The sequence below is a fragment of the Pseudoalteromonas sp. S408 genome (assembly GCF_005886645.1).
In the GTDB taxonomy this organism is placed as follows: Bacteria; Pseudomonadota; Gammaproteobacteria; order Enterobacterales; family Alteromonadaceae; genus Pseudoalteromonas.
The window spans coordinates 1-57,671 of record NZ_PNDY01000021.1 but is presented as its reverse complement, the minus strand read 5'-3'; the positions used below and the strand labels follow the sequence as shown (position 1 = coordinate 57,671).

The following is a 57,671-nucleotide window of genomic DNA, read 5'->3' as shown; positions in this document are numbered from 1 at the left end:
ACTTAATTTAGTCAGTTCTTTATCTGCTTGATTGAATAAGTCCTCATCACTTACCCCCCAAGAGGAGATAAACTGGGGATTTTCAATATGGTTGATGTCAACAATATCGTTAAACCCGTTTCCTAGAAAAAAGCTTTTCATATTGTCAAAATGGCTTTCACCGCCGTAGATAAACTGTGTTTTGTAACCTTCTTGACTCAATACATCCGCTAGTGAAAAAAAGTTATGCTGCGATTTAGATAGTTTAACTACCGAGCGAGATGGTGATGGTGTAAAACCTGTGGTAATTGCTTCAATACCTCTTACGGATCGCGTGCCCGTAGCATAAAGGTTGTCAAATCCCCACCCTTGTTGATAAAGCTCATCAAGTTCAGGCGTAATATCTAACCCACCAAGTTCCCCAACAAATCGGGCACCTAAACTTTCCTCAAGTATTATAACTAAGTTTTTTTTAACACCAGACACAAAAGGCTTGTTGTGCGCCAAGGTTGGAATATTTCCGGTGACAAACTGTTTTCGATAAGAAGCCTTTTTGACCGTATCTATAATTTGTTGACGAGGCATTGTGCCATACAAATTACTGGCACTTTTTTCGTTACCCATGTTTTTCAGCGCAAACGCAACACTGTAAGTGGAGTTAAGAACAAGTGAGTTTACTAGTGAATCTTGAGAAAAATAGACTAATGCAGGATTAAGCGGCCGGTGGCTCAATGTACCTCTAGCAGCAAATAAGCAGATTATTAAAGCAGCCATTAGAATGGGTAAATTGGATGCTTTTTTCAGTGACTGTGGTTGTGTGAATGCCCTGCATAAAAGGCGATAGCTATAAACGCTTGTTAACGAGGCCAAAAGCAATGTACTTAGCATTGCAAAAAGATGGCCATGCACTAACATTGAGAAGACTTCTTGTGGGTAATCAAGGTATTCAATATATAATCGGTTAGGCCTTACATCATATTGATTGATGAATGCAGGTGTTGATGCTTCAACAATAACAACTACAGTTACAACGCTGCTACCGTAAAGTGTAAAAATACGCTGGAAAAGCTCTGTTTTATGGCGTGCAACTACATTCAGTATCAGTATAAAAACCCCAATAGTTGCTAAGTATCCAATGCTACTTAAGTCTATTCTGATTGCTCCTGATATGATCGGCCAAATATCACCATCATTTAATCTTGAATGTTGCCAAAACAATAAAGCAATGCGGGAAGTTATAAAGATTGATATCAATATAATAGTAAAACGCAACAAGGGTTTTAAAACGGAAGTATTTGCTGTCATAGTTGTGCTCGATCTTAATAATTGCAGCAATACTAAAAACCGAAACTTAAGAAATCCTGAGTCTAAACTTAATATTGGCTAAACTATGGAAACTTAAGCAAGTCTTAAGTAAAACTTAAGCTATATGGCGTAACCTAATGATGAAGTTGCATTTCAGGTGAATGAGTAACACATGAAGTTATTAATAATTGAAGATTCAGCGTCACTAAGGCGTAGTTTACGAATTGGCTTAGCAAATCTAGGCTTTGCGGTTGATGACACCGGTGATGGTGCACAAGGGCTGAGTATGGCGATGACAGGTGGGTATGAGCTTATAATACTTGATATTATGTTACCGAGTATCGATGGTATTACTTTATTGCAAACCATAAGAACCAAACAGCTTGATTCTAAAGTCTTAATTTTGTCAGCTAAGCAAGAACCTGAAGACCGTGTTTTAGGGCTTTTAACAGGAGCGGATGATTATCTGACTAAACCCTTTTCATTTGATGAGCTCCACGCTCGACTGCTAAATTTAATGCGCCGTGGAGGATTGAAGATGATGAGTGATATCATAACCATTGATAATTTAGCACTGAATTTACAGTTAAAACTGCTAAAAGTTGCTGACAATGTTATTGACTTAACACCCAATGAGTACAAAATCGTCGAATGTTTATTTAGCAATCAAAATAAAGTGTTTAGTGCAGAAAAGCTAAGTACCTACCTTGCAGGGCAATATGATTTGATATCAAAGAACTCGATTGAAGCCCATTTATCATCTGCTCGCAAAAAAGTAAGAGTTGCAGGAGGGGAGCTGCCAATTCAAACCAAACGTGGTTTTGGTTATATTGTACAAGGACAATAATGAAATCTATTCGCAGTAAATTAGTTGTTACACTCTCGGTAACTATAACTAGCTTTGTTTTATGCATTTTGTTGGCAACCGACATTGCTGTTGATAGTTGGATAGATAATGAGTTTGATCGCAGCCTGCAATCAAAAGCAGGTATGTTAATGACCTTAGTACATAAAACTAATGAAGGTTTTTCGTTTAACTTTTCTAGTGAGTTTATGCCTGAGTTTGCAGGGGAAATAGAGCCTGAGTACTTTCAAATATGGAGCAAAGAAGGCACTTTCACTCGCTCCAAAAGTTTAGATTTATTTGAGGTTAAAAACTTACCATTTGAAGGCTTGGAGATTGGCGAATCAAAAATACGCCTTTTACAATTACCTGATGGCCGAGATGGTCGAGTGTTTTATAGTCGTTTTATACCAAAAGGAAAAGACAATACATCAGAAGATACACATAAAAAAACAAATGATGAGCCACTGACTTTAGCTTATGCAGCGTCTTCTGAGGAAGTTGATTTTGTACTTTGGTTGATTGACGTTATTTTTATAGTGACCACAATTGCAGTTATTGTATTTATTCGATTATTTGTCAGGAAGGCGATAGATACATCACTTGCGCCATTAATTAAACTCAACCAAGATATTAGTCAGTTAAGTATTACCAGTGAAGGTTCACAGATATTTATACAAGAGCCAGTTCAAGAACTCTTGCCTATTGTTGAAAGTTTAAACGCCTTTATTAAAGAGAATAGACAACTTTACCTAAGGGAAAAGCGACTTACATCCGATATTGCCCATGAAATAAAAACGCCCATTGCCGAATTGATTAATATGGCTGAAGTTGCTATCAGGTTTCCAAATGAGATAGAACTCAATGAGGATTTTAAGCCAGAAGCGTTGAAAATAAGTTTACGGCTTAAAAATATCGTTTCGAACTTATTGCTATTACATAAATACAGTGATGGTAAGCTAATAAAACAAGATGCTTGTGATTTAAATCAAGTTATTACCAGAGTCTTAGAAAACACTGATTTATCGCGTGTAAATTTGGAGTTAAATGAGAGTGCACCAGCAATTATAAGCAACTTGTTTGCCCTCGAATCAATTATTAGCAATTTAGTTAACAACGCTAAACAATACAGCCCACTAAATTCAAAAATTTTAGTTTCGACAATGATTTCAAAAGAAAAACTTTTACTTTTGTCAGTTACTAACTCCCTTATTGAACCTTTGAGTGATAATGATATAGACCAATTATTTGACCCTTTATGGCAAAAAGACACTTCAAGAACATCGAATGATAACTTTGGATTGGGGTTATCAATCGCTAAAACGCTTAGTAAAGCAATTGATGCGCAATTAAGTGCAGAAGTTAGTGACAGAAAAATCACATTCTCTTTAGCCTTAAACACTGATTAGTTTATTTAGCCCTACATAGAAATAAAGGCTGGGGAATGCAATTATGTGATGAGGCTCCTAAATACTTAATTGTACTGGCAGCTATCAAACAATCAACTACGTTTCTGCGGCTTAGCAGGGTGTTGTTATCACTATACATTTTACAGAGCCGTCCTTCGGCTCTAACTCGTTTTTGTCCACAAACGAGTTTGCTGACCGTTTGCTCATCACTCTTACCTGCCAAGCCTGGCTTTCTGAAATGTAAGCTAAGCATTTGTTTTTAATGTAAAAATTAAGATTTATTTTGATTTTTCTCACTGTGTTTATGGCTTTAAATACACTTGTAGGATGGATCTATTCGTGCATAAAACCATGGAGATTCGCCCATAAAAAAGCCTAAAAGTGATTGCTCACCTTTAGGCTTAATAATATTTTTAAAATACGTATTAATACTTTTTTAATACGTGTATTTCACGTGTGTAGCTAAATTAGCTATTAACCATAATACATTTAATATTCACAAATTCGCGCATCCCAAAGCCACCATGCTCTCGGCCGTAGCCGCTTTCTTTAACACCGCCAAACGGTAGGTTTGGCTGCGCTAAACCATAGCCGTTAATGTTGATCATACCGGTATCAAAGTGCTTTTTAGCCATTTCGATAGCTTTTTTCTCATCTTTAGAAAAAATACCACCGCCTAAACCATAGCGAGAGTCGTTGGCGATACGCATGGCATCGTCGTTGTCTTTTGCTTTAATAAGTGAAGCGACAGGGCCAAATAATTCGTCGTCGTATGCAGGCATACCCGGCGATAAGTTATCAACAATTGTGGGCGGGTAGTAGTAACCCGTTTGCGATGGAATTTCACCACCCGTTACAATATTTGCACCTGCTTTAACCGATTGCATGACTTGGTCATGAATACCGTCGCGTAAGTCTTCACGTGCCATTGGGCCAAGGTCTGTATCATCGGCCATTGGGTCGCCCATTTTTAACGCTTCAAACTGTTCTTTAATTTGTGCTTTAAAGTCATGATAAAGTGATTCAACCACTACAAAGCGTTTTGCAGAAACACAGGTTTCGCCGTTGTTAATAATTCGGCCCATTACGCAGGTTTTAACGGCTAGTTCTAAATCAGCATCGTCTAACACTAAGTAAGCGTCGTTACTGCCAAGTTCTAGTACTATTTTTTTGACATGTTTACCGGCTTCTTCAGCTACTTTTTTACCCGTTGCATCACTACCAGTGAAGGTCACGCCACTAATTGCTTTGTGTGCAATTAGGCTGCTTGCCGTTTTGCCATCAATTAATAAATTACTAAAACAGTATTCAGGAAAACCAGCTTGTTTAAATAAGGCTTCAATTTTTTCAGCCATGCCAAATACGTTACCCGCATGTTTTAAAACGGTGGTATTACCGGCCATAATGTTAGCCGCGCTGTAACGTATAACTTGATAAAGCGGAAAGTTCCAAGGTTGAATACCTAACAATACGCCTGTTGGTTGGTAACTAATAATTGCGCGGCCTCCGTCCATGTCGCGCTCTTCATCTGCAAGCACCTGTGGGCCGTTTTCAGCGGTATAACGGCAAATGCCCGCGCACAACTCAACTTCTTGAAAACCTTGCTCGTACACTTTACCCATTTCTTCGGTCATTAATTTAGCAATGGCTTCTTTTTGTTCTTCAAAAAGTGTTGCTAGGGCATTTAAATGTTTTGCACGTTCTTCAAACGACGTCAAATGCCATTTTAAATATGTTTCGTGAGATTTTTCGATTACTTGCTCAGCCTCATGTTGAGAAAGTAGCGTGTAGGTATCGATGGTTTGCTCAGTTGCCGGATTAATCGTTTTAACTGTATTGCTCATTCCTATCTCCTTACAATTTATGTAAGCAAGTAGGTGCAAAACAAAGGCCAATATAATCTAATAAATAATCTAAGGTTAACCTTTTGATTAATAATGGCTATTTTGTTTTTAAATTGTTGTTTTATTTTTTTTATAGCTTTTTTAAATTAGGGAAGGTAAAAAATACTGGTCAGTGCAAAATTTACAAACTTATAAAGGAGTTAAATAGCGTTAGAAAAGTGTTTGTGCAATTTGTTTGAGCAGGTACGTTTCTCGTAAAATAGATAGGCCTTGTTTTTCACTATTTGCTAATGTGCGCTCGTTGTGTGCAATTGCATCGTTTATATCTACCCACTTGGCAGTCATGCCATTTTGCTGTTCGTAGTGTTCTAATTTTGCTTTTCCAAACTCATCTGCAATGTTACACACATAGCAATACGATTTTATATGAATAATATCAAAGTCGTCTTTATACCAAGGGCGGTATTCTTCGTAGAGCCCGAAGTCTTTAATTACCGTGATATTTTGCGCACCGGTTTCTTCATTTAGCTCGCGAATTAAGCCTTTTTCAATACTTTCACCTTCATCTACACCTCCGCCCGGTAGGCTGTAATCGTCATAACGATTGGTGTACATAAGTAGTATTTTATTATCTTTTATTACAATGGCACGCGCTGTGATGCGTGTGAAATGAGTGCCTTGGTTTATATTAATACCTGAGTGGATTAGGGTTTTTAATTGCTGCATTTCATCTCCTTCTATTAAAAAGTGAGTATATCAGTGGTATAAGTATTAGTTGCCAATAAAAATTATTTTTATTGTGATCGTTTTTTTTCAGCTTACGTAAATAGAAGGCTGATATTATGGAACAACAAATCATTTAAGTTTTAAAAGATTAGATCAATACACACCTTTAAATTAGTTCTTAGGGTGCGTAGAATAAAAAAAAAGAACAGGGATTTATCATGTTAAACATACTTTTAGTAGATGATGACGTTGAATTTAGTGACGTTGTTTGCCACATAGTCGAATTCCTCGGCCATAATATAAGCACCGCAACCAGTTTAAAAGAAGCACACCAGTGGTTTGAAAATAATACCTTTGATCACGTGCTACTTGATTTTATGTTACCTGATGGAAGCGGACTTCATTTGCTTGACCATTTAAAAATAATTGGCCAGTCTCCAAAAATTACACTCATATCGGGCCACCCTTCAGTGAAGGGAATATTGGCTGATATGTGTGAGCCTAATATTGGGCACCTTCTAAAACCCCTCCAACGCGAAGATTTAGAGCTTGTTTTAAACGGCCCTAAAAAAGTAGCCGTTAAAAAGGCAAAAACCAGTGGTATTACGCGTCATTTTGGCAGCTTAATTGGCGAGTCAGAGCCAATGCACAAACTGTACAATATGATTGAGCGAGTAGCTAAAACAAACGCTAATGTCATGTTAATGGGCGAAAGTGGCGCAGGTAAAGAGGTAGTGGCTCAAGCAATACATAATGCGAGTCAATGCGAAGGCCCGTTAGTGGCTAGTAACTGTGGTGCACTTTCAAAAGAGCTGATTGGCAGTGAGTTGTTTGGCCATGAAAAAGGCGCATTTACAGGTGCAATTGCGCGTAAAGAAGGGGTGTTTGAGCAATCAAACGACGGTACTTTGTTTTTAGATGAAGTAACCGAAATGCCAATTGATATGCAGCCTAATTTATTGCGCGTTCTCGAAACCAAAAAAGTAACTCGTGTTGGTGGCAATAAAGAAATTCCAACTAATTGCCGAGTCATTTCTGCAACCAACCGATCGTTAGAAGATTTAGCACAAAATAACGTTATTCGTGAAGATATTTACTTTAGGTTAGCAGTGTTTCCTATTGATATACCGCCACTTAGAGACCGAAAAGACGATATTCCACTGTTGGCCAAAGCATTTTTAGATCAGTTAAACGATGAAAATGGCACCGCATTTAGTTGGACTGCTGCACAGCTTAAAGAGCTACAAAGTTATGAGTGGCCTGGCAATGTGCGTGAAATCCGCCATGCAATACACCGTGCTTTTATCATGAGTGACCCTAAATCAGGCGAAGTGACATTACCAGATAATCTTGAGTCGCCATTCTCTCGCGTGAACAATCAAGCCACTGACAACGCGGTATCGGCTGGGCAAACCATAGAAGAAGTTGAAAAAGAGCTTATTCATGCAACACTCGATAAGGTACAAGGAAATAAAACACTTGCTGCACAAATGCTGGGCATTAGTACTAAAACACTTTACAACCGTCTGAATGCCTATGGTGGTATTGGCGAGTATAAATAAGTTGAGAGATAACATGACACAGAGCAATCAACCGGAGCCGCTTAATAAATTAGTTCATGACGCAAGAGCCCCTTTAAATCGCATTTCGATGAATGCAGAGTTAATTAAGTTGGTACTTGAAAACGATATGCCAAAAGAAAAAGCACTTGAGGCACTTAATAAAATTATTGTTAATTGCCAGCAATGCAGTGAAAGCTTACAGCAAATTGTTGATTCTCAATAATTAATGCGTGTTTTATACGCAAACAGGAAAGTAAAATAAGCATGCAAAAACAACAAGGTAAAGCAAACGTTACGTGGGCGGCTTTTATAGTTGTGGTGTTATCTATTATTGTGGGTAATGCATTTTTAGCATTAAATACCATTCAAGGGTTAACTCAAACACAAAAAAGCTTAGATAACACCAACATGCTAAGTTCGGCAATAGAGCAATTGCACTTATCTATTGTACAGGCAGAGTCTGGGCAGCGTGGTTACTTGCTGACAGAGGAAGATGATTACCTCACACCTTACTACGATGCAGTTGGGCAGCTTGAAGCGCAAACCGATCATGTTAAGTCTCTGCACTCAGAAATTGATGGCCAATCAGAGCGGATAGCTCAGCTGCTTGTATTGACAGAAAGTAAAATTGAAGAGCTAAAAAACACCGTTAATTTAGCGCTTGATGATAAAGAGCGCCGTGCACTCGCTATTTTAAACACCCACAAAGGCCGAGAGCTTTATAAGCAAATTCGTGAACGTGTTAATGATATTCAAGACCGTGAATTACTGTTTAAGGTAAGCCATTTCTCTAAACTCGCTCAAATTAAAAACGAAGCTAAAATTACGTTTGCAATTACCGCGATTACTAGCGCAATACTGATTATTGGTATGTTTGTAATGACGCGTATGAACCTGAGAAATGCGGCTCAATATCGGTTTGATCTTGAAAAGCAAAACGAAACATTGGCTAGTAAGGTATCTGAGCGCACACAAGAGCTCACTTTGTATTCAGACGAGTTAAGCCGAAGTAACCGAGAGCTGGAGGAATTTGCCTTTGTGGCAAGCCATGATTTGCAAGAGCCACTTCGTAAAATTCAGGCATTTAGTGACCGATTAGAAACCATGTTTAAAGATGATTTAGGTGAAAAAGGCTTAGATTATATTGGACGTATGAAAAATGCCGCACAGCGAATGTCGAACTTAATTAACGACTTGTTAGAGTTTTCGCGTGTTACTACACGAGGTAAGGACTTTGATGATACCAACTTAAATGAAGTAGTAGACGACATTCTTAGCGATTTGGAAATTGCAATAAAAGAGTCAGATGCGCAAATTGAAGTGGCCGAACTACCGGTTATTCAGGCAGATAAAAGCCAAATGCAGCAGCTTTTTTTAAATTTACTGTCCAATGCGGTTAAATTTAGACGCCCAGATGCGAGCCCGCATATAAAAATTAGCTACGAACACGAAGCTATTTTTAATGAAGATCACAATGCAGAATTAAGCTTTCAAGTTATTACTATAAAAGATAATGGTATAGGGTTTTCTCAAGACTATGCCGACAAAATATTTGTACCATTTCAGCGCTTACATGGTCGTTCACAGTATAAAGGAACGGGTATTGGCCTTTCTGTGTGCAGACGAATTGTAGAACGCCATGGCGGTACTATTACGGCTAAAAGTAAAGACGGTGAAGGGGCAACCTTCATTATAAAATTACCTGTGGAAGCTGCGCTTTTCACTTTGCAAGGAGAGGCTTAAATGCCCTACACAAAAGTTAAACCAATTACTATTTTAATGGCAGATGACGACGAAGATGATCGCTTATTAACGCAAGATGCACTCGCGGAAAGTCGAGTGCTCAATGAGCTTCACTTTGTTGAAGATGGTGTTGAGCTTCTTGAGTATTTAGAGCGAAAGGGCAAGTTTGCTGATAAAGAGGTTTCTCCTCGCCCTGGACTTATTTTGCTTGATTTAAACATGCCAAGAATGGATGGCCGTGAGGCGTTAGAAGCGATTAAAGCAAACCCAAATTTAAAAGGGATTCCAGTTGTTATTTTAACTACATCGAAACAAGAAGAAGATATGGTTAAAGGGTACAACTTAGGTGCGGCTTCATACATTACCAAGCCAGTTACCTTTGACGGCTTAGTTGATTTAATGAAAACACTAGGCAAATACTGGGTTGAATTTGTAGAGCTACCAAGTACTTTTAACGATTAATGGAGATTGTATGTTAGATAAAGTGACTCAATTGCTGCTTGTAGAAGACGATGAAGATGATTACATACTCACCTGCGACTATTTGGAACAATTAGACTCACATACGTTTAACGTTCAATGGGTAAGTTCTCCAGAGCAAGCAATTGAAACGCTCAGTAAAAACGAGCACGACATTTGTTTGCTTGATTACCGCTTGGGTGCATCTAATGGGCTTGATGTTTTAAAAGAGGCGATAGCAAATGGCTTTAGCGGGCCTATTATTATGCTAACTGGGCAATCGGATGATGAGTTAGACTCTGCAGCACTTGATGCCGGGGCCGTTGATTATTTGATTAAAGGAGAAATGAGCTCAAGCCGTTTTGCTCGTGCAATTCGTTACGCCCTTGCCCGAAAAGATGTTGAAGGAGAACGGGTAGAGCGATTAAAAGCGGAAGCTGAAAACCGTTCAAAAGACCGTTTTTTAGCACACCTAAGTCATGAGTTACGTACACCGCTTTCGTCTATTTTAGGTTACACAGAATTGTTGATGCAAAGCGACTTTAGTCAGCAAGCTGAAAACGAGCTAGGGGTTATTTATCGAAATGGTAAGCACTTACTTAGCCTTCTTAATGATGTATTAGACTTATCAAAAATAGCCGCAGATAAGCTAGAGCTTACGCTCAGTGAAGTAAACCTTGATAGCATGCTTGCTGATGTATACACGTTAATGCGTGTGTCGGTGCTTGATAAAGGCTTAACTTTACGCTTTGAATCCGATCAAGCACTCCCGCTTGTTGCTCGCCTTGATGCCACCCGTGTTCGACAAATATTAATAAATTTAATTAATAACGCAGTTAAGTTTACCGATAAAGGCGAAATAGTTGTTAAGGCATGGACGCAGCATGTTGATAACAAAGAAATGCTCTTTTTTAGCATTAAAGATTCAGGCATGGGTATTGCCCCTGAAAAACAACAGCTGATTTTTAAACCGTTTGAACAAATAGCGGATGTTGAATCGCGCTCAGTCGGCGGTGCGGGGCTAGGCTTGGCAATATGTGCAGAGCTATTATCTCGTATGCAAGGCAATATAAGTTTGCATTCAGAAATAGGCAAAGGTTCTACCTTTACTATTTCGGTGTACCCTGGTGACATTAGTGATGTTGAACGGCAAGTGCTTAACTTTAGCAGTGTCCCGCAGTTACAAAGTAAATTAACGCCGAGTAAAGTGCATGGACGTGTATTGGTTGTTGATGATTTACGCGACTTACGTATGCTCGTTGGGCACATGATCAGTAGCTGCGGCGCGCGAGTAGACTATGCAGAGCATGGCCAACAAGCACTTGAGAAAGTACGTATAGCCGACGCCTACAAGGCACCTTACGATATCATTTTTATTGATATTCATATGCCTGTAATGGGTGGTAAAGAAGCAACCATCGAGCTTAGAAAAATGGGCTACAAAGGGCCAATAATTGCGCTTACGGCTGCCACAATGAAAGGTATACACGAAGAGCTTGCCGCGCTTGGTTTTAACGATGTGATACCCAAACCAGTAGATAGCAGTGCGCTATATCAATGTCTTCAAGATTATTTAGTGTCGCCGGAAAATGCTCCTCAGGCAAAAGATATTCAAGTTAAAGCGCTAAGTGAAAAAAGGCAGCGCTTTTTACTCGTCGAGGACGATGACGATGCAGCACAAATAACCCAGTTGCTTTTAGAAAGCTTAGGAGTAGAGACGGTTATAGCATCAAGCTGCGCGCAGTGTTTGCAAATACTTAACCACGATCAGCAATTTGATAAAGTATTGCTAGACATGCATTTACCCGATGGCAGTGGAATTGATTTAGGTGAGCAGGTTAATGAACGTTATCCTGAACTTCGCCTAGTTATTGTAAGTGGTGCGGAACCTGATCCTACAGAGATAAAGGATTTAAATATTGATCGTGTTTTATTAAAACCTATAAATTTAGGCTTATTAGAAACACTTATAAGTTAAAGCATAAGGTTTAAATTATATGCAGTTTATAACACTAGACTCTGAAAGATTAACGCCTTCAAAAGTGGTGTGTGTGGGTCGAAATTATACAGCCCACATTGCAGAGTTAAATAACGAAACTCCCGATGAAATGGTGTTATTTAACAAACCTAATAGTGCCATTACTCACTCTTTAAAAGCGCTTCATAATGATGATGTTTTACACTACGAGACAGAATTATGCTTTGTAGTAAAAAATAAAAAGTTTGTAGGTATAGGATTAGGCCTTGATTTAACAAAGCGTACCGTACAAAGCAAATTAAAAAATAAAGGGTTACCTTGGGAGCGCGCAAAGGCATTTGATGGCTCTGTTATTTTTAGTGATTTTATTGTGGTAAGTGATAGCACTCAACAATTTACATTTGAGCTAAAAATTAATGGTGTTGTTACGCAACAAGGCGATACTCATTTTATGTTGCATAAACCCGATGCAATTTTACAAGAGATTAGCGAGTTTATGCACTTAGACGATGGTGACGTAGTGATGACTGGCACCCCTTCAGGGGTTGGTGAGGTTGTTGCAAACAGTACATTTACTGTTGCTTTATTCGCTAATGAGCAGTGTTTGTTGGAACAGCAATGGAAGGTTGTTCAAAGTTAATAACCTGCTGTTGATAATGTTTATTAAAGTCAGCAAAATTAGAGTTTAAAAAAATATGCTGGCTTTTAATGTATTCAGGTGATTGTAAAATGGTCGCCTTTAATGCGTCATTAATTTTTTTTATAGCTTGAGATGCAAAGTTATTTTCTGCTTTTACAGCACAGCCCAGAGCACCTCGTATAAAGTCAGTTTCGTTCCCAGCCAAAGGGAGACTAACTATGTTATTAAACCTTTCTTGTTTATTAAAGTAGTCTGCCATAAATGGGTAATCAATAGAGTAATCTATAAAACCATGACTTAAGCGCGCAATGACAGCCTGGCTTTCATTTTCACTACTCCAACTAAGTGACGAGCTATTATTGCTTTTTGTATTGCTAATAATTGTGTTTATTTTATTTGAAAATTTACGCGCAGCAGCTTGGCCGTAAATGTAGTGTTGATCGGCTAATAAATTAATTAAATTGATTGGTGAGCCATATTTTTTGGTCAATTTAGGGGCTAATTCTTTAGTTGTTAATACGGAAAATGGTGGGTAAACCGTTGTTGGGTTTGATAGTTTGAGTATGTGATTATTATTCTTTTTATAAATAACACATGGAAAGCATACATTTTTACCTTCATTTAAATACTTATTAATACGCTGCTGTGGAACAACAAGCCGTGTATGCTTTACATCAGTGATAGTGTTAATTAGTTGCTCTGTCAGGTTATCGCAAAGACCTCCCTGTGGCGCTTTATCGCTTTTAGTTATGTGAAACGGAGGGGTGTAGCTTTGTAGCCAAATTATTTCTTTAATGGGCTCTACTTTCTTAGCAGTGCCAAGCGCTGTAAACGATATAAGTAACAAACTAATTAATAATACGCGTTTTGCCATTGCACAGACTTTTTTTAAAAAGTAATACTTTTAGTATAGGTAATAATTAACAATAATAAACATTCATTTTTATTAGTTTTAAAAAAAGCAGGTAGTGATTTACCTGCTTTAATATTAATTTTAAGGTACAAACTTAAGCTAATAAGGCATAGGGAAGTTTTTAAAAATAGTTCCTATTCCTGCTAAGGTTTCGTCATCTAAAGTAATGCTAAATGCGTCTATGTCTTCTTTTAACTGCGCCATAGTCGTAGCGCCAATGATAGAAGACGTTACTCCATCAACCTGATTACACCACGCAAGAGCAAGTTGTGCAGGCGTTATGTTGTTTGCATATGCGAGCTCGGCATATTGCTTAGTTGCTTGCTGAGCATTGGGCGTATCTCTAAATATTCCGTTTCGCTGTGCAAAGCTCCATCGAGAACCTTCAGGACGAGCACCATTAAGGTATTTACCTGTTAATAAACCGGCCGCGAGGGGGGACCAAGGTAAATAGGCAATATCTTCATGTACACATTGCTCAATTAAATAGGGCCAGTCTTTAGCATGGGCTAAGCTAAATTCATTTTGAATAGACACCATGCGTGGCAAGTTATGCTCTTTGGCTAAGCTTACAAATTGACTTATACCCCAAGGTGTATCGTCAGAAAGCCCGCAATGTTTGATTTTACCCGCTTTAACACAATCGTTAAGGCCTTCTAAAATATCAAGCATGCCAGCTTGGTGAGCGTGCGTATCTACATCACTAAATTTAAGTACTCCTGGCCACTGCCTTGCAAAATGTGGCGTTGAACGATTAGGCCAATGCAGTTGGTACAAATCAATATAATCGGTTTGCAAGCGCTTGAGGGAATTATCAACCGCCTCTATAACTGCTTGGCGCGTTATATCGCCACCACCTCGTACCCACGATAGGCCATTACCTGCTATTTTTGTTGCCAGTACTATGTCGCTACGTTTTTGTTGATTACGAGAAAGCCAGTCGCCAATAATATGTTCTGTTTTACCGTAGGTTTCGGGTGAGGGAGGAACAGCGTACATTTCAGCTGTATCAATAAAATTTACGCCTCGATCTAATGCATAGGCTATTTGCTCGTCTGCATCGCGTTGGGTGTTTTGAACGCCCCAGGTCATACTGCCTAAGCAGACTCTTGAAACATCAACACCGCTACTACCAAGTGGGCTGTATTGCATAAAAATTCCTTATTACTCGTCTTGGGCGTATTTTACTAAGGCTGATAAAAGTGGCTCTGTAATAGGCGCTTTTGCACCCGTTTTAAAATCAAACATGACTACTTTTGATGTGCCTGTAGTGGTTATGGCATTTTGTGCGTGACTAAATATACTGTAATTCATAACAAATCGGTCGGTTTTAATATCTGAAATAGTCACGCCAACAGTTAGGGTGTCTGGAAAGGTAACCGGGCGTTTATAGCGAACCGTATTTTCACTTATTACAGGGCCAATACCACCAGGTTTAATGGTGTCGAATAAGTTTAGTTTATTTAAAAAGTCTATTCGGGCTATTTCAAAATAACGCAGGTATACCACGTTGTTAACGTGCTGAAGGGCGTCCATGTCGGCCCATGCTACAGTGATGTCGGTATGAATTGGGTGATTATCTTTGAACCTTTGCATGTACTTATAGCTCTTAACTTTAAAGCACTTAGGTTATCAATATGAACTAGCGAGCTCAAGGGAATTTGTAATTAGGTGGTTTTAAAAAACTTTGTAACCAATTGATTTTGGTATACAGTTAAAAAACACACACAGGAGCACACACATGCAAAATATAATTAATTGGTTATTAGCTAGTTTAGTTTTTATAGCGTCGTTTACCTGTTATGCAATGGGTAACGCCTCTGGTGCTATTATTCTTATTTTGGCAGGGTTCTTTTTTGAAGTTTTGCTTTGGCTACGAAGCATGAAAGAGCAAGAAAACAATAAACGTCTTTTTTAATTGCCACTAAGCTTGATTATCAATAGTGATTACATGATAATAACTGTGTAAATAAACAGTATTTATTGTGGTGATGAAAAAGTTTATACACATAGATATGGACTGCTTTTATGCGGCGGTAGAAATGCGAGACAACCCAAAGCTTGCAAATGTACCGCTTGCTATTGGCGGCAACAGTCGGCGCGGCGTGTTATCTACTGCCAACTATATAGCCAGAGAGTTTGGCGTGCGCTCTGCGATGTCTAATTACCATGCTAAGCAATTATGTCCTGATTTGGTTATTGTGCCCGGACGTATGGCTGTTTATAAAGAAATATCGAGCCAAATACGCGAAGTGTTTAGTCGCTATACCCACTTTGTAGAACCACTTTCTCTTGACGAAGCTTACCTTGATGTTACTGACAGCCAAGCCTGTAAAGGCAGTGCTACACTTATTGCTCAGCAAATAAGGGCTGACATATATAACGCTACAGGATTAACAGCTTCTGCGGGTGTGGCCCCCGTTAAATTTATTGCTAAAATAGCCAGTGACGAAAATAAGCCAAATGGCCAATTTGTTGTACTACCTAATGAGGTTGACCAATTTTTGGAACAGCTGCCGCTAGGGAAAATTCCCGGTGTGGGGAAAGTGACATTAGAGAGGTTAAATCTTAAAGGGCTTTATATTGGAAGGGATGTGCGTGAAAAAGGGGTGAACTGGATGCAGCAGCATGTGGGTAATTTTGGTGTATCGCTTTATCAAAAATGTGCGGGAGAATACATTGGTAGCGTTTCAACTGAGCGGATACGTAAGTCGCTAAGTGTTGAACACACCTACGAATACAATAAAACCAGCCTCCAAGAATGTTTGGATCAGATCCCTAGCTTAATTGATGAATTAACGCGTAGGCTTGATAAGCAACAATTACAAAGTCGTATCAACAAACTGAGTGTAAAAGTGAAATTTGCTAATTTTGTGGTTACGTCAGCCGATCAGGCTTATCACCAATTAAATACCGAAATTTTTGTACAGTTACTTACTAAGGCGTACCAACGAGGGTTGCAGCAGCCTGTTAGGTTATTAGGTATTGGCGTCGGTATTAAAAGCCAGCCAGAGCGTAACTTACAATTGAGCATTTTGGATTAATGCGTAAAATTTTTAACAAGCGTTTTAGATAAATTAAACGCTTATCGCATCTTACTGGTCTTCAATATACAAATCGACGATAATAAAGGTCTATGTTTTTAACAGGATCTGTATTTATGGCATACCCTAAAGCCGTGTTAGCCCAAGTAACAAGCGCTAGCCTTGAATGTGCATCACATGACGCACTGATCATCATAAGTGATGACTTTTCTCAATTACCTAATAATTCGCTACGCGATGCAGTTTTAGCTCAGTCAAAAATTGATGCGCGTATTGGCAAGCAAGTAACCTTACTTGTTATTGACAATAAGCGCGTGATTTTAGCACCAACAGGACCATTAAATAGAGATTACGACGATGTGCGTCGTTATTTTGATGCCGCTAAACTTGCAATTAATGAAGCTAAGTTATCAGGTAGTGTAAACCCGGCCTTATTTTTACCTAGCTTGTCAGGTGATAGCCGTTATCAGTATGCGCTAGAAGTTGCATTTTTAGGTATGTGCCAAGCGCTTTGGCAGCCATTAGAAGCACGTGAGCACCATGGCGAGGGCATTGAACCGATAGCCACTATTGGGTTAATTAATGCGAGCTCGCAGACAGTTAAAGCCGTTAATGCGATTGCGGCTGGCCAGTATGCTGCTCGTGATTTATGTGGTACTGAGCCTGAGCGTATGGCGCCCCCTCGCTTTGCAGATTATTGTGTTGATTTATTTAAAGGCACAAATATAGCAGTTGATGTTATTGACAATATTGCCGACATTGACAAAAACTACCCTATGTTAAGTACTGTTGCGCGTGCATCCTATTCGGTTGAACGCCACCACCCACGCGTTGTAAAACTTGAGTATGTACCTGAAGGCGAAGTGACCCGTACACTTATGTTTGTTGGTAAAGGCCTTGTTTACGATACCGGCGGTGCTGATTTGAAAGTGGGTGGTTACATGGCTGGTATGAGTCGTGATAAGGGGGGGGCTGCGTCGGTTGCAGGCTTTATGAAGGCCGTTGCTGATTATCAACCAAAAGGTGTAAAGGTTATTGCTTACTTAGCGGTAGTGCGTAATTCAATTGGGTCTGATTGTTTTGTACCTGATGAGATAATTACCAGCCGTGAAGGTGTGCGCGTACGCATTGGTAATACTGATGCTGAAGGACGTTTGGCAATGGGTGACCTATTAAGCGAAATGAAAGATTTAGCTAAAACAGAAGTTAATCCTACACTGTTTACCGTGGCAACGCTTACAGGTCATGCTGCACGAGCTATGGGACCTTATGGTGCCTATGTAGAAAATGGCCCAGCACGGCTTGCTAAAGTGTCTCGCCAAATTGCTGATTGTGGTGATTTATGGGCAGATGGTGCTGAAGTATCGCGCTCGCGCCGTGAAGATTACGATTTTATTAAGCCACGTACCTTAGCAGATGATGTACTTTCAAGTAATAACGCCGCTTCAGCGGTTACTGCACGTGGTCACCAGTTCCCTATGGCGTTTTTAGCTGTTGTTGGCGGACTTGATAAACACGGAACTGACGCTGCACAGCCATTGCCATACGTGCATATGGATATTGCAGGTAGCGGTGTTGAAGGCGGTGATTGGCAACATGGCAAACCAACAGCGGCTTCTGTTGCTAGTTTATTTGCCTGTTACTGCTTATAAGTAGTTAACTGCTTAGATTAAAAAGCCCTGTTTAACAGGGCTTTTTTTATACTCAATGTAATTTAAACCGATTAACAATAGATGAAAGCTCTGTACTACTTTGTTTGAGCTTGTCACTTGCGCTGTTAAGTTGCTTGGTGTTATCTAACGACTGTTCAGTTGATTGAGATAAATCGTTTATGCGTAAGTTTACCTCATCTGCAGCTTGAGTTTGCTGCTCTGTTGCACGTGCAATTTGGCTGTTCATTTCAGTGATAATAGAAACGAGTCGTTCTATTTCATTAAGTGAGTTATTAGCAGAGGACGCCTGTTCAACAGTTGATACAGAAAGTGTTTGGCTAGCTTTTACTGCGTCTACAGCCGCACGGGTACCTTCTTGTAGCTTACTGATCATTGATTGAATTTCATCCGTGCTTTGCCCCGTTCTACTGGCAAGTGTGCGCACTTCGTCAGCAACTACTGCAAACCCCCGGCCATGTTCACCCGCTCGTGCGGCTTCAATTGCAGCATTCAGTGCGAGTAGGTTTGTTTGCTCCGAAATACTTCTAATTACATCAAGTACAGAGCCTATGTTTTGGCTTTCATTCGCTAAATCTTCAGTTACACGGCTTACTGTTTCAATGTTTGCTGAAAGTGTTTCTATGGCGGTTATTGTTTCTGCGACGACATGTTTACCCGTTGATGCATTTTGTGCTGCATCGTTAGCTGCTTGCTCTGCGGCTTCTGCGTTGCTACTCACATCATGTATTTGGTGGGTCATTTGCTCCATTGCCGCTGCAACTTGTGTCGAGCTGTCGTTTTGTAGCTCTATGAATGATTGGCTAGTTTTTGTTGAATCGTCAACGGTGTGGGCGTGTTCGTTAACATCGTTTGCACTTTTTGATACGTGTTCCAAAGATTCACGCATTTTAGAAACAAATAAATTAAATGAATGCGATAGCTTCGAAATTTCATCGTTACCTTCTTCATTTAAAGTACGTGTTAAGTCGCCTTCACCCTGCGAAATATCTTTCATCATATTGGCAGCAAGTCGCGTCGGTAGTAACACACTTCGCCCTATAAAGTAGCTAAATGCAATAACAGCTACAATCATCACCACAGCATTTAAAATAATAAGATTACGTTGAGAGGAAAAGGCCGCATCAATGGTGTCTAAGTAAACACCTGAGCCAATTATCCATTGCCATTGGTTAAACCCTTTTACAAAGGCGATTTTATCAACGGGTTGCTCTTCGCCGGGTTTTGGCCATTTGTAAGGGATAAAGCCTTCGCCGTCTTTTTTAGTAATGTTTACCATTTCAACAAACAACGCTTTACCGTCTGGGTCTTTATTGTTTGTTAAATCTTTACCCTCAAGGGCAGGTTTTATTGGGTGCATTACCATTTCTGGTTGGTAGTTGTTTATCCAAAAATAATTAGTTTTATCGTAGCGAAGGGCACGTATTGCACTTATTGCCTGCGTTTGTGCCTGCTGCTGTGTGAGTGTATTGTTTTGTTCGAGTGTGTAAAAGTGTTCAATAATACTATAAGCGGTTTCCACTACATTTTGTGTTTTTAGGTATTGTTCGTATTTAAGGGCTTTATATTGGTTATTTAAGCTAGAAACACTCAACACAATTAAGCCAAAAATAACAATGCCAACCAACATAGCAAAACGCTGAAAAATACTAAAACGTCGAAGATTAAGCATGTGCGTATCCTTTATTTATTTGCACAAAAAAGTGCATCAAATAAGTTTAGTAAAAATATGCATTTAATCTAGGGGATGTTTATCTTTTGAGGGTTAATTTCGATCTTTATAGGAACCATTGAACAAAGGCTGAGTTTAAGATTGGCTTTAAATAAAAAAGGCTGATTAAAAATCAGCCTTCATAAGTAAGTTACTGTTTGTTATTTAACATCAAAATGACGGTTAAAGAAATTCGTAATAGTTTGATGTAAATGAGTTTGAACCTGTTTACCGCGTAAACTATGCTTTGAACCTGGGTAGGTCATCATTTCAAACTGCTTTTCACTGTCTTGCAGTTGTTTGAATAGTTTAGTTGCATGGGTAAATAATACATTGTCGTCTGCCATACCGTGGTAAATCATCAGTGGCCCTTTAAGGCCATCGGTGTATGGAAATACTGCGCTGGCTTCATACCCTTTTGCATTCGTATCAGGGTGACCCAAATAACGCTCGGTGTAATGGGTGTCATATAATGCCCAATCTGTTACTGGCGCACCTGACACACCGGCATTAAAGTAGTCACCAGCTTTAAACATGGTCATTAATGCCATGTAACCACCGTAACTATGGCCATATATGCCAATGCGCTTAGCATCTACGTAGTCAAGTGTACGTAAAAATTCGACCCCTTTAATTTGGTCTGCTACTTCAACGTCACCTAGGTTTTTGTATATAGCGTCTTCAAACTTTTTACCACGGTTGTACGAACCACGGTTATCAAGTTGAAAAATCACATAACCTTGTTGCGCCATATATTGAAAGTATAAATTTTTGCTACGCCAGCTATTTGTAACGCGCTGAGCATGTGGACCGCCGTATACATTTACAATGACAGGGTGTTTCTTACCCGCGCTCATATTAGTTGGTTTGAATAGGCGGTAATGCATTATTTGACCATCTTCAGCTTTAATTGTCCCGTATTCAGGTTTAGCTAAATTACTAAGGTAAGGAGTAAGTGGATGGTTGTTATCTAGCTTGTTTTCTTCAAGCCATGTAATAAATTCGCCGTTAACTTTGCGCAGTGCCGCTGAGTTTGGTTTGTTCACTGAAGAACTTGTATCGATGAACGTTTTACTATCTTTTGCAAGTACGACGTTGTGGTACTGGCCTTTTTCAGTGATTCGTTTAGAGTCGCCTTTTTTAAATAAAGGCGCGCTGTATAAATGGCTTTCAAGTGGTGTATCTTTTCTGCCTGCAAAGTACACTATGCCTTTTTTCTCATCAACGCCTTTTAAGCTATCAACAGCCCAGTCACCCGATGTAATTTGACGAACTAACTGTCCATTTGTGCGGTAAAGGTACAGGTGCTTAAATCCATCACGCTCAGACGCCCACACAAAGTGTTTTTTGTCTTTTAAAAAAACGAGGTCAAAATGCAGGTTGATCCATGTATCGCTGTTTTCGGTTAGGGCTACTTTTTGCTTTTTAGACTCCGAGTCATAAAAACGTAGTTCTAAAGTTTGCTGTGAGCGGTTTTGCCATTGGTAAGAAAGCGTTTTGCTGTCTTTTAACCATTTAGCACGGGCAATGTATATGTCTTGATTTTTACCTAAGTCAATCCAATCAACTTTTTGATCGTTTAATTTAACGACACCTAACTGAATTTTTACGTTGTCGGTACCGGTAAAAGGGTAGCGCTGATTAAATAATTTTACTTCGTCGGCATATATTTCGTTACGAATAGCTTCTTTAACAGGGGATTCATCAACACGGGTGTAAGCGATTTTAGTTTCATCACCAGACCACCAGTAACCTGTCATGCGGCTCATTTCTTCTTGCGCTACAAACTCAGCCATGCCATTTTTAATAACGCCGCCGCCATCTTGGCTTAATTGAATTTCTTTACCTGAATGAAGTTCTAACGCATATAGATTTTGCTCTCGTATAAACGATACGTAGTTACCTTTTGGCGAAAAGCGTGCGTCGGTTTCAAATGCTTCTGTGTTGGTCAGCTTTTTACTTTTAGCTGAGGCTAAGTCGTAGTAATACAGATCACCATTAAGCGGAAACAAAAGCGCTTTGCCATCGGTTGACCATGTGTACTCTAGGATGCCTTTGCCAAAAATACGTTGGCGTTCACGGCGTGCTTTTTCTTCATCAGATAGGTTTTCAGGGCCAGAAAATAATTCGGCTGAATCGACTAATACGCGATTAGTGTTATCGTCTAGGTTATATTCCCACAAATCGTAACGGTTGTAGTCGTCAGTTTTACCTTGTAAATAGGTTACACGACTTCCATCTGGCGAAAATTTAAGTTGAACGGGAGATTTACCTGACAGGCTTGGGTCATCAAAAATCCGTTCTAGCGATAAAGGTTTTGCTTGAACACTGATAGCACCAACAATAAGTGGTACAGCAAGTGAGAGGTGTTTTATTTTTTTTAGCACAAGGTTACCTTAGCTCAGTATAAATATTATTTTGAATGGTAAAGCCAAGCGTGTGCAACTGCAACTAAATGCTATAAAGTAGCAATTATTAAAGATTAACAAGGATAAACACAATGACTGAGAGTCAATTTGAACTGGCTGTTGAACTTCAACGAGATTGTATCGAGTTAGCCGATTGGCCTCTTTGCAAGGTGCTTTTATTAAACGATAGCCTGTATCCTTGGTTTGTATTAGTACCAAGGCAAGCTGGTTTAAAAGAAATAATCGACTTATCTGAAGACGATCAAGTGGTGTATTTAAAAGAGTCTGCAAAACTAAGTAAGTTACTTATTGAGGTTTTTAACCCAGATAAATTAAACGTCGCGGCTTTAGGGAATATGGTGCCGCAACTACACATTCATCATATTGCACGATTTAAAACTGATAAGGCGTGGCCTGCGCCAATATGGGGTAAGTTTGCGGCAGTCCCTTACACTGAAGAACAAATAGAAAAAATAAAAGCACGTTTTTAAAAGCGAAAACATTTACACAAGTGAGGATTAAAATGAAATTACTTAAAACCCTGACTACGAGCTTATTTGTTATTGCGTTATCGGGCGGTTATGTTGCTGCTACTGAGCAGGTAAATAATACCGAGGTTGTAAAAAAAGCTGATATTAAGAACTTTGCTGTTCATAGCAACCTTGTGTATTCGGCTGCACAGCCCAGCAAAGAGCAATTAAAGCAATTATCTAAAGCAGATGTGAAGCACGTTATAAATTTACGTGGGACAAATGAACAAGATTGGGATGAAGGTGAGTTTGTTCAAACGCTTGGTATGGATTATCACGCATTGCCTATTTCTGGTGCCCAAGATATTACAGTCGCGAATGCACGCAACTTAGCAAATTTACTTAAAAAACTAAACGGTGAGCCGGTTTTGGTTCATTGTGCTAGTAGTAATCGAGTTGGGGCTTTAGTTGCTATTTCAGCCCATGAAGACGGGTTAAGTATTGAAGAGGCGCTTGAAAAAGGAAGGCGCTGGGGAATGAAGAGCCTGGAATCTAAAGTGCGAGATGTTATAAGCAAATGAAACTAAAGGCGTTACACAGTTAATTGTAACGCCTTTTTAGTTTTAGTTAAGACCAAGTACGTCTTTACCTTGCTTAAATGTGACATCTACTGGAATGTTAGCTTGGCTTAGTTTTTCTAAATCTTTGGTGAGTGACTCTTTAATATCACCATGGGTTGCAATTAGCTGGTCGACTTTTTGGTAATCGCCGTCACCTTGCAAAGTTAAAATTAGACGAGAAAGCTTAGCCATAGCAATACTCATCTTTTCCATGTTGACGCGGTACAAGCCTTCTTCATTTTTAGAAAATGCGCCTTCTTGTGCAAAAAAGTTAAAGCGAATCATATTCGCTTTCCCGTGTGCACTTGACGCACCAAAACGCACTGAGCGGAAAATGCCGGCCATAAAGGTAATGTAGTAATCTTCAATAGTTCCTTCGCTGATCTCGCCTTTATTTAATAACTGCTCAACCATGTATAAACCTAAAATGTCGGCTTTACCTTCTTCAAGTGCGCTTGCGTGCTCTTGTAATGATTGGCGAACCGTTCCTTTACCTGTGATCGTATTTTTAATACCTAAACCATGCGCTACTTCATGAAACATGGTGTTAGCAAAAAAAGCATCAAAGGTAATGTGCTTTCGTTGCTCAGGCACAATTAACTGCTCTGAAATAGGTACTAATATTTTATCAAATTTAGCGCGCATGGCATTTTTAAGTTGTAGGCGGCGCGTGCCTTTTTCTAACTGAACTTGCTCATCGTTTGGTAAGTTGATTGCAATGGTTTTGCTGCCGGCATTTGAATGACCAGCATAATAAACAACGTCATACGCGTTTAAGTCTGCATCTGATCCGGGGACTTCATGTTTATATTTGTCATCAACAGGTAAACCTTTTTGAAGCTCAGGTAAAAAGGCTGCAAACTTGGCAAGACGCTCGCTCCATTTTAAATCTTTAATTAATACATAAGATTCATAGGCAGTACGATAACCAAATAATTGGTCTTCGTAGGTTTCAATTGGCCCAATAACCACATCGATTGGGTTATTTTTCATGTCCATCCATGCAAAGTCAGATACCTGAAAATCATCTTTTTGAAGCGCGTCAGCACGGAGATTTAAGTAATTTGCAAATTCTTTATTGTCGGCAAGTTTGCTGGCTTGGCGAAGTAGGTCGGCTGCTTTTGCAAGTTCTGTTGCGTACTCTTTTGAGTAAGGCACGCTGTAAAGCTTACCTTGTTCGTCGCGTTTAATAATTGAGTAGAGGCCTGTTTTATCTTCTACGTCCGCGTTATTAAGCTCTTCTTTAGTTATATCAGCAGGGTAAAACTGTGCACCCAGTGGCTTTCCTTTATAGCCTGAAAGAAACGTTTCATCGCCATTTAAACGATCCCACGGGCCGTAGTTTATATCGGCAAATTTGCGAATTTGTTGATCAGTTAGTTTTGCTAAAAAGGCATCTTTATCTTCACCTAATGCTTGTTTCCAAAATAAGGCATCCATTATTTTTGATGCGTCTATCAGAATAGCAACCATTGCCTTTTGATTGTCACTTAAGTGTGATAAATCGCTTTGTAAGCTAAAGTCGGTGTATATGTCTAAGCGTTGTTTATCAACATTAATAAGCTCAGGCCCCATTACTTTTACGGGTGTTTGCGATGTGGTCTCTGAAGATGATGACGGTTGTTCTGAACATGCACTCAGAAAAACAACACCAGAGAGTATAATGGCTTGGCTAATTTTATTTAAGATCATTATTTTGCCTATTTAAAAGTTAATTTAATAATGGGTAGACGCTTGTTTTGGGGCTCATTGGCGGCACGCTACTATATTGTGACAGCATTAAAGCAAACCTAAACAGTAAATAGCAAGTATTAGGCGGTGTATGGTAATTGTGTTGTTGAAAATAAGAGAGCAAAATAAAATTATATAATTTCCTTAACTTTAACGGTAAGTTAGGCAATACTGATTGTAAGTTCATTATTATAAAAATTAACTGTTGTAGCGTGTAGTACTATTACAACTAAAAGGATGACTGCTTTATGTCTACAGAGAATGCATTATTAACAATATTAGTTGATAGAATAAATAACGATACACTTGTATTACCTACATTACCTGAAGTTGCGGTTAAAGTTCGCCAAGCTGCAGACAACCCTGAAGTTAATTTAATGCAAATGTCGGAGGTTATTTCACAAGATCCTTCGTTATCTGCTCGTATGATTAAAGTAGCTAATAGTGCAATTATGGGACGTGCGGTTAAGGTATCTACCTTACATCAAGCAGTTACCCGCATTGGGTTGCGTCAAATTAAAAACATAGCGACAGCAATGGCTATGGAACAATTATTTGTTTCTAACAATGATCTTATCAAAGGCTATATGGGTAAAGCGTGGCAAAAAACATTAACGGTGGCGAGTCATTCAATTACGTTAATGGAGTTTTACTTACAAAATAATAAACGTACGTCGTTAAATCGAGATTCAATTACGTTAGCGGCTTTAGTTTATAACATTGGTGTATTACCTATATTAACTGAAGCTGAGCGCCACCCTGAGGTGTTTGCAAATCCTAGCTTTTTAGCACATGCTATTCAAAAGCTAAGTGGCAAAATTGGGTCATCAATCATGGATGCGTGGGAATTCCCTGTTGAGTTTTCAAATGTGGCATTAAGTTGGGCTGACCCAAGCTATAAACCAGAACAAATAAGTTATGTAGATTTTATTCGAATTGGGGCTATTTTAGAGGGGACTTTACAGGTATCTGATAAATCAGCAGCTCTACAAACTTATATTGATAAAGGTGTTATTTCATCTATGCAGTTGTTCTCAAGCGATGAATACAATGAAATGCTTGTAGACGTAAAAGACATGTTTAGCTAATTAAGCCTTAAATTTAGCGTAATAAAAAAGCACGATTAAATATCGTGCTTTTTTATTACTATTTAACGCGTGCTTAGGGGGTAACTAAATCGTCAGCATCGCCTAAACCTTGGGTTAGCTCTTCTAGCAATTGTTTAATTTCTTCAGATGCTAAAATAAAATCGGCATCAAGTTTTACTGCCATATCTTCTTTAGGTATGTCAGCGTTTTCTTCTTTTAATGTATCTGAATAACTCAAACGTTTGATTGAACCATCATTTTGCAACATGAATTTAACACGCTCTTGCCAATCGAGGGCTAGTTTAGTAACGCGTTTACCACTTTCAAGGTGTGATTTAACTTCATCACACGACAGATCATGGCCTTTTAATTTAACTTGCGCGCCACTGTCATCAGCTTCTTCAAGTTCAGCGTCAGAGCCAATTGCAAAGCCTTCTGGTGTGGTAAAGTTAGTTAGCCAATCAGTTAAAAATACATCAAGGTCATAATTTGCAAATGCAGGCACGACAGGGAGTGTACCTAATGATTTGCGTAATAGTGCTAAAAGCTCTTCAGCTTTATTAAAGCTTGCACTATTTACTACAACCCACCCATTTTCTTGGTCAATAAATGCAAACTGTAGGCTCGACTTTTTAAATGCTTGAGGAAGTAAGGTATGAAGAATATTTTCTTTTAATTCGTCTTTTTCTTTCTTTTTAACTGGACGATTTTCTTCAGCTTCGATTTGGTCAACTTTTTCGGCAACTAATTCATTTATTACAGAAGCCGGTAATACTTTTTCTTCGCGTTTAGCACATACTAATATACTCTTTTGAGAGAAGTGAGAAAGTGCTTCGCTATGCTTTCCAAATGCTTTAGTCCAGCCAAAGGTAGAGAGCTCTTGGCCTGTACAAGGGCGAAATAGGTCTTGTTCTAGAGCTTTATCAAAGTCTTCTTGTGTGTACGAAACATCTTGTTTAAAGCGGTAACAAATAAGGTTACTAAACCACATAGGGGAGATAATCCATCTGAAAAATTTGCTCAATCATAGCAATAAAAATCGTTCCTCGAAATGACTGATTAACGACTATTTAAATTAACTTTAATTGAATATAGAAAGTGGTTTAGCCATATTTTTAGGAAACTGAATAAAGTAATGCAACCCTTCACCAGGTTCACTTGTTGCCTCAATTGAGCCGCTTAAAGTTTGCTTAACTAAATTAAACATTATGTGAGTGCCCAAACCACTTCCACCTTCATCGCGTTTGGTGGTGAAAAACGGGTTAAACAGTTTTTCAAGTTGATCTGGTTGTACTCCATTACCATTGTCTTTGTAGTCAATGGTTAAGTTTTTTTCGTCACTGGTAATAGTAATATCCATTACACCATTGGTTTTACCTTCAAAACCATGAATAAGTGAATTAACTATGAGATTGGTAAATATTTGGCTTATGGCGCCGGCTGGCAAATTTAATACTAGGTCATCGGGGCATTGCAGATTGATAGTGTGCGATGTTTTTTTTAATTTAGGGTGAAGCGAGCGTATTACTTCATTTACATAATCTTTAAAGTTTATGGTACGCACAGCCTCACTGGCTTGGTCTACAGCAATTTGCTTAAAACTTGCAATGAGGTCTGAGGCTCTATCTAAATTTGTTGTAAGCAAGCTTGTGCTTTGCTTAGCTTCGTTAATGAATTCTTCTAATGCTTTAGGGGAAAGTGTTTTTTCAGCATAGGCACTTTCAAGCTTATTTAAGCGCTCTTCTAAAAATGATACCGCGGTTACACCAATGCCGATGGGGGTATTTATGTCGTGGGTGATCCCCGCAACTAACCCTCCTAAAGCGGCCATTTTTTCTGTACCAACAAGTCGTTCTTGAGCAAGTTTTAGCTCGTCAATGTAACGTTGCGATTCTGTTTGTTTTGTGAGCAACTCTTGCTCGGTGCTTCGGCGCAAGTCTATTTCATCGGTAAGGACTATTTTTTGTTTTTCTAATTCATATTTTTGCTGTTGTAATTCCATCATTGCTTGACTTAAATTAGACGTTTTACGGGCAACATCTTGCTCTAGCTGAATATTATGTTGGTCTAATTTTTCGTTGCTCACAATTAATTTGCTTTGAGTTCGCTCGAGCTCTTTTCTGTACTGAACAACCTTATCGATTAGGTTATTAAAAGATTGCTCCATTACTTTAAGTTCATTGTGCTCTTCGGTCTCAATTTCGATGTGTTGCCCTTCTAGCTCATCGAGTTGTAGGTTTTCGATTTGTTCGGTGAGTTGATAAAGTGGGTCGGTGAGTAATTTTCTAAACGCCATTAAGAATAAAATAATTAAAAATGTTGTTTTAATCATGGCATTACCAATCAAAAAGTAGATTGATACCATTATTCTACTCAGTACCACTTCTCTGCTGGAGAATAACGTTACATCACCTACTTGCGTAGCCCGTCCTGAAAATTCAAAAATGAGTGGGAAGGTATAGCCAAATAACCCTGATTTTGAGTCTTCCAACATGGCTTCTTCTTGAACAAGTTGCTGGCTGTAGAGCTTATGGATATCTAAAGAGCGGCCAAGTTGTGAAATAACCTCGCCACTATCATCACGCACAATAATTCCCTCAATCATAGGAATAGCTAGCAGGCCCTCTGCGGTCGTTATTGTTTGCTTTGTATTAAGCTCCCAAATTGCTCGTGTTAAACTGCGGCTAAAGGTTTTTTGCAAAGTGGCAAGTTCATCTTTAATGTAATCTTTAGTATTTATGTACTCGGCAAGTACCTGCCCGCATGTCACTACAAAGGTAAGCAAAAAATAGACCGATAACACACTGGTCAGTAATCTTTTAGAAAGGCTTTTTTGTAGCATGGGGTATCAATAATTCCTTGAACTTTAATTAAGTATTTGCACTACTATTTAAAATCTAGTCAATAAATGCTTAAAAACAAATAATAAATGATTTATTTTATGACAAATAAAGGCTGATTTTTGTTTTTGTTTATTACACACTACCTATATCGGAGTGTTTATATATTATTGATAAACTAATTGTTGTTTGTTTTTTATGCATTTTCGCAATAGTAAACTATCCCTTTTAGCTTGTTAAGTTTATTCAATAATAGATTGTTACAAAATGTGGACAAAAAGCACAGGTATTTTGTAGTAAATATAGGTACCATTGTACAAAAATACGACCTTGCTACCGACCGTTGTCCTTAACGACATTAATTATGCTTATTTAGTAGTTTTATAATATGAATTTTTCTATTTTAGTGTGTGATGACTCAACAGTTGCACGAAAACAAGTAATCAGATGTTTGCAACAGTGTATAAATGCCGATATTCAGCAAGCTACAAATGGCGCACAAGCGATTGAACTACTAAAAACGAACCGTTTTGATTTGTTATGCCTAGATTTAACCATGCCTGAAGTTGACGGCGTTGGCGTTCTTGAATACATAAAAACAAACAAGATTGAGTGTTTTGTACTTGTTATTTCTGCTGATATACAAGAGAAAATGAAGTTGCGAGTGGCTAAATTAGGCGCTATCGATTTTATAAACAAACCAATAGATAAAACACGAATGAATGGTATTTTGCATAAATTTGGCATTCACTAGGTTTTTTTATGTTAAAAAAGGCTGTTTTATCTTTTAATTTGCGCTTGACAGCATAGCCTTTGTTAGTGCAGTCTTACCCCATGAAAACATTTAATCGCGTACTGACCTTTATTATTACAACCACCATTCTTTCTGGATAGTGGCATAGGTCGGTGCAACAAATTTAAAGGCCTGTGTTCACTTAGAACACAGGCCTTTTTTCGTTTTATGGAATGAGGAACATAAACAATGCGCGTTTTAAAATTTGGTGGGTCATCACTTGCCGACTTTGCTTGTCTTGAGCAGGTAGCTCAATTAGTTAAAGCACAATTAAAAGATGAAATGCTATTAGTCTTATCTGCACCCGGTGGGATGACTGATTCATTGGTTTCACTGGCAAGTGCTGCAGAGCAAGGCCATGACTTTGGCCCTTTATGGGAGGCATTAACTGGACGTTGTGATGAGTTGAAATCAGCCGTAGAAAAAAAGTATGGCGCAATTGAAAGTTGGCCAGATTTTGACGCGCTAAAAAATAAGCTTAATGGTGTGTCATTAATTAAGTGCTGCCCTGAACAGGTGCGCGCTTATATTATTAGTTTTGGCGAGCGTGTTAGTGTATCGCTTATGCAGCGATTATTAAGCTCACATCAAGCAGTGTATTTAGAAGCGACTAGCTGTGTTGCATCAACAGGTGGCTACATAGATGCAGAGGTTGATTTAGTAACAAGCAAAGCGCGTTTCCAAGCTGTGTTAAAAGAAAGCCCAGCCACGATTTATATTATGCCAGGTTTTACAGCAAGCAATGATAAAGGCGAGCTGACTACCCTTGGCCGAAATGGCTCTGATTACTCTGCAGCCATCGCTGCGGCTTGTTTAGAGGCAGATGTTTGCCAAATTTGGACTGATGTTGATGGTGTTTACAGTGCAGACCCTCGTTATATCAAAAAAGCCACTAAAGTCGATTTCTTGTCTTACAAAGAAGCAATGGAGCTTTCTTATTTTGGTGCCAAAGTTCTTCATCCAAAAACTATTTTGCCGTGCGCTAAAGCCGGCGTTCCTTGTGAAATAAAAAATACGCACAACCCTGACGCGCAAGGGTCACTAATCGGTAATGATTATTCGTCAGACGAACCGGTAAAAGCAATTTCAAGTCTGCAAGACCTTGCTATGCTAACTGTCTCGGGCCCAGGCATGAAAGGCAAAGTGGGCATGGCCTCAAAAGTATTCAATGCGCTGGCTCATGACAACGTGTCGATTGTGTTAATCACACAATCGTCGTGTGAATTTAGCATTAGCTTTTGTGTACATGAAAGCGATTTAACCCTTGCATTAACAGCATTGCAAACGGCTTTTGAACTTGAATCACAAGCAGGTTTGATTGAACCTGTGCAAGTACAGCGTAATTTAGCCATAGTAACGCTTGTAGGCGATAACATGCGCGCGCACCGCGGTTTAGCGGCTAAATTTTTTGCATCGCTTTGCCAAGCACAAGTAAATATAGTGGCAATTGCACAAGATTCCACCGAAAGCGCTATCTCAGCTGTGATTGATGGAGAGTTATGTAACGACGCAGTAAAAATATGCCATGAGAACTTTTTCACACATGTGCCATCAATCGATGTGTTTTTGCTTGGGTGTGGTTTAGTAGGGCAAGAGCTTATATCTCAATTAGAGCGTCAACAAGCATGGCTTGAAAAGCGCAATATAAAACTTAACTTGTATGGCGTTGCAAACTCGCGTCAGCTACATCTTGATAGTGAAGGCATTGCGTTTAGTGATTGGCAACAAAAATTAGCTGCATCAGAGCAAGCGTTTGACTTAAAACTTGTTGAGCAATTTGTTAAGCAAAACCACTTAGTTAACCCTGTGCTGGTGGATTGCACATCGTCTGATGCACTGGCGGCGCAATATGTTGACTTTTTAAATGCCGGTTTTCATGTTGTCGCAGCCAACAAAAAAGCAACAACTAGCTCGTACACTTACTATCAAGATTTAATAGCAGCAACGCAAAAAAACAATCGCAAATTTTTATATGAAACCAACGTAGGTGCGGGGCTCCCAGTCATCGACAATTTACAGTCGTTATTTGGCGCGGGTGATGAGCTACTTGAATTTAGCGGTATTTTATCTGGTTCGTTATCTTACATGTTTGGTGCACTTCAAGATGGTTTGTCATTGTCAGAGGCAACCATAAAAGCAAAAGAAAGTGGTTTCACAGAGCCAGACCCTCGAGACGATTTATCAGGAACGGATGTTGCGCGTAAACTTCTCATTATTGCGCGAGAAGCAGGTATGAAACTAGAGCTAAGCGATATTGAAGTTGAGTCGGTATTACCACAAGGATTTGCCGAAGGAGACAGTATTGATGAGTTTATGGCAAAACTGCCAAGCTTAGATGCTGACTTTAATACCCGTATAGAGCAGGCAGCAAGTGAAGGAAAAGTATTGCGTTACGTGGGTACAATTAAAGAAGGGCACTGTAAAGTAGGTATTGAGGCGGTAGATTCATCACATGCGCTTAATGTTATTCGTGATGGTGAAAATGCACTGGCTATTTTAAGCCAATACTACCAACCACGCCCATTTGTTATTCGTGGTTACGGTGCGGGTTCTGAAGTAACTGCTGCAGGTGTATTTGCAGATGTTTTAAAAACGTTATCGCGCTAGGAGTAAAAAATGATTGAAGTATATGCACCTGCGTCTATTGGTAATTTTGCAGTTGGATTTGATGCATTGGGTGCCGCACTTTCGCCAATTGATGGCAGTTTATTGGGTGACGTAGCGGTTGTAAGTGCAGCGACTAATGATGAGTTTGTCTGTTCTGGCGAGTATGCTCATAAATTACCGGGTGATGCGAAAGAGAACTTAGCATATCAGTGCTTAGTGCATTTCAGAGCGCACGTTGCTCCATATATGCCTTCAGTAAAGCTTGAACTTAAAAAAAACCTGCCAATTGGCTCAGGGTTAGGATCAAGTGCTTGTTCGGTTGTTGCTACATTTGCAGCGCTTGATAAATTTGCAAAAACACAGTTGAACCAAGTTGAGTTAATTGAGTTGATGGCAGATTTTGAAGCCGTTGTAAGTGGCGGGCGCCATTACGACAACATCACACCATGTTATTTAGGCGGCTTGCAGCTAACTGGCGATTTAATTCCTAATAAATCGATAGAACTTCCGGTTGATGAAAATTGGTATTACGTCGCGGCGTTTCCAGGCTTTTCGCTTAATACGGCAAAAGCGCGCTCTGTATTACCTAAAGAGCTTAGTATGCATGCAAGCATTGAGTTTGCGCAGCGTTTATCGGCCTTTAGTAGCTTGTTACTAACAGCACGTTTTGACGATGCATTAAGCATTATGAAAGATGAAATAGCAGAGCCATATCGAGCGCCACTTATTACTGGCTTTAGTGAGGCCAAAGCAAGTTTACCCGCACTGGGTGCTGAAATAGTGAGTATTTCAGGTGCAGGCCCTACGTTATTTACTGTATGTAAAACACTGGAAGCGGCTGAGCAATGCGCCAAATGGCTAAAAGATAATTATATAAATGAGCAAGGCTTTTGCCATATTTGTAAGTTAGATAACGACGGCACGCGTCAATTAAATGTTTTATAGGAAAAGAAGTCATGCAATTACATAATTTAAAAGATAACTCACAAAAAGTGTCGTTTGTTGAAGCAGTAAAAACAGGACTCGGGCGTAACCAAGGTGTATTTTTTCCTGAATCTTTAGCGCCATTGACTGATGTTGATGCACTGCTTGATATGGATTTTGTTACGCGTAGCGGCAAAATATTATCGCATTTAATTGGTGATGAGTTGCCAAGTGACACCGTTGCCGCCATGGTTAAAAATGCGTTCAACTTTCCAGTTAAGTTAGTCGAGGTAGAGGAAAATATCTATTGTTTGGAGCTGTTTCATGGCCCTACGCTTGCCTTTAAAGATTTTGGTGGGCGCTTTATGGCTGAATGTTTAGCGCAGTTTAACCAAGGCGAGAAGGTTACAATTTTAACCGCAACATCAGGTGATACAGGTGCAGCAGTAGCGCATGCATTTTATAATAAGCCAAATATCGATGTGGTTATTCTTTACCCTAAAGGCAAAATTTCGCTGGCTCAACAAAAGCTATTCACTACTTTAGGCGGTAATATTCATTGTTACGCAGTTGATGGTAGTTTCGATGATTGCCAAGAGCTTGTTAAAAAATCGTTTTTAGATGACGAGGTAAAATCAACACTTGGCCTTAATTCTGCTAACTCAATCAACATAAGTCGATTAGTAGCGCAAGTGTGTTATTACTTTGAAGCAATTGCGCAACTGCCAAAAGAAAAGCGTGCAACAGCACATATTTCTGTACCAAGTGGTAACTTTGGTAATGTATGCGCCGCCATGATTGGTGCTGTAATAGGGTTACCAGTAGGAAAGCTAAGTGCAACTACTAACCAGAATGATACAGTTCCACGTTTTATGCTAGACAAAAACTGGGCACCAAATACAACGCTTGAATCGCTTTCAAATGCGATGGACGTAAGTAAGCCTAACAACTGGCCACGAGTGCAAACTATGTTGGATAACAACTGGTTTAGTTACGACAACTTTTATTCAATTAGTGTTGACGAACAAAACACTCAAACAGTGATGAAAAATATTCATCAAACAGGGTATGTTGCAGAGCCACATACAGCAATTGCATACCAAGGTTTAGTTAATAACCGAGCACCAGGTGCTGCGGGTATCTTTTTAGCAACTGCACATCCGGCTAAATTTAAAGAAAGCGTGGAAGATATATTAAATATCGAGCTTAATATGCCAAAACCACTAAGTGACGCATTGGCTAAACCATGCCTAGCAAGCGATATAAACGCCGATTATGACGCGTTACGCACAGAAATACTGGCTAAGTTAGGTTAAATAAAAAGCAAAAGTTAAAGCGGCTTAGGCCGCTTTTTTTGTATGTTTTAAACCGTGAAACAGCGTTGTCAATTAACTAATTAAATGTAATAAATGAAAAACATTTAAAATAGTTATGTAAGTTATTTAAAAATATCATCTTAAAAGGACTGTGAAATAGTTTCAATCCCTGATTAAATATCCTCAACTTAAGAACGTAGGCAAAGCGCGGTTTTAAGCGTACAATATAGCCTCTAAAAAATACCATACACGTTGCCCAGGAGCCCCCAATGTTAGAACGTAGCATGAATATTTCGGACTTTGATCCAGAGTTATTTGACGCGATGAGTAAAGAAACATCACGTCAAGAAGAGCACATTGAGTTAATTGCATCTGAAAACTACTGTAGCCCACGCGTACTTGAAGCACAGGGTTCTCAACTTACTAACAAATATGCGGAAGGTTATCCTGGTAAGCGTTACTACGGTGGCTGTGAGCATGTAGACGTGGTCGAGCAATTAGCGATTGACCGTGCAAACGAATTATTTGGTACTGATTACGCAAACGTTCAGCCGCATGCTGGCTCGCAAGCAAACGCAGCTGTTTTTCAAGCATTATTAAGCCCGCTAGACACTGTTTTAGGCATGAGCCTAGCGCATGGTGGCCATCTAACTCATGGTTCACACGTTAACTTTTCAGGTAAAACGTACAATGCAATTCAGTACGGCCTAAATGAAGAAACGGGTGAAATTGATTACGCACAAGTTGAAGCGTTAGCACTAGAGCACAAACCAAAAATGATTATTGCAGGTTTTTCTGCTTATTCAGGCATTGTTGATTGGGCTAAGTTCCGTGAAATTGCAGACAAAGTAGATGCTTATTTATTTGTTGATATGGCGCATGTTGCAGGTTTAATTGCGGCGGGTGTTTACCCAAGCCCTGTACCATTTGCACATGTTGTTACTACAACAACGCATAAAACATTAGCGGGCCCTCGTGGTGGTTTAATTATTTCTGCATGTGGCGACGAAGCAATCTACAAAAAGCTTAACAGTGCAGTATTCCCTGGTGGCCAAGGTGGTCCTTTATGTCACGTTATTGCTGCAAAAGCAGTGGCATTTAAAGAAGCTCTTCAACCAGAATTTAAAGAATACCAAACACAAGTTGTTAAAAATGCGCAAGCAATGGTTAGCGTGCTACAAGATCGCGGCTATAAAGTTGTTTCTGGTAAAACAGACAATCACCTCTTTTTACTTGATTTAATCGATAAAGACATCACTGGTAAAGATGCTGATGCAGCGCTTGGCAATGCGAATATTACGGTTAACAAAAACTCAGTACCTAATGATCCGCGTTCTCCTTTTGTAACCTCTGGTTTGCGTATTGGTTCTCCTGCAATCACACGTCGTGGTTTTAAAGAGGCTGAATCTAAAGAGCTTGCTGGCTGGATCTGTGATGTACTAGACAATATTGCTGATGAATCTGTACAAGCACAAGTAAAAGAAAAAGTGAAAGCTATTTGTGCAAAACTACCTGTTTACGCTTAACAAAGTAAAACGGTAATTTAGATCACATAAGTAAACATGTTATTATAAAAGCCGCTTTTTAGCGGCTTTTTTGTTTTTAAAACGGATACCTTGATTTATGCATTGCCCATTTTGTACAGCAAAAGACACCAAAGTTATAGATTCGCGCCTTGTTGGCGGTGGTCATCAAGTTCGCCGTCGTCGAGAATGTAACGATTGCCACGAACGTTTTACGACGTTTGAAGGGGCTGAGCTGGTTATGCCCCGTGTTGTTAAACAAGACGGAAGCCGAGAGCCCTTTAATGAAGATAAGTTACTTAATGGCTTAAATCGTGCACTTGAAAAGCGCCCTGTTAGCACAGAGCAAGTTGATGAAGTGGTAAATATAATTAAATCACAACTACGTGCAACGGGTGAGCGAGAAATTTCGAGCCATTTGGTGGGAGAATGTATTATGGAGGCGCTTAAAAAACTTGATAAAGTAGCCTATGTAAGGTTTGCGTCTGTGTATCGCTCGTTCGAAGATATACGCGAGTTTGGCGAAGAAATTGCCCGTTTAGGGGAATAATTGTGAGCAGCCAAGTCGTATTTACTGAGCATGATAAACTATATATGGCGCGTGCTATTGAGCTTGCTAAAAAAGGACGATTTACCACAACGCCTAATCCTAATGTTGGCTGTGTACTTGTAAAAGATAATCAAATAATTGGTGAAGGGTTTCATCAATTAGCAGGGCAAGGGCATGCCGAGGTAAATGCCCTTGCTGTGGCCGGTGAAAAAGCAAAGGGTGCAACCGCCTATGTAACACTTGAACCTTGTAGTCATTATGGGCGCACGCCGCCCTGTGCAGAAGGGCTCAAGGCTGCGGGTATTAAAAAGGTGATTGCTGCCATGGTTGATACCAACCCAGAAGTGGCAGGCAAAGGCCTTAAAATACTGAGCGATGCTGGAATAGAAGTCGCTTATGGATTGCTTGAACAGCAGGCTCGCGCATTAAATCTTGGTTTTTTTAAGCGAATGGAACAAGGGCTTCCTTACGTAACCTGCAAATTAGCAGCCAGTATAGACGGTAAAACAGCGCTAAAAAATGGAAAAAGTAAGTGGATCACAGGCCCTGCTGCACGAAAAGATGTGCAGCTATACCGCGCTCAAAGCTGTGCCATTTTAACGGGGGCCGATACGGTTCTTGTTGATGATGCAAAACTCAATGTTCGGCAAAGCGAATTACCGTATTCATTACCGACCAACTTACCGCTTCGCCAGCCAGTGCGTGTTATAATAGACTCGCAAAATAGGTTAACACCCAACCTTGCGCTATTTAAAATAGCGCACCCAGTAATAATTTTTACCACCGAGGTTGATAAATCGACTCTGTGGCCGCATTTTGTTAAGCACATAGCGGTGCGTGAGCAACAGGGTAAGGTTGATTTAACCGATGTATTACAAACACTCGCTAAGCATCAGTTTAATAATATATGGCTTGAGGCTGGGGCAACTCTTGCGGGGAAAATGACCGAGCTCGATTTAATTGACGAGTATGTTTTTTATATCGCACCAAAACTGATGGGTTATGATGCTAAAAGTTTAGTAAACTTCCCTGAATTGACGAGTATGCAAGATACTATCGATTTATCCTTTAATGAGTGTGTGCGTGTTGGTGACGATTTGCGTATCAATGCGTTAAAAAAGCACTCATTAAAATCACTTAACTAAGAAGAGTAGCGCTATGTTTACTGGGATAATAGAAGCCACAGGCAAAATTGCTTTATTACAAAAAAAACAAGGCGACTTAGCCATTCGCATTCAAAGCGCCGACCTTGATATGAGTGACGTGAAGCTGGGCGATAGTATTGCAACAAATGGTGTATGTTTAACCGTAGTTTATAAACATATTGATGGCTTTAGTGCTGATTTATCTAACGAAACAATTCATTTAACTGGTTTTGCGCATTATTCAATAGGGCAAACGGTTAACCTTGAAAAAGCCATGCAGCCGGTTTCGCGTTTAGGTGGGCATTTAGTGTCTGGTCATGTTGATGGTATTGCAACCATTGCTGCAATTACACCAAATGCGAGAGCGACTGAATATTGGCTTACAACCGATGAAAGTTTAATGAAATACATACCTTACAAAGGATCGGTATGTATTGATGGCATAAGCCTGACAGTTAACGCTGTAGAGGGTAATAAATTTAAATTAACAATTGTGCCGCACACCAGTGGTCAAACAACGATTGCCGACTTTAAAGTAGGCACCCAAGTTAATTTAGAGGTCGATCAAATTGCACGTTATTTAGAGCGTCTTATTAAAGGTGCTGAGCAGCCAACCGGCGCAGATATATCGATGAGCTTACTCGCAAAAGCGGGCTTTATTAAATAACGAAACTGACAACTTACACGAGCGAATTTATGAATTTACACAGCGCACAAGAAATTATAGACGACATTAAAGCCGGTAAAATGGTCATTTTAATGGACGACGAAGACAGAGAGAATGAAGGTGATTTAATCATTGCTGCCGAGCATATCAGTGCAGAGGCAATTAATTTTATGGCCACTCATGGCCGCGGTTTAATTTGTTTAACGATGACACAAGAGCGTTGTGAACAACTTGATTTGCCTCTAATGGTTAAAAATAACGGTGCTGCGTTTTCAACTAACTTTACAATGTCGATAGAAGCGTCAAAAGGCGTAACTACAGGTATATCTGCAGCAGATAGAGCACGCACAGTACAAGCTGCAATTGCTAAAGGTGCTGTCCCTGGCGATATAGTACAGCCGGGTCATATTTTCCCAATTATGGCGCAGCCAGGCGGGGTGTTAACACGCGCAGGTCATACAGAAGCAGGGTGTGATTTAGCGCGATTAGCGGGCCTTGAAGCGTCTTCTGTTATTGTTGAAATTTTAAATGCAGATGGCACTATGGCGCGTCGCCCTGATTTAGAAATTTTTGCCAAAGAGCACGATATAAAAATAGGCACTATTGCTGATTTAATTGAATACCGTAATTTAAACGAAACCACAATTGAAAAAGTAGCTAAATGTAAATTACCGACAGAGCATGGTGAGTTTGATTTAGTAACTTATAAAGATACGATCGACGGTCAGTTACATTACGTACTACTCAAAGGTGAAATTAAAGCGCAAGAACCAACGTTGGTACGTGTGCATTTGCAAAGTACGTTTAACGATATCTTACTTTCTGATCGAAGTGCGGATAGAAGCTGGGGCTTATCTGATGCAATGGCATACATTGCTAAAAACGAGGGTGTGCTCGTTATTTTGGGTAAGCAGGAAAGTACTGAAGAGCTTGAAGCAACAGTAAAAGCATTTGCAGCTGCAGACGCGGGTGAAAATGTTACACCGCGTAAATTTCAAGGAACATCTCGTACCGTTGGTGTAGGCTCACAAATTCTTGCAGACTTAGGTATAGAGCAAATGCGCTTAATGAGCAGACCAAAAAAATACCATGCACTTTCGGGGTTTCACTTAGAAGTTGTTGATTACATTGAGCCACAATAGGCAAACGCTTAAACTAGGCTATTTCATTATTATTATGGTATGATGCGCAGCAATTTTTGCGCAATCGCAACCGCTTGAACTTATTTTTAGGGTTATCGAATGAAAATTATTGAAGGTAATAAGTACGCTCCGGGCAAAAAATTTGCCATTGTCATCTCTCGTTTTAATGACTTTATTGGTAGTAGCCTGCTTGAAGGCGCTGTTGATGAGCTAAAACGTACTGGTGGTGTATCTGATGACGATATTACTGTTATTTATGTACCGGGTGCAGTTGAATTACCTTTAGCGGCAAAACGCGTTGCGGCAAAAAAAGAGTATGATGCAATCATCGCTTTAGGCGTAGTGATCAGAGGTGGTACACCACACTTTGACCTAGTTGCTGGCGAATCAAACAAAGGTCTTGCGCAAGTATCACTAGAGTATGATATACCGGTTGCATTTGGCGTATTAACTACTGAAAGCATCGAGCAAGCTATTGAGCGTGCAGGCACCAAAATGGGTAATAAAGGCGGCGAAGCTGCTTTAGGTGCGCTTGAAATGGTTAATGTGTTAGATAAAATTTAAGTTTAAGGAATTTTTGTGAAACCAGCAGCAAGACGTAAAGCACGTATCTTAGCACTTCAAGCCGTTTATTCTTGGCAATTAAGCGGCAATGCAATTGCCGATATCGAACAACAAATGTTGATCGAGAACGACGTTACCAAAATTGATGTTGAATACTTTAAAGATTTAGCCTCAGGTGTGGCTGTTAATTATAAGCAACTTGATGAAGCGGTATCACCTCATTTAACACGTCCGTTTGATGACTTAGATATGGTTGAGCGAGCAATTTTACGTTTAAGCAGCTACGAACTTAAGTTTCGTGAAGATGTACCTTATAAAGTTGCTATCAACGAAGGTATTGAGCTGGCCAAAATATTTGGCGCAGAAGACAGCCATAAATTTGTAAACGGTGTACTTGATAAAGCGGTAAAGCATTTACGCAAGTAGTAGTACTTTCTCTGGTTAAATAATCAGAAGATTACTTTATATAACCGTTAAAAGGAGAGCCGGCATAGGTCGGCTTTTTTGTGTATGAAGGAATTTGAATTAATTAACCGCTACTTTAAAGGTCGCGGTATTTCTCGTCGTGATGTTAACCTAGGCATAGGTGATGATTGCGCGCTTGTCACTGTTCCACAAAACTGCCAACTTGCAGTCACAACTGATACGTTAGTAGAGGGCGTGCACTTTTTTGAAGATATTTCTCCTCGCGCTTTAGGGCATAGGGCACTCGCTGTAAACCTCAGTGATTTAGCCGCAATGGGGGCAGAGCCTACGTGGGTATCTGTTGCATTAACATTACCAACTATAGATTCACAGTGGATTGCAGAGTTTACTGAAGGCATGCATGAAATTGCAGAATACTTTAATGTACAAATTATTGGGGGTGATACCACGCAGGGACCACTTACCATTACTATTTGTGCAAAAGGTACCGTGCCTGAAGGTAAGGCGTTACGAAGAAGTGGTGCAAAGGTAGGTGATTGGATCTATGTTACAGGTCCTTTAGGGGATGCTGGGCTTGCTATTGAATCCCGTAAGCAAGACTTTAATATAACCCCAACACATTTAGAGTACCTGAATAAGCGTTTTGATTACCCAACCCCGCGAGTGGCTGCTGGGCAAGTGCTTAGAGGACTAGCAACATCAGCGATTGATGTATCAGATGGCTTACTTGCTGATTTAACACATATTCTTGAAATGTCGCAAGTTAATGCAGAAATAAATATTGAAAGTATCCCTACCTCAGAGGCAATGAAAGCAAGCCTTGATTTTAATAAGCAGTTACCGTTTATTTTGGGTTACGGCGATGACTACGAATTAATTTTTACTGTTCCAGATAACAACAAAGGTATGCTTGATTTAAAGTTAAACCAGTATGGTGTTGATATTACTTGCATTGGGCAAATAAAAAGTGGAGACGGTAAGATTGAGCTTTTACACAATGGTGAAATGTTTAGCTTTGAGCAGCATGGCTTTGAACATTTTACAAAGGAGCAGGTTTGAATAAAAACCGATTATTTAATTTAAAACGCCCGCACCAGTTTTTTGGATTAGGGTTTGGTACTGGTCTTGCCCCTAAAGCACCAGGCACATTTGGTACGTTTGCTGCGTTGCCATTTATATTTATAACTATGCATTATCCAATATGGTTGCAAATAGTGTTTGCTGTTGTGATCAGTGTGTTTGGTATATGGGCATGTGGTAAAACAGCCGACGATTTGGGTGTGCATGATCATCCCGCTATTGTATGGGATGAAGTCGCTGGCTACTACATCACCATGATAGGTGCAGCATTGAATTGGCAAACTTTATTAGTTGGCTTTTTACTATTCCGCTTTTTTGATATAGCAAAACCGGGCCCTATTCGAATGCTTGATAAGCGCGTGCATGGTGGTTTTGGTATTATGGCAGATGACGTGCTAGCGGGTATTTTTTCATTGATTTGTTTGCAAGCATTAATAAAAGCAGGTTTACTACCGTTTTAATGTTTATATTTAATTAGTTTAACTAGGTGGCAGCGTATGATGCGATTTTTACTGGTGTGTGTACTTATGTTGTGCGCAATGCCAAGTGGGGCTTCGATTACGGATTATGTCGTTAAACAATGGAATATTAAAGATGGTTTGCCATCGCAATCGCTAAAAAGCGTAGTGCAAGATCAGCAAGGCTACATATGGCTTGGAACGCAGTTTGGGTTAAGCCGCTTCGATGGTAATACGTTCACAAACTACAACACCCAAAATAGTTCTTTTTTACCGAGTAATGGCATTAATAAGCTTTTAATCGATTCGAACGGATTGCTGTGGGTGGGTACCAAAAGTGGGTTAGTTGTAATAAACCCAGCTACTTTTTCAGCACAAGCATTTAATATTAAAGGCCCTGTTAGAGATATTTTAGAAGATTCTAAAGGGGGCACGTGGATTGCCGCCAATGGGTTATATTATGTTGACCGTGGCCAAGTTAATTTACGTGGTCAATACAGTGGGACTTTGTCTACAGCAAATGCAACCGTTATAACTCAAATAGTGGGCTCAGTGAGCCAAATGGCACTTTCGCCGGAAGGCATTTGGCTTGTTAATGATCGTCACTTATTACGCTTAACTAAAAACTCCTCTGATTTTGCTAAGCTGCGTTTAGAGCTGACTGCAAAAATTTCTTTGCCCGAGCGTTTAGCTCAAACTATTGTTCATGATCTTGCTTTTTTAAATGGTAATTTATATTTAGCATCAGAGCTTGGCGCTTATTTTTTAGATTTAGACGATGAGCTAAGGCCTTTCCCATTACCTAATGCGAACAATTCTGCAGTATACAAATTTATGAGTGACAGCGATGGCGGCTTATGGATTTCTACATACGGGCGTTTATTGTTTAGAGATAAAGCGAGTCAATGGCAATGGGTAGAGCCTAGCCAGTTAGATCAAAGTATTTGGTTTGCTGATATTTTTAGAGATGATAAAAATAATATTTGGTTAGCCAGTTTTAGTGAAGGCCTATGGCTTGCTCACGAAGGGCGGGTCGAAAGACACGCGGCGGTTTCAAAAATGACCGAAGCTGTTATGGCGCTTAGCCAAGCGCCCGATGGCAAGTTATGGGTGGCCAATAAAAGTGGTGTTGGTTATTTTGATTTAAATAAAAGTTATATTAATTTAATTCCAAGCAGCCAATATGGCCGTGCTTCAGTACATGATTTGCAGTTTGATGGCGACCGCTTATACATTGCCACAGGGCGAGGTTTATTCGTTTACGAGAACGACACACTGTTTACTGTACCCGGGCGTGCACTGCGTGATAACCCTGTGTTTGCAATTAGTCGTTCAAGTAAAGGCGGGTTTTGGATAGGCACAGGCCGAGGTTTATATAGGCTTAATTTTGCAGGTTTAACTCCTTTTGCTTACAACGCGTTTTTAGGCAGTAAATTTATAACTTACGTGTTGGACAAAGAAAACTTTGGTGTTATTGGGACGAGTAAAGGCGCTTATTATTTTACTGACCGTGGTATTGAAAAAGTAGGGGATCAAACTTCGCTTGAAAGTGCATATATCACCAGTGTTTTGCATATTGATGGCGTGGGTATTTTAATTGGTTCACTTAATGATGGATTGTTTTACCGCAGCGCGCAGGGTCAATGGCGACAGCTTGATGCGGCAAATGGCTTGCCGTATGGTTCTATATTTAGCTTAGAATACGACGAAAAATTAAATAATGTTTGGGTAAGCACCATGAAAGGGGTTTACAGAATGCCAGCAGGGCAGTTTAAAACAGATATTCAAAGCTTAAAAGTAGAAGAGGTGATTTCGTCATTCGACCGACAGCTTGATGGCAAAGCAAACCAATGTTGTAGTGGATTGGGTCATGATGCGGTAGTCAGTATGGGTAACTCAATGTGGTATCCAAGCTTGCAGGGTGTTGTAGAAATACCTAAAAACGTAGAGTTGTTTGGTGTACTGTCGTTAAAGCCGACCATTGAAACAATTAACACACCTGAGCGAAGCCTCACAACAGCAGCGTTGGGTAATAAGCCAACTCTTGAAACCGACGAACGAGATATAACGCTTACTTATACGGCTATCGATTACTACGCGCCAAATAGTATTGAGTTTAGATATAAACTAAGTGGCTTAGATAGTGATTGGCGATATGCAAATACTCGTCGTGAGGCTATTTATACTAACTTACCTGCAGGGGCATTTCTGTTTCAGTTAGAAGCAAAACGCCAAGGGGAAGATTGGTCAAAGGCACAAAATGTAGAGTATGGCTTTATTGTGCCTGAGCGTTTTGATGAAACAATTTATTTTAGGTTGCTGATCACAAGTGGCTTTATTTTACTCCTTTATTTAGTATTTTGGGTGCTTAAGGCGCAAGAGCGCAGAAAACAAAAAGTGCTTGAAGGTTTAATTACAGAGCGGACTTTAGAGCTGCGCCAAGCAAATGATAAATTAGGGCAAGTTAATTCACAGCTTAAGCTCGTTAGTCACTCAGATGAGCTAACAGGCTTGCGTAGCCGTCGCTTTTTGTTTGATCAGCTACCAAAAGACATTGAACACTTTCAACGTAATTCGCAATCATTGCAGGCGCAGGGTAAATCACTGGTGCTTGTAATAATAAATTTTGATAACTTTAGCCGTATAAATGATGCCTTTGGTCCAATTGCAGGTGATAGCTGCTTGCAGCAAATGGCAGCTCTACTAAACTCGCGTACCCAAGGCTCTGATTATGTAGCGCGTTGGAGTGGTGATGAATTTTTACTACTATTACGTGACTTTAAATGCAATAAAATAGACAGTTACGCGTCAGAACTTTGTAAAGCGATTGCAGAGTATTCATTCCAACTACCTAACGGTAATATGACAAATATAACAGCCTCAATTGGGTGGTCTTTCTATCCATTACCATTACTCGGTGGCCAGGTAATTGGTTGGGAAACCTCTATTAATTTAGCTGATATTTCACTTCATCAAGTTAAAAAGCGCGGTGGTGATGGCGTAGCCCATATTACTTTTGACGAGCAGCTAGATGCATTTGAATTTGAGCAAAACTCTAATGTAGAGCAGCAGCTGAGTATGCTACAGCGAAATGGTTTAGCCGATATAAAAGTGTGGATGCGATAATACCTGACCAACATTGTTGATCAGGTATGGTGAGGTTAACTCTATTGATTAAGCCAAGCTGGTAATATTGCCACTGACTCAGGTGCTGTAAATGCAGTGCTTGCATCGGCGCTAACGTCGCCTCCGGCACTGCTTAAAATATTGTTAAAACGCATAACCACATTATTTGATTTTTCAGCTACGTATAAATCTGTCCCGGTATACATAATATCGACAGGGTTGCCCAGTAGGGTATTTGGACCGCTAATAGTGGTGCTTATGTTTACCAAACCCGACGCCATTGCTACGTTATTCAACACGTATATTTTGCCATCATCGGCAATTGCTGCGCTACCAACATCAGAGAGAATTAACGAGCCGCTTAGCGAGTCGTAGTCGATGCCATGTATATTGCTTGGCGCTTCTATTGCGGCTCCAGCATTTGCAGGTGTTATAAGCCTATCTTCAACGGCAATATTAGTATTACCAGCCATTAGCTTGCTTTTGACTTCGTCGAATACAGCAACGGTTCCATTTGTTAGTGCTACAAAAGCACGGTCAGTGCTTGCATCGTAATCAACATCCCAAGGGCGAGCGCCGTTTGCAAAAGTAAGTGTCATCAAAGGGGACGCATCCCCTGTAGTACACGTTGAAAATATTGAAATGCTCGGCGTATCTGCATTATTTTCTGCAACTAAAATCATACCGCTATCAGAAGCAACATCAAGACCTTTAGGAGATATAAGGCCTGTGTTCGCTCCAGTAATAATACTATCTTGGCTTGTATTATACGTTTGTCCATCTCGGTTTATTGCTACTTTATTTGAAATAATAATACCACCAATAGAAGTTGCACTGTTATCGAACGTTGTATAACTGTTTCCCGCTTTGTCGAAGGTCGTGCTTTCTATAGTTTGACTCGCGTTATAATTGCCAATTTCAGTATTAAGTTGTGAACTTAATCGACTAATTTGCCCAGTTGTTTCACCTGCAGTACCTGGGTTACTGCTTACAGCGACCCCTAAAAGCCCCATATTAGCAGTATCACTATCTGAAATGTCAGCCCTCTCATTTGGCATGCCCAGTTTAGTAATTGACTCAGGTTTAATCGTTGAGGTGACTAAATCAGGAGTAATATCGCCGCTTTCACCTGAAAATATATTGCTAAAGACAAGAACAGCGTCATTTGATTTTTCGGCTACACGCAAATCACTACCTTCAAGGCTAATATCAACGGGGTTACCAAGCATTGTTGCTGGGCCGGCAATACTTCGTGCAACGCTTACTAAACCCTCTGCGGTTGATGCATTATTGATTACAAATAACGATCCATCGGTTGCATCTGAGGCACTACCTACATCAGACAAAACAAGTTTATTAGTACTTGGGTCATAAACAATACCGTGGATATTTACAGATATTTGCGTACCATCATTATTGGCAGGGGTAATTGTGCGGCTTGGCATTGCGGCAAATTCACTATTAACAAAATTATCGTAAACGGCTACATCACCATTTGTAAGTGCTACATAAAGGCGGTCATTAGTTTCATCATAATCAACATCCCATGGTGCAGCCTCTGTAATGGTTATACCTAAAGGAGCTGCATTGCCGGCTGCTGTAGCACCAAAAGTCGTTACCTGCATTGCGCCAAAGTCAGCAATAAAAATAAGACCACTCTTTTGTGCTGTAGCAATTCCCTTAGGGTTTACTAGCGTTGTGTTAGCACCTGTTATTTCGCGATCTGTATTTGCAGCATAGCTGGCGCCGTCAGCACGGTTAGCAAGCTGACAGATAGTTTTAATACTGCCATTTTCATTGTCGCTTGCTTGTAATAAGTTACCTAGGCTATCAAAAGCGACGCCTTCGTTAGCTGTTGTATTAAAGGTTTTTAATTTAGAAGCACTTTGGTTAATTAAGTCAATGGTACCCGCGTTGGTTTCTCCATTGTTAGCCAAAATAAATGTTGCAGCTGCAAAACCTGGGTTGCCATTTTTACCGTCGGAACCATTTTGTCCATCAGTGCCTGCAATACCATCTACGCCGTTTTTACCATCGTCTGAGCTACAACCTGTAATGCCGATTAATACTGCAAGTGTTAAAGCTGAAAAACTAAGTTTTTGTTTCAATGTGTTTTTTTGTGCAGAGTAAGTTGTTAAATTAACGTTATTCATCATTTTTACCTTTTAAATATTCCATCAAATTTAGGTAAATAAAGGCTTGCTTGTAAAGCGTATACTAAGCAGCACTGATTATTTACATGTTAACCTCACTGCAATAACGGTTAAAAAGTTAAATTGGATGCAAAAAATAATAATAAAAACGAAAAAGGAGCCAATAGGCTCCTTTCTTTAAACAATTAGAATAATTAACTAAGCGGTAAATGACCTAATTGAACTTAAAATACCTTGCTGGCCTAAGCCCATTTCATCGTGCATTTCGTCTTGCGTGCCGTGCTTAATAAACTCATCAGGAATACCTAAGTTAAGTATTTTAACATTGGCCTGTTGGCTAGCTAAGTATTCGTTAACCGCAGAGCCTGCGCCTCCGGCAATGGCATTATCTTCAAGAGTAACTATGGTATCGTGATTTTTAATAATGTCGTTTAGCAGTGAAGTATCAAGCGGCTTTATAAAGCGCATATTAACAAGTGTTGCATTAAGTTCAGTTGCAGCAAGTTGTGCATTTTCAAGTAATGTTCCAAATGACAAAATGGCAATTTTTGAACCTTGTTTTACTGTATTTGCTTTACCAATTTCGAAAAGTTGCATATCGCTTTGAATCTCTGCCGTACCTGCACTTCCGCGAGGGTAACGAACAGCAACCGGACAATTAGCTTTGTAACCGGTGTATAACATTTGGCGGCATTCGTTAGTATCGCTAGGTGCCATAATAACCATATTAGGAATACAACGCATAAAACTTAGGTCGTATGCGCCTTGATGTGTTTCGCCATCGGCACCCACAATACCTGCTCGGTCTATGGCAAATAATACGGGTAAGTTTTGCAATGCAACATCGTGAATTAATTGATCGTACGCGCGTTGTAAAAAGCTGGAATATATAGCAACAACAGGCTTTAAGCCTTCACAAGCAAACCCCGCAGCTAGGGTGACGGCATGTTGTTCAGCAATTGCTACGTCAAAATACTTATCAGCATGCTCTTTTGAAAAGCGCACCATGCCCGAACCTTCACGCATAGCCGGTGTAATAGCCATTAATTTGTCGTCTTGCTCTGCCATGTCGCATAACCAGTCGCCAAATACTTTTGAAAAAGTAGGCGCGCCTGGTTTTGATTTTGGTAGACTTGATGTGCTGGGGTCAAATTTAGGTACGCCGTGATAGCCAATTGGATCTGCTTCAGCTGGCTTGTAACCTTTACCTTTTTGCGTTTTTATATGAAGAAGTTGTGGGCCTTTTAAATTACGCATATTACGTAATGTATCAACCAGCATGTTTACATCGTGCCCATCAATTGGGCCAATATAATTTAAGCCAAGTTCTTCAAAAAACGTACCTGGTATAACCATGCCTTTAAGGTGCTCTTCCATTCTGCTGGCAAGCTCTTTAACAGGCGGTACGCCAGACAGTAGTTTTTTACTCCCTTCGCGAATATTGGTGTAAAAGCTACCAGATAAAATACGTGCAAAATGATTGGTTAATGCGCCAACGTTTTCAGAAATCGACATTTCATTATCATTTAAAATAATAAGCATGTCTGATTTTACATCACCTAAGTGATTCATTGCTTCAAACGCCATGCCCGCAGTAATAGCGCCATCACCAATAACAGCGACAGTTTTGCGGCCAGCGCCTTCTTTTTGCGCCGCAATTGACATGCCTAATGCTGCAGAAATTGAAGTGCTTGAATGACCAACGCTAAATGTGTCGTAGTCACTTTCATCTCTAAACGGGAATGGGTGAAGGCCATTTTTTTGACGAATGGTGTGCATTAAATCACGCCGACCCGTTAAGATTTTATGCGGATAGGCTTGATGCCCAACATCCCATACTACACGATCTTCTGGTGTGTTATACACGTAATGAAGTGCAACTGTAAGCTCAACCGTGCCTAAACCAGACGCTAAATGACCGCTACTTTGCGATACAGAGTTAAGTAAATACTCACGTAGTTCATTGCTAAACTCGGGAAGTTTATTCTGCGCTAAGTCTCGTAATTGAGCTGGTTTGTCAACCAAGTTAAGTAATGGATACTTGCTACTATCAAGTGTCATGGTTTTTTTATATCCTTCGAGCACATTCGTTTTCAACTAGGAATGAATAACGAATGTTAAGTAATAATGTCAGTGCTATTTGCAATACGCTTAAGCTGCGACTAATGGTCACGTTCAATAAGGTAATTTGCTAGCGACGCAAGAAGCGTTGTATCTGCATCCATAAGTGCTAACGCTTCGTGGGCTTGTGTTATTAAATTTTGCGCCTTTTCTTTAGCGCCTAGCATACCTAATAACGCTGGATATGTCGCTTTATTCGCTTCTATATCTGAGCCTTGTGGTTTACCTAATATATTGGTGTCACCTTCCACGTCTAAAATATCGTCGTGTACTTGAAATGCCAACCCTATAGCATACCCAAAAATACTCAAGTTATCTAAAGTTTGTTCATCTGCGTTTTCACTGCACAGCGCACCTAATGTTATAGCACAGTTAATTAGTGCACCGGTTTTTAACTTGTGGATGCGTTCAAGTTCTTGTACCGAAACAACTGTGTCAGTTGCGGCAATGTCTAAGCCTTGCCCCGCAACCATACCTTCAATACCTGATGCATGTGCAAGAGCAGCAATCATTTTTACTTGCGATTGCGCTGAGCAATTAAAGTTGTGTGTGGCTATAAGTTCAAAGGCGAGAGTTTGCAATGCATCACCGGCTAAAATAGCTTGTGCTTCGCCATACACAATATGACAAGTAGGGTAGCCGCGGCGTAAATCATCATCATCCATAGCGGGCAGATCGTCATGTACTAAGGAGTAACTGTGAATGCACTCTATGGCTGCAGCTAAAATGTCTAAGTCACTTTTTTTAGCACCGAGCATTTCACCAACAGCGTAAACCAAAAAAGGGCGTAGCCTTTTACCACCGTTAAATAAGCTGTAATGAGTGGCTTCTTTTATGGTTTTATCGCTATCGAGCGGCTGTTCAAAGTAGCGGTTGAGTGTAGTGGCTACATCTATCTGAACACGTTCAATATAGTCTTTTATGCTCACAACTATTCCATATCGTTATTAAAGTTTGTAAGTGCTGACTTTTCGCTATTGCCCATTAAAATAGATACTTTTTGTTCTGCTTGCTGTAGTTTTTCAGATGACGCTCCAGCGAGTGCGATACCACGCTCGAACTGCTTCAATGATTGTTCAAGCGATAAATCACCTTGTTCCATTTCACTAACAATTGTTGATAATTCTTCTAGTGCTTTTTCGAAACTTAAGTTTTCAGGTTTTTTAGTCGCCATCTTTATTTTAGCTTACATAATAAATTTAGGAGCCAATTTTAGGGGGAATGCTAAACTAGGTCAAAGGATGATATGAGTTTTTTACATTTAGGGCGATTAATGGCGTGCTATTTATCAAGAAAACTCGATAATTAGGCTGTGTGCCTAACTTGATATAAAATAATAAATATAACTTTATATGTTTATTTACAAAAACGACTTAAGCAATTCAATATGTTGCCGATAAGCAGTTAATAATAAAAAGTTTATGATAAGGCATTTAAACATGAAATCTCTGGAGGAAATGTGGATTTAGCAACCATAATAGGGATCCTAGGCGCAATTGGCTTAATCGTCATGTCTATGTTTATGAGTAGTAGCGGTGAAATGGGCATGTTTGCCGATGCACCTTCAAGTGTAATTGTATTTGGTGGCTCGCTATTTATTGTTTTATCAAACTTCACTATGTCTCAATTTTTAGGGATAGGTAAAGTGGTTGGTAAGGCATTCATGTTTAAAATTGAATCGCCTGAAGAGTTAATTGAAAAAGCAGTAGAGCTTGCAGATTCTGCTCGTAAAGGGGGGTTTTTAGCACTCGAAGAAGCTGAAATTCCAAATCCATTTATGCGTAAAGGCGTTGACATGCTTGTTGATGGGCATGACGCTGACGTTGTGCGCGCCACACTTCAAAAAGATATTTCCCTAACCACCACCCGTCATGAGCTCGGTGCTGGCTTATTTAAAGCACTTGCCGATATAGCTCCAGCAATGGGGATGATTGGTACATTGATAGGCCTAGTTGCCATGTTATCAAACATGGACGACCCTAAAGCTATCGGGCCTGCAATGGCCGTGGCACTATTGACCACTCTGTATGGTGCATTTTTAGCAAACGTTGTAGCAATTCCAATTCAGGTAAAACTCGAGCTGCGTAAAGACGAAGAGGCAATGAATCAGCGTTTAATTCTTGATGCTATTTTAGGGATTCAAGATGGTCAAAATCCGAAAGTGATAGAAGGTATTTTGAAAAATTACTTAGCTGAGTCTAAACGTAAAGTTGATACCGAGGAGTAGCCATGTCTGATGAAGAGTGCAAATGTCCCCCCCCAGGTTTGCCTGCGTGGATGGGAACATTTGCTGATTTAATGTCGTTGTTGATGTGCTTTTTTGTACTATTATTGGCATTCTCAGAAATGGATGTACTTAAATTTAAACAAATAGCAGGCTCTATGAAGTTTGCTTTTGGTGTACAAAATAAAATTGAAGTTAAAGATATCCCAAAAGGGACATCAGTTATCGCCATGGAATTCACCCCAGGTAAACCAGAACCTACACCAATAGAAACCATTCAGCAGCAAACCGTTGAAATGACCCAGCAAATGCTAGAGTTTCAGGCCGGTGATGAAAGTTCTGCTGGCGGTAGACAAGAGCAGCGGGGTGATAAGCGCGGTGGTGAGTCTCGAAGTACATCGCAAGAACAATCATCTGAACAAGCAACATCTGCAGCAGATCAAGAGCAAACAAATGAACTCGTTAAAAAAATAGCGCAGCAGTTAGAGAAGCAAATAATAGATGGTGCAATAGAGCTTGAGTCTTTGGGCCAGCAAATTATTATTCGTATTCGTGAGAATGGTTCGTTTCCTTCGGGCAGTGCTTTTTTACAGCCTAAGTTTAAACCCATTATTCAGGATATTGGTGTGCTTTTAAAAGACGTGCCAGGGGAAATTACTGTTTCAGGGCATACAGATGATTTCCAGGTATCGAATGAGTTATACGTTAATAACTGGGATTTGTCATCTAAGCGCGCAGTGGCTGTTGCCAGCGAATTACAAACAGTTCAAGGATTTGATAAAACACGAATGATGGTCGTTGGCCGTGCGGAAACAAGGCCGCTAGTTCCTAACGATACCAATGAAGACAGACGCCGTAATCGCCGAGTTGAAATATCTATATTACAAGGCAAGGCAAAAGAATCTGATCCTATTGATGTAAGATAACTCTTTTAATTATAAAGCTGGGCTTAATTAGCAGCCCAGCTTATAAGCTTTACGAGTCACTACCACTTGATACTCATTAATGCAGACAATTCATTAAAAACTCTCCCTCTTTGAAATTGCTATGCTAGACTACTGTTTATATAACCAGTTGTAGGCGAGTGTATGAAACTCTACATTGCAGAAAAACCTTCACTTGGACGTGCAATCGCTGATGCACTTCCAAAACCACACAAAAAACACGATGGTTACATTGAGGTCGCTAATGGTGATTGTGTTTCGTGGTGTATTGGTCATTTGTTAGAACAAGCTGAGCCTGATGATTACGATGAGCGCTATAAAAAATGGCAATTAGAACATCTCCCGATAATACCGGGACAATGGCAGTTAAAGGCTAAAACAAAAACTCGCAAGCAGCTTAGCGTCTTAAAAAAGTTAATTAAACAGGCTACAACACTTATACATGCCGGTGATCCCGATCGTGAAGGGCAATTACTTGTAGATGAAGTGATAGAACAAGCCAAAATAAGTAAAACTAAAAAGCAAAGTATTCAGCGTCTACTTATAAGTGATTTAAACTTAGTGGCAGTTAAAAAATCACTTAGTAGCATGCGCTCTAATAGAGAGTTTATCCCATTGAGTGTATCAGCGCTTGCACGTTCACGAGCCGACTGGCTATTTGGGATGAATCTCACTCGGGCTTATACGTTAGCTGGGCAAAAAGCAGGGTTTGGCAATGTGCTATCAGTTGGTCGCGTACAAACTCCCATTTTAGGGTTAGTGGTTAATCGCGATAACGAAATAGTTAATTTTGTATCAAAACCATTTTATGAGGTATTAGCTAGTTTAGTTACTCCTGAACAGCAGCTATTTACAGCCAAGTGGGTACCGAGTAAAGCTTGCGAACCTTATCAAGATGAAGAAGGGCGAGTGCTAAATAAAGCATTAGCCGAAAATGTGGCTTCGCGTATAACTAATCAAAAAGGAGAGGTAACAGCGCTTGAACAAAAGCAAAAAAAACAAAGTGCACCTTTGCCTTATAACCTATCCGCACTACAAATAGATGCAGCTAAAGCATTTGGCATGCCTGCCCAGCAAGTGCTTGATATTTGCCAAGGATTATATGAACGTCACAAATTAATTACTTATCCTCGTTCAGACAATCGGTATTTACCAAAAGATCATCACCAAGATGCCGCCGCTATCTTTAAAGCGATAGCACAGAACAAAGGACAGCCAGTAGAATTAGTCGATGGAGCAAACGTAAAGCATAAGAGTAAATGTTTTAATGATTCTAAAGTGGCTGCTCACCACGCTATAGTACCGACGGCTAAACTTTTAAAAAGCGCATACTTGGCAAATGATGAAGCGAAAGTATACCAGTTAATATGTAGGCATTATTTAATACAGTTTTACCCAGATTATGTTTATAACGAAACTAAAGCAGAGGTAACAATTGCTGGTGGTTTATTTAAAGCCAACGCTAAACAAGAAGTCAGCTTAGGTTTTAAAGTGTTAATGGGTAAATCAGAATTAAAAGAAGAGGCAACGTTGCCTTATCTTGAAAAAGGGATGAACCTGACATGTACTCAAGGAAGTGTAATAGAAAAGCACACTTCGCCCCCAGCTCATTTTACTGATGCAACATTGTTGGCTGCGATGACGGGGATTAGCCGTTATGTAAAAGATCCACATATCAAAAAAATATTAAAAGAGACCGATGGTTTAGGTACTGAAGCTACTCGAGCAGGCATTATAGAGTTGTTATTTAAACGGCGCTTTTTAAAGCGTGAAGGCAAAACAATTAAAGCCACAGAGACAGGTCTTGCATTAATTAGTGTTTTGCCTGAAGGTTTAGCAAGTCCTGACTTAACGGCAAAATGGGAGTCAAGCCTAGGTGATATTGCACAACAATCCTTGAGTTATCAGCAGTTTTTACAACCTCTACTTGCTGATCTTACTAATTTTGTGGAGCAGGCCGCTAACTGTGACAGCAGGGTATTTGCCAAGCTGCCTAAAACGCCTGCCAAAAAGCGCTTTGCAAAGCGCGCTAAAAAAGCACCTTTTAAAAAATCAGGCTACAAAAAAAGCCCTGTAACAAATTAACCGCAGGGCTTGTTGGTTTATAAGTCATTCACTTTTATTAAATAACGCAACCGCAGCGTTACTCATGGCTTTAATTCCAGTAGGAAGCGCCGCTTTATAATCAGGTGCAAATTTACTTGAGTGCAATGATGGAAGTGTTTCGTTGTTTTTTATTGCTTTTTCGTATTGCTGTTGATTAACGCCGCCTAGCCAAAATAATGTTATAGGGATGTTCTCGTCGGTACGGCCATAAAGGCCAAAGTCCTCCCCTGCCATTACTGCTTGTGTTTCAAGTACGTTTGTATCGCCTATGGCATTTTTAATAGCACCTCGTACTATATTAGTTTGTGCAGGGTTATTATAAGTCGATGGAATTGATTCATCTTCATGCACTACAACATCAGGATAGTCAGATTCTTCAAGGCCTGCACTTTGAGCAATTCCTCGGGTTATTCGTTTAATTGCAGCAATTTGCGCATTACGTACATCTGGGTTGTAGCTTCGCAGTGTAAGTTGCAGTTTCACCTCATCAGAAATAACATTATGTTTAGAACCACCATGTATAGAGCCAACTGTTATAACGGATGGTTCAAGAGGAGAAAGCTCGCGACTTGTAATCGTTTGCAAAGCCAATACTGTACGAGCAGCTATGATTACCGGGTCAATAGTGGTATGAGGATACGCACCATGGCCGCCTTTACCTTTTATATTTATATCAACGGAATCCACACTTGCCATGGTATATTCGTTTTTCATGGTAACTTTACCAGCTGGCACGCTAGCACTTACATGTAGAGCAATAATGTGGTCAGGCTTGGCATATTTACTAAATAACCCCTCACTTAGCATTGCTTTAGCTCCGCCTCCAACCTCTTCTGCAGGTTGTGCAACCATCATTAGTGTACCCTTCCATTTACTTTTATGTGCAATGAGTTGCTCAGCAGTACCTATAAACGAGCTCATATGAATGTCATGACCACAACCATGCATAACGCCAACTTTTGCACCATGCTCGTCAATTACTTTTACAGTTGAAGCGTAGGGTTTATTTGTTTGCTCGGTAATAGGTAAACCGTCCGTATCAGTGCGTATCATAACTGTTGGGCCATTGCCATTTTTGTAAATACCAACAACGCCATATCCACCTACATTATCTGTAACCTCGAATCCGAGATTGCTAAGCTTGGCGGCTATTTTTTTACCTGTGTTCTTTTCGCTATATGAGAGTTCCGGCGATTGATGTAAATCAAGGTAAAGCTTTTCAATACTAGGCATTGTTTTGTTTAGGTCTAAGTCGAGCCCTTTAGCCTGTAGAAGCGGAGCTGCAAATAAAAGCGCAGCGCTAAGGTAAGATAGTTTCATGATTTGCCTCATTAATTGATTATGTACGCCGAGTGATTTAGTTATACGACTTGTATTTATTATGTTTATCACCATATAAAACCTTAAATAGATCAGTATGGCAATCAATTCAATGAGCAATATAGTAAGTATTAATGCACAAAACCTTCAGCAAGTCCTTGGAGAAACATCACAACAAAAATTAGTATTACTTAACTTTTTCTCACCTCAAAGTCCTGATTGTATCGGGCAGGCTGCAATTTTAGATAAAATAGCGGCTGAATATACAAGCCATATAGTAATAGCGAATTTAGATTGTGATGCAGAGCAAGCGTTAGCTTCACAATTAGCACAACAAGTTGGCTTACAAACATTGCCAACACTTGTGCTTTTAAAAGACTCAGCCCCTGTAGATTTGCTTGCCGGTACTCAAACTGAATCACAAATACGCGAAGCCTTATCTAAACATCTACCCGCTCAACAGGATTTATTATTAGAGCAAGCTAAACAGGCTTTATTGAAGTCTGACCTCAATGCAGCGTTTAATTATGCAAAGCAAGCATACGAAATAGATAATACTAATGTACGTATTAAATTAGTGCTTGCAGATATTTGTATTCAAATTCACAAATTAGATGAGGCTCAAGCCTTAATAGAAACAATTGACTCGCAAGATCAAGATGCATACTTTAATAACATCAAATCAAAGTGCGAAGCAGCACTAGATGCAAAAGACTCACCAGAGATACAACTAAAGCAGCAGCAAGTAGATAAGTACCCAAACGATCTCGAACTTAAGGAAGAACTCAGTACTTTATTGAATGAAGCAGGAAGAAAAGAAGAAGCACTAGAGCTACTATTTACCGTATTACAAAAGGACCTCAATTATAATGAAGCTAAACCAAGCTTTTTAGCCATTATAGCTTCGTTACCAGATGGAGATGCACTCGCAGCTAAATACCGTAGAAAGCTATACAGCATTTTATATTAAAAGCCGATTCTAAGTACGGCTAGATAGAAGCACCTTTACAAGAGGTGCTTTTTTATTGGTAGTTATTAATTGGCAAGCAGGGAGTTTATGCCGAAAAAGCAAAGTTATGCACAGGGTTTTGTGGGTAACTTGTGTTTAGGGTGTGCGTTTACTTGGGGTGTAATTTAAATCACTTTTTTAGTAAAAAAAGGCTTGCGTTAAATTCGCGGCTCCCTATAATGCGACCCCACTGAGACGGCAGAGCAGGCAACGCTTAGCGAGCCAAGCAAACCACTTAGTGAGTCGAGTAAAACTTAGGTTTAGATTTTATAAAGTTTAAAATTAAGTGTTGACAAAAATACAGGAAAGCGTAAGATTCGTTTCCCTTGAGTCGCTAAGGCAACTCAAGCGTTCTTTAACAATATAAAGCAATCATCTGTGTGGGCACTCGTACAGATTGAGTTCTAACAGCCAAACTACTTCGTTCTTTATTGAGCAAGTAACGAGGCAAACAAATTAGAGTCTCAATTGAAACTGAGTGACCAACAG

General features: G+C 39.7%; 48 protein-coding genes (1 of these 48 running past the window's edge). 32 read left to right on the top strand and 16 right to left on the bottom strand.

From position 1 onward, the window contains the following. Window positions 1-1,284: the 5' portion of an LTA synthase family protein gene (locus tag CWB62_RS15170; protein WP_138529771.1), read on the bottom strand. It extends 672 nt beyond the left edge of the window; 1,284 of the gene's 1,956 nt are visible here — the first part of the coding sequence; the start codon lies at window positions 1,282-1,284; its stop codon lies beyond the left edge, outside the window. A gap of 172 nt (window positions 1,285-1,456) precedes the next feature. Here CWB62_RS15170 and CWB62_RS15165 point away from each other — a divergent pair, with 172 nt between their 5' ends. Together CWB62_RS15165 and CWB62_RS15160 are read left to right on the top strand one after the other, a co-directional pair. Further along, complete coding sequence (locus CWB62_RS15165) at window positions 1,457-2,131, top strand: response regulator transcription factor (protein ID WP_058404233.1); 675 nt, start codon at window positions 1,457-1,459, stop codon at window positions 2,129-2,131. Then, entirely contained in the window at window positions 2,131-3,537 is a 1,407-nt protein-coding gene (locus CWB62_RS15160; protein ID WP_138529769.1) for a sensor histidine kinase, read from the top strand. The genes CWB62_RS15165 and CWB62_RS15160 overlap by 1 nt, the downstream gene beginning before the upstream one ends. Before the next feature lie 467 nt (window positions 3,538-4,004). Here CWB62_RS15160 and CWB62_RS15155 read toward each other — a convergent pair whose 3' ends face one another. Together CWB62_RS15155 and CWB62_RS15150 are read right to left on the bottom strand one after the other, a co-directional pair. Next, window positions 4,005-5,381 carry an NAD-dependent succinate-semialdehyde dehydrogenase gene (locus CWB62_RS15155; protein ID WP_138529767.1) on the bottom strand — a complete coding sequence of 459 codons (1,377 nt, stop codon included), beginning with the start codon at window positions 5,379-5,381 and terminating at the stop codon, window positions 4,005-4,007. Window positions 5,382-5,591: 210 nt separating this feature from the next. Next, on the bottom strand, window positions 5,592-6,107 hold the full coding sequence (locus tag CWB62_RS15150) for an NUDIX hydrolase (RefSeq protein WP_138529765.1): 516 nt from the start codon (window positions 6,105-6,107) through the stop codon (window positions 5,592-5,594). A 218-nt stretch (window positions 6,108-6,325) separates the two neighbouring features. Between CWB62_RS15150 and CWB62_RS15145 the strand changes: the two genes are divergently transcribed. From CWB62_RS15145 to CWB62_RS15120, 6 genes are read left to right on the top strand one after another with little or no spacing between them, the layout of a single operon-like run. Beyond that, entirely contained in the window at window positions 6,326-7,669 is a 1,344-nt protein-coding gene (locus tag CWB62_RS15145) for a sigma-54-dependent transcriptional regulator (RefSeq protein WP_138529763.1), read from the top strand. 13 nt (window positions 7,670-7,682) lie between these two features. Further along, complete coding sequence (locus CWB62_RS15140; RefSeq protein ID WP_058404238.1) at window positions 7,683-7,892, top strand: histidine kinase; 210 nt, start codon at window positions 7,683-7,685, stop codon at window positions 7,890-7,892. Window positions 7,893-7,927: 35 nt separating this feature from the next. After that, window positions 7,928-9,412: a sensor histidine kinase gene (locus CWB62_RS15135; RefSeq protein WP_138529761.1), complete on the top strand. Its 1,485-nt coding sequence runs from the start codon at window positions 7,928-7,930 to the stop codon at window positions 9,410-9,412. Then, window positions 9,413-9,874: a response regulator gene (locus CWB62_RS15130; protein WP_008126515.1), complete on the top strand. Its 462-nt coding sequence runs from the start codon at window positions 9,413-9,415 to the stop codon at window positions 9,872-9,874. It abuts the gene before it with no gap. Window positions 9,875-9,884: 10 nt separating this feature from the next. Next, entirely contained in the window at window positions 9,885-11,849 is a 1,965-nt protein-coding gene (locus CWB62_RS15125) for a response regulator (RefSeq protein WP_138529759.1), read from the top strand. 19 nt (window positions 11,850-11,868) lie between these two features. Beyond that, window positions 11,869-12,489, top strand: a complete 621-nt coding sequence (locus CWB62_RS15120; RefSeq protein ID WP_138529757.1) for a fumarylacetoacetate hydrolase family protein — start codon at window positions 11,869-11,871, stop codon at window positions 12,487-12,489. Here CWB62_RS15120 and CWB62_RS15115 read toward each other — a convergent pair. The 3 genes from CWB62_RS15115 to CWB62_RS15105 all read right to left on the bottom strand — a co-directional run bounded on the left by CWB62_RS15115 (window position 12,440) and on the right by CWB62_RS15105 (window position 14,998). After that, complete coding sequence (locus CWB62_RS15115; RefSeq protein WP_138529755.1) at window positions 12,440-13,363, bottom strand: ABC transporter substrate-binding protein; 924 nt, start codon at window positions 13,361-13,363, stop codon at window positions 12,440-12,442. The two genes, CWB62_RS15120 and CWB62_RS15115, sit on opposite strands and share 50 nt — an antisense overlap. 138 nt (window positions 13,364-13,501) lie before the next feature. Next, window positions 13,502-14,554, bottom strand: coding sequence for an aldo/keto reductase (locus tag CWB62_RS15110; RefSeq protein ID WP_058404243.1), 1,053 nt, complete (start codon window positions 14,552-14,554; stop codon window positions 13,502-13,504). A 12-nt stretch (window positions 14,555-14,566) separates the two neighbouring features. Next, window positions 14,567-14,998, bottom strand: coding sequence for an acyl-CoA thioesterase (locus CWB62_RS15105; protein ID WP_058404244.1), 432 nt, complete (start codon window positions 14,996-14,998; stop codon window positions 14,567-14,569). 145 nt (window positions 14,999-15,143) lie between these two features. Here CWB62_RS15105 and CWB62_RS18655 point away from each other — a divergent pair, with 145 nt between their 5' ends. The 3 genes from CWB62_RS18655 to CWB62_RS15095 all read left to right on the top strand — a co-directional run bounded on the left by CWB62_RS18655 (window position 15,144) and on the right by CWB62_RS15095 (window position 18,098). Then, window positions 15,144-15,320 carry a hypothetical protein gene (locus CWB62_RS18655; protein WP_171034614.1) on the top strand — a complete coding sequence of 59 codons (177 nt, stop codon included), beginning with the start codon at window positions 15,144-15,146 and terminating at the stop codon, window positions 15,318-15,320. A 73-nt stretch (window positions 15,321-15,393) separates the two neighbouring features. Continuing rightward, the gene (dinB, locus tag CWB62_RS15100) at window positions 15,394-16,446 is read left to right on the top strand and encodes a DNA polymerase IV (RefSeq protein ID WP_138529753.1); all 1,053 of its coding nucleotides are present in this window, start codon (window positions 15,394-15,396) and stop codon (window positions 16,444-16,446) included. Window positions 16,447-16,562: 116 nt separating this feature from the next. Beyond that, entirely contained in the window at window positions 16,563-18,098 is a 1,536-nt protein-coding gene (locus CWB62_RS15095) for a M17 family metallopeptidase (protein WP_138529751.1), read from the top strand. 52 nt (window positions 18,099-18,150) lie between these two features. On the opposite strand, the gene CWB62_RS15090 is transcribed toward CWB62_RS15095, so the two are convergent. Continuing rightward, window positions 18,151-19,788 (bottom strand): methyl-accepting chemotaxis protein, encoded by a 1,638-nt coding sequence (locus CWB62_RS15090; RefSeq protein ID WP_058404246.1) that lies wholly within the window; start codon window positions 19,786-19,788, stop codon window positions 18,151-18,153. A gap of 200 nt (window positions 19,789-19,988) precedes the next feature. After that, the gene (locus CWB62_RS15085; protein ID WP_058404247.1) at window positions 19,989-22,214 is read right to left on the bottom strand and encodes a S9 family peptidase; all 2,226 of its coding nucleotides are present in this window, start codon (window positions 22,212-22,214) and stop codon (window positions 19,989-19,991) included. 113 nt (window positions 22,215-22,327) lie between these two features. On the opposite strand from CWB62_RS15085, the gene CWB62_RS15080 reads away from it, so the two are divergent. Beyond that, the gene (locus CWB62_RS15080) at window positions 22,328-22,726 is read left to right on the top strand and encodes an HIT domain-containing protein (RefSeq protein ID WP_058404248.1); all 399 of its coding nucleotides are present in this window, start codon (window positions 22,328-22,330) and stop codon (window positions 22,724-22,726) included. 32 nt (window positions 22,727-22,758) lie between these two features. Continuing rightward, window positions 22,759-23,286 carry a protein tyrosine phosphatase family protein gene (locus tag CWB62_RS15075; RefSeq protein ID WP_058404249.1) on the top strand — a complete coding sequence of 176 codons (528 nt, stop codon included), beginning with the start codon at window positions 22,759-22,761 and terminating at the stop codon, window positions 23,284-23,286. A gap of 42 nt (window positions 23,287-23,328) precedes the next feature. On the opposite strand, the gene CWB62_RS15070 is transcribed toward CWB62_RS15075, so the two are convergent. Continuing rightward, window positions 23,329-25,017, bottom strand: a complete 1,689-nt coding sequence (locus CWB62_RS15070; protein WP_138529749.1) for a DUF8614 domain-containing protein — start codon at window positions 25,015-25,017, stop codon at window positions 23,329-23,331. Window positions 25,018-25,304: 287 nt separating this feature from the next. Here CWB62_RS15070 and CWB62_RS15065 point away from each other — a divergent pair, with 287 nt between their 5' ends. Beyond that, entirely contained in the window at window positions 25,305-26,144 is an 840-nt protein-coding gene (locus CWB62_RS15065; protein ID WP_058404251.1) for an HDOD domain-containing protein, read from the top strand. 73 nt (window positions 26,145-26,217) lie between these two features. On the opposite strand, the gene rdgC is transcribed toward CWB62_RS15065, so the two are convergent. Then, entirely contained in the window at window positions 26,218-27,135 is a 918-nt protein-coding gene (gene rdgC, locus CWB62_RS15060) for a recombination-associated protein RdgC (RefSeq protein ID WP_058404252.1), read from the bottom strand. Window positions 27,136-27,225: 90 nt separating this feature from the next. After that, window positions 27,226-28,986 carry a sensor histidine kinase gene (locus tag CWB62_RS15055; RefSeq protein ID WP_138529747.1) on the bottom strand — a complete coding sequence of 587 codons (1,761 nt, stop codon included), beginning with the start codon at window positions 28,984-28,986 and terminating at the stop codon, window positions 27,226-27,228. Window positions 28,987-29,372: 386 nt separating this feature from the next. Between CWB62_RS15055 and CWB62_RS15050 the strand changes: the two genes are divergently transcribed. The 14 genes from CWB62_RS15050 to CWB62_RS14985 all read left to right on the top strand — a co-directional run bounded on the left by CWB62_RS15050 (window position 29,373) and on the right by CWB62_RS14985 (window position 45,305). After that, on the top strand, window positions 29,373-29,738 hold the full coding sequence (locus CWB62_RS15050) for a response regulator (protein WP_058404254.1): 366 nt from the start codon (window positions 29,373-29,375) through the stop codon (window positions 29,736-29,738). A 228-nt stretch (window positions 29,739-29,966) separates the two neighbouring features. Next, on the top strand, window positions 29,967-32,384 hold the full coding sequence (gene thrA, locus CWB62_RS15045; RefSeq protein ID WP_138529744.1) for a bifunctional aspartate kinase/homoserine dehydrogenase I: 2,418 nt from the start codon (window positions 29,967-29,969) through the stop codon (window positions 32,382-32,384). A gap of 9 nt (window positions 32,385-32,393) precedes the next feature. Next, entirely contained in the window at window positions 32,394-33,329 is a 936-nt protein-coding gene (gene thrB / locus CWB62_RS15040) for a homoserine kinase (protein ID WP_138529742.1), read from the top strand. An 11-nt stretch (window positions 33,330-33,340) separates the two neighbouring features. Further along, entirely contained in the window at window positions 33,341-34,624 is a 1,284-nt protein-coding gene (gene thrC / locus CWB62_RS15035; RefSeq protein WP_058404257.1) for a threonine synthase, read from the top strand. A gap of 269 nt (window positions 34,625-34,893) precedes the next feature. Then, window positions 34,894-36,150, top strand: coding sequence for a serine hydroxymethyltransferase (glyA, locus tag CWB62_RS15030; RefSeq protein WP_138529740.1), 1,257 nt, complete (start codon window positions 34,894-34,896; stop codon window positions 36,148-36,150). Window positions 36,151-36,247: 97 nt separating this feature from the next. Further along, window positions 36,248-36,697 (top strand): transcriptional regulator NrdR, encoded by a 450-nt coding sequence (gene nrdR, locus CWB62_RS15025; RefSeq protein WP_006794272.1) that lies wholly within the window; start codon window positions 36,248-36,250, stop codon window positions 36,695-36,697. Between the two features lie 2 nt (window positions 36,698-36,699). Further along, window positions 36,700-37,842 (top strand): bifunctional diaminohydroxyphosphoribosylaminopyrimidine deaminase/5-amino-6-(5-phosphoribosylamino)uracil reductase RibD, encoded by a 1,143-nt coding sequence (gene ribD, locus CWB62_RS15020; RefSeq protein WP_138529738.1) that lies wholly within the window; start codon window positions 36,700-36,702, stop codon window positions 37,840-37,842. Window positions 37,843-37,855: 13 nt separating this feature from the next. Beyond that, on the top strand, window positions 37,856-38,509 hold the full coding sequence (locus CWB62_RS15015; protein ID WP_138529736.1) for a riboflavin synthase: 654 nt from the start codon (window positions 37,856-37,858) through the stop codon (window positions 38,507-38,509). A 29-nt stretch (window positions 38,510-38,538) separates the two neighbouring features. Next, window positions 38,539-39,651: a bifunctional 3,4-dihydroxy-2-butanone-4-phosphate synthase/GTP cyclohydrolase II gene (gene ribBA, locus CWB62_RS15010; protein ID WP_058551590.1), complete on the top strand. Its 1,113-nt coding sequence runs from the start codon at window positions 38,539-38,541 to the stop codon at window positions 39,649-39,651. Window positions 39,652-39,750: 99 nt separating this feature from the next. Beyond that, window positions 39,751-40,215, top strand: a complete 465-nt coding sequence (gene ribH / locus CWB62_RS15005) for a 6,7-dimethyl-8-ribityllumazine synthase (RefSeq protein WP_006794268.1) — start codon at window positions 39,751-39,753, stop codon at window positions 40,213-40,215. Window positions 40,216-40,230: 15 nt separating this feature from the next. Continuing rightward, a complete protein-coding gene (gene nusB, locus CWB62_RS15000; RefSeq protein WP_058404262.1) occupies window positions 40,231-40,641 on the top strand; it encodes a transcription antitermination factor NusB in 411 nt (136 codons plus the stop codon). Between the two features lie 84 nt (window positions 40,642-40,725). Then, a complete protein-coding gene (thiL, locus tag CWB62_RS14995; protein ID WP_138529734.1) occupies window positions 40,726-41,700 on the top strand; it encodes a thiamine-phosphate kinase in 975 nt (324 codons plus the stop codon). Next, on the top strand, window positions 41,697-42,182 hold the full coding sequence (locus CWB62_RS14990; protein WP_006794265.1) for a phosphatidylglycerophosphatase A family protein: 486 nt from the start codon (window positions 41,697-41,699) through the stop codon (window positions 42,180-42,182). The genes thiL and CWB62_RS14990 overlap by 4 nt, the downstream gene beginning before the upstream one ends. A 36-nt stretch (window positions 42,183-42,218) precedes the next feature. Next, window positions 42,219-45,305 (top strand): ligand-binding sensor domain-containing diguanylate cyclase, encoded by a 3,087-nt coding sequence (locus CWB62_RS14985; RefSeq protein ID WP_138529732.1) that lies wholly within the window; start codon window positions 42,219-42,221, stop codon window positions 45,303-45,305. Between the two features lie 41 nt (window positions 45,306-45,346). Here the strand turns inward: CWB62_RS14985 and CWB62_RS14980 are convergent, their stop codons facing one another. The 4 genes from CWB62_RS14980 to CWB62_RS14965 all read right to left on the bottom strand — a co-directional run bounded on the left by CWB62_RS14980 (window position 45,347) and on the right by CWB62_RS14965 (window position 50,753). Further along, on the bottom strand, window positions 45,347-47,458 hold the full coding sequence (locus tag CWB62_RS14980; RefSeq protein WP_138529818.1) for a hypothetical protein: 2,112 nt from the start codon (window positions 47,456-47,458) through the stop codon (window positions 45,347-45,349). Window positions 47,459-47,656: 198 nt separating this feature from the next. Further along, on the bottom strand, window positions 47,657-49,519 hold the full coding sequence (gene dxs, locus CWB62_RS14975; protein ID WP_138529730.1) for a 1-deoxy-D-xylulose-5-phosphate synthase: 1,863 nt from the start codon (window positions 49,517-49,519) through the stop codon (window positions 47,657-47,659). 101 nt (window positions 49,520-49,620) lie between these two features. Continuing rightward, window positions 49,621-50,508 (bottom strand): (2E,6E)-farnesyl diphosphate synthase, encoded by an 888-nt coding sequence (ispA, locus tag CWB62_RS14970; protein WP_138529728.1) that lies wholly within the window; start codon window positions 50,506-50,508, stop codon window positions 49,621-49,623. A gap of 2 nt (window positions 50,509-50,510) precedes the next feature. Beyond that, the gene (locus CWB62_RS14965; protein ID WP_006794260.1) at window positions 50,511-50,753 is read right to left on the bottom strand and encodes an exodeoxyribonuclease VII small subunit; all 243 of its coding nucleotides are present in this window, start codon (window positions 50,751-50,753) and stop codon (window positions 50,511-50,513) included. 285 nt (window positions 50,754-51,038) lie between these two features. Between CWB62_RS14965 and pomA the strand changes: the two genes are divergently transcribed. From pomA to CWB62_RS14950, 3 genes are all read left to right on the top strand, one after another. Then, the gene (pomA, locus tag CWB62_RS14960) at window positions 51,039-51,806 is read left to right on the top strand and encodes a flagellar motor protein PomA (protein WP_008132143.1); all 768 of its coding nucleotides are present in this window, start codon (window positions 51,039-51,041) and stop codon (window positions 51,804-51,806) included. 2 nt (window positions 51,807-51,808) lie between these two features. Further along, window positions 51,809-52,729, top strand: coding sequence for a flagellar motor protein MotB (locus CWB62_RS14955; protein ID WP_058404268.1), 921 nt, complete (start codon window positions 51,809-51,811; stop codon window positions 52,727-52,729). 162 nt (window positions 52,730-52,891) lie between these two features. Further along, window positions 52,892-54,832: a DNA topoisomerase III gene (locus CWB62_RS14950; protein ID WP_138529726.1), complete on the top strand. Its 1,941-nt coding sequence runs from the start codon at window positions 52,892-52,894 to the stop codon at window positions 54,830-54,832. A 24-nt stretch (window positions 54,833-54,856) separates the two neighbouring features. On the opposite strand, the gene CWB62_RS14945 is transcribed toward CWB62_RS14950, so the two are convergent. After that, the gene (locus CWB62_RS14945; protein WP_138529724.1) at window positions 54,857-56,173 is read right to left on the bottom strand and encodes a M20 metallopeptidase family protein; all 1,317 of its coding nucleotides are present in this window, start codon (window positions 56,171-56,173) and stop codon (window positions 54,857-54,859) included. A 112-nt stretch (window positions 56,174-56,285) separates the two neighbouring features. Between CWB62_RS14945 and CWB62_RS14940 the strand changes: the two genes are divergently transcribed. Then, window positions 56,286-57,143, top strand: coding sequence for a tetratricopeptide repeat protein (locus CWB62_RS14940; RefSeq protein WP_058404271.1), 858 nt, complete (start codon window positions 56,286-56,288; stop codon window positions 57,141-57,143). Window positions 57,144-57,671: the final 528 nt, after the last annotated feature.

Excerpts from the sequence above, each read along its gene's own strand:
- CWB62_RS15050 (WP_058404254.1), top strand. The coding sequence starts at position 29,373 with ATGAATTTTTCTATTTTAGTGTGTGATGACTCAACAGTTGCACGAAAA.
- CWB62_RS15090 (WP_058404246.1), bottom strand. The coding sequence starts at position 19,788 with ATGCTTAATCTTCGACGTTTTAGTATTTTTCAGCGTTTTGCTATGTTG.
- CWB62_RS15115 (WP_138529755.1), bottom strand. The coding sequence starts at position 13,363 with ATGGCAAAACGCGTATTATTAATTAGTTTGTTACTTATATCGTTTACA.
- rdgC (WP_058404252.1), bottom strand. The coding sequence starts at position 27,135 with ATGTGGTTTAGTAACCTTATTTGTTACCGCTTTAAACAAGATGTTTCG.
- CWB62_RS15130 (WP_008126515.1), top strand. The coding sequence starts at position 9,413 with ATGCCCTACACAAAAGTTAAACCAATTACTATTTTAATGGCAGATGAC.
- CWB62_RS15140 (WP_058404238.1), top strand. The coding sequence starts at position 7,683 with ATGACACAGAGCAATCAACCGGAGCCGCTTAATAAATTAGTTCATGAC.
- ribH (WP_006794268.1), top strand. The coding sequence starts at position 39,751 with ATGAAAATTATTGAAGGTAATAAGTACGCTCCGGGCAAAAAATTTGCC.
- CWB62_RS15055 (WP_138529747.1), bottom strand. The coding sequence starts at position 28,986 with ATGCTACAAAAAAGCCTTTCTAAAAGATTACTGACCAGTGTGTTATCG.
- CWB62_RS15015 (WP_138529736.1), top strand. The coding sequence starts at position 37,856 with ATGTTTACTGGGATAATAGAAGCCACAGGCAAAATTGCTTTATTACAA.
- CWB62_RS14980 (WP_138529818.1), bottom strand. The coding sequence starts at position 47,458 with ATGAATAACGTTAATTTAACAACTTACTCTGCACAAAAAAACACATTG.
- CWB62_RS15075 (WP_058404249.1), top strand. The coding sequence starts at position 22,759 with ATGAAATTACTTAAAACCCTGACTACGAGCTTATTTGTTATTGCGTTA.
- CWB62_RS15080 (WP_058404248.1), top strand. The coding sequence starts at position 22,328 with ATGACTGAGAGTCAATTTGAACTGGCTGTTGAACTTCAACGAGATTGT.
- thrC (WP_058404257.1), top strand. The coding sequence starts at position 33,341 with ATGCAATTACATAATTTAAAAGATAACTCACAAAAAGTGTCGTTTGTT.
- ribBA (WP_058551590.1), top strand. The coding sequence starts at position 38,539 with ATGAATTTACACAGCGCACAAGAAATTATAGACGACATTAAAGCCGGT.
- CWB62_RS15120 (WP_138529757.1), top strand. The coding sequence starts at position 11,869 with ATGCAGTTTATAACACTAGACTCTGAAAGATTAACGCCTTCAAAAGTG.
- CWB62_RS14940 (WP_058404271.1), top strand. The coding sequence starts at position 56,286 with ATGAGCAATATAGTAAGTATTAATGCACAAAACCTTCAGCAAGTCCTT.
- CWB62_RS15070 (WP_138529749.1), bottom strand. The coding sequence starts at position 25,017 with ATGATCTTAAATAAAATTAGCCAAGCCATTATACTCTCTGGTGTTGTT.
- CWB62_RS15165 (WP_058404233.1), top strand. The coding sequence starts at position 1,457 with ATGAAGTTATTAATAATTGAAGATTCAGCGTCACTAAGGCGTAGTTTA.
- CWB62_RS18655 (WP_171034614.1), top strand. The coding sequence starts at position 15,144 with ATGCAAAATATAATTAATTGGTTATTAGCTAGTTTAGTTTTTATAGCG.
- CWB62_RS14945 (WP_138529724.1), bottom strand. The coding sequence starts at position 56,173 with ATGAAACTATCTTACCTTAGCGCTGCGCTTTTATTTGCAGCTCCGCTT.
- nrdR (WP_006794272.1), top strand. The coding sequence starts at position 36,248 with ATGCATTGCCCATTTTGTACAGCAAAAGACACCAAAGTTATAGATTCG.
- dinB (WP_138529753.1), top strand. The coding sequence starts at position 15,394 with ATGAAAAAGTTTATACACATAGATATGGACTGCTTTTATGCGGCGGTA.
- CWB62_RS15160 (WP_138529769.1), top strand. The coding sequence starts at position 2,131 with ATGAAATCTATTCGCAGTAAATTAGTTGTTACACTCTCGGTAACTATA.
- CWB62_RS15110 (WP_058404243.1), bottom strand. The coding sequence starts at position 14,554 with ATGCAATACAGCCCACTTGGTAGTAGCGGTGTTGATGTTTCAAGAGTC.
- thiL (WP_138529734.1), top strand. The coding sequence starts at position 40,726 with ATGAAGGAATTTGAATTAATTAACCGCTACTTTAAAGGTCGCGGTATT.
- glyA (WP_138529740.1), top strand. The coding sequence starts at position 34,894 with ATGTTAGAACGTAGCATGAATATTTCGGACTTTGATCCAGAGTTATTT.
- CWB62_RS15095 (WP_138529751.1), top strand. The coding sequence starts at position 16,563 with ATGGCATACCCTAAAGCCGTGTTAGCCCAAGTAACAAGCGCTAGCCTT.
- CWB62_RS15150 (WP_138529765.1), bottom strand. The coding sequence starts at position 6,107 with ATGCAGCAATTAAAAACCCTAATCCACTCAGGTATTAATATAAACCAA.
- thrB (WP_138529742.1), top strand. The coding sequence starts at position 32,394 with ATGATTGAAGTATATGCACCTGCGTCTATTGGTAATTTTGCAGTTGGA.
- CWB62_RS14950 (WP_138529726.1), top strand. The coding sequence starts at position 52,892 with ATGAAACTCTACATTGCAGAAAAACCTTCACTTGGACGTGCAATCGCT.
- CWB62_RS14965 (WP_006794260.1), bottom strand. The coding sequence starts at position 50,753 with ATGGCGACTAAAAAACCTGAAAACTTAAGTTTCGAAAAAGCACTAGAA.
- thrA (WP_138529744.1), top strand. The coding sequence starts at position 29,967 with ATGCGCGTTTTAAAATTTGGTGGGTCATCACTTGCCGACTTTGCTTGT.
- CWB62_RS14955 (WP_058404268.1), top strand. The coding sequence starts at position 51,809 with ATGTCTGATGAAGAGTGCAAATGTCCCCCCCCAGGTTTGCCTGCGTGG.
- CWB62_RS15105 (WP_058404244.1), bottom strand. The coding sequence starts at position 14,998 with ATGCAAAGGTTCAAAGATAATCACCCAATTCATACCGACATCACTGTA.
- CWB62_RS15155 (WP_138529767.1), bottom strand. The coding sequence starts at position 5,381 with ATGAGCAATACAGTTAAAACGATTAATCCGGCAACTGAGCAAACCATC.
- CWB62_RS15065 (WP_058404251.1), top strand. The coding sequence starts at position 25,305 with ATGTCTACAGAGAATGCATTATTAACAATATTAGTTGATAGAATAAAT.
- CWB62_RS15145 (WP_138529763.1), top strand. The coding sequence starts at position 6,326 with ATGTTAAACATACTTTTAGTAGATGATGACGTTGAATTTAGTGACGTT.
- CWB62_RS15125 (WP_138529759.1), top strand. The coding sequence starts at position 9,885 with ATGTTAGATAAAGTGACTCAATTGCTGCTTGTAGAAGACGATGAAGAT.
- CWB62_RS14985 (WP_138529732.1), top strand. The coding sequence starts at position 42,219 with ATGATGCGATTTTTACTGGTGTGTGTACTTATGTTGTGCGCAATGCCA.
- dxs (WP_138529730.1), bottom strand. The coding sequence starts at position 49,519 with ATGACACTTGATAGTAGCAAGTATCCATTACTTAACTTGGTTGACAAA.